This window comes from Methylobacterium sp. WCS2018Hpa-22 (assembly GCF_031843785.1).
Lineage (GTDB): Bacteria > Pseudomonadota > Alphaproteobacteria > Rhizobiales > Beijerinckiaceae > Methylobacterium.
Window position 1 is genome coordinate 227,548 of sequence record NZ_JAVTJA010000001.1, and the last position, 57,671, is coordinate 285,218.

The 57,671-nt window shown below is 65.9% G+C and carries 48 protein-coding genes and 1 tRNA gene (2 of these 49 only partly in view); 19 read left to right on the top strand and 30 right to left on the bottom strand.

The features are described from left to right. On the top strand, nt 1-706 hold the 3' portion of the coding sequence (locus RQI43_RS01025) for a tartrate dehydrogenase (protein ID WP_311273930.1). It extends 368 nt beyond the left edge of the window; the window shows 706 of its 1,074 coding nt (coding positions 369-1,074); its start codon lies off the left edge, out of view; its stop codon occupies nt 704-706. Nucleotides 707-1,185: 479 nt separating this feature from the next. Here RQI43_RS01025 and RQI43_RS01030 read toward each other — a convergent pair. The 13 genes from RQI43_RS01030 to xseA all read right to left on the bottom strand — a co-directional run bounded on the left by RQI43_RS01030 (nt 1,186) and on the right by xseA (nt 14,992). Further along, a tRNA-Met gene (locus RQI43_RS01030) sits at nt 1,186-1,262 on the bottom strand. Between the two features lie 116 nt (nt 1,263-1,378). Then, a complete protein-coding gene (gene trpB / locus RQI43_RS01035; protein ID WP_056433223.1) occupies nt 1,379-2,620 on the bottom strand; it encodes a tryptophan synthase subunit beta in 1,242 nt (413 codons plus the stop codon). A 136-nt stretch (nt 2,621-2,756) separates the two neighbouring features. Next, nucleotides 2,757-3,401: a phosphoribosylanthranilate isomerase gene (locus RQI43_RS01040; RefSeq protein WP_056433227.1), complete on the bottom strand. Its 645-nt coding sequence runs from the start codon at nt 3,399-3,401 to the stop codon at nt 2,757-2,759. A 15-nt stretch (nt 3,402-3,416) separates the two neighbouring features. Next, entirely contained in the window at nt 3,417-3,788 is a 372-nt protein-coding gene (locus RQI43_RS01045; RefSeq protein WP_311273931.1) for a lipopolysaccharide assembly protein LapA domain-containing protein, read from the bottom strand. Nucleotides 3,789-3,827: 39 nt separating this feature from the next. Beyond that, the gene (locus tag RQI43_RS01050; RefSeq protein ID WP_056433233.1) at nt 3,828-4,148 is read right to left on the bottom strand and encodes an integration host factor subunit beta; all 321 of its coding nucleotides are present in this window, start codon (nt 4,146-4,148) and stop codon (nt 3,828-3,830) included. Nucleotides 4,149-4,226: 78 nt separating this feature from the next. Then, entirely contained in the window at nt 4,227-5,207 is a 981-nt protein-coding gene (gene sppA, locus RQI43_RS01055) for a signal peptide peptidase SppA (protein ID WP_056433234.1), read from the bottom strand. 434 nt (nt 5,208-5,641) lie between these two features. After that, complete coding sequence (gene mqo / locus RQI43_RS01060) at nt 5,642-7,372, bottom strand: malate dehydrogenase (quinone) (protein ID WP_311273932.1); 1,731 nt, start codon at nt 7,370-7,372, stop codon at nt 5,642-5,644. A gap of 696 nt (nt 7,373-8,068) precedes the next feature. Next, complete coding sequence (gene rpsA, locus RQI43_RS01065; protein WP_056433243.1) at nt 8,069-9,799, bottom strand: 30S ribosomal protein S1; 1,731 nt, start codon at nt 9,797-9,799, stop codon at nt 8,069-8,071. A gap of 283 nt (nt 9,800-10,082) precedes the next feature. Continuing rightward, nucleotides 10,083-10,535 (bottom strand): hypothetical protein, encoded by a 453-nt coding sequence (locus RQI43_RS01070; RefSeq protein ID WP_244477971.1) that lies wholly within the window; start codon nt 10,533-10,535, stop codon nt 10,083-10,085. Nucleotides 10,536-10,817: 282 nt separating this feature from the next. Then, nucleotides 10,818-11,528, bottom strand: a complete 711-nt coding sequence (locus RQI43_RS01075; protein ID WP_056433259.1) for a DUF1013 domain-containing protein — start codon at nt 11,526-11,528, stop codon at nt 10,818-10,820. Between the two features lie 269 nt (nt 11,529-11,797). Further along, nucleotides 11,798-12,742 (bottom strand): ribose-phosphate pyrophosphokinase, encoded by a 945-nt coding sequence (locus RQI43_RS01080; protein WP_019903469.1) that lies wholly within the window; start codon nt 12,740-12,742, stop codon nt 11,798-11,800. A gap of 125 nt (nt 12,743-12,867) precedes the next feature. Then, the gene (locus tag RQI43_RS01085; RefSeq protein WP_056433705.1) at nt 12,868-13,095 is read right to left on the bottom strand and encodes a DUF4170 domain-containing protein; all 228 of its coding nucleotides are present in this window, start codon (nt 13,093-13,095) and stop codon (nt 12,868-12,870) included. A gap of 271 nt (nt 13,096-13,366) precedes the next feature. Further along, nucleotides 13,367-14,992, bottom strand: coding sequence for an exodeoxyribonuclease VII large subunit (gene xseA, locus RQI43_RS01090; protein ID WP_311273933.1), 1,626 nt, complete (start codon nt 14,990-14,992; stop codon nt 13,367-13,369). Nucleotides 14,993-15,569: 577 nt separating this feature from the next. Here xseA and purD point away from each other — a divergent pair. Both purD and RQI43_RS01100 read left to right on the top strand, forming a co-directional pair. Then, the gene (gene purD / locus RQI43_RS01095; RefSeq protein ID WP_311273934.1) at nt 15,570-16,853 is read left to right on the top strand and encodes a phosphoribosylamine--glycine ligase; all 1,284 of its coding nucleotides are present in this window, start codon (nt 15,570-15,572) and stop codon (nt 16,851-16,853) included. An 84-nt stretch (nt 16,854-16,937) separates the two neighbouring features. After that, the gene (locus RQI43_RS01100; RefSeq protein ID WP_200919216.1) at nt 16,938-17,108 is read left to right on the top strand and encodes a hypothetical protein; all 171 of its coding nucleotides are present in this window, start codon (nt 16,938-16,940) and stop codon (nt 17,106-17,108) included. 9 nt (nt 17,109-17,117) lie between these two features. Here RQI43_RS01100 and RQI43_RS01105 read toward each other — a convergent pair whose 3' ends face one another. Then, nucleotides 17,118-18,128, bottom strand: coding sequence for a glucokinase (locus RQI43_RS01105; protein WP_311273935.1), 1,011 nt, complete (start codon nt 18,126-18,128; stop codon nt 17,118-17,120). A gap of 127 nt (nt 18,129-18,255) precedes the next feature. Continuing rightward, nucleotides 18,256-19,008 (bottom strand): trehalose-phosphatase, encoded by a 753-nt coding sequence (gene otsB, locus RQI43_RS01110; protein ID WP_405030530.1) that lies wholly within the window; start codon nt 19,006-19,008, stop codon nt 18,256-18,258. 235 nt (nt 19,009-19,243) lie between these two features. On the opposite strand from otsB, the gene RQI43_RS01115 reads away from it, so the two are divergent. The 3 genes from RQI43_RS01115 (at nt 19,244) to RQI43_RS01125 (ending at nt 21,871) form a co-directional block, all read left to right on the top strand. Further along, a complete protein-coding gene (locus tag RQI43_RS01115) occupies nt 19,244-19,738 on the top strand; it encodes a DUF427 domain-containing protein (protein WP_311273937.1) in 495 nt (164 codons plus the stop codon). Nucleotides 19,739-19,921: 183 nt separating this feature from the next. After that, entirely contained in the window at nt 19,922-21,163 is a 1,242-nt protein-coding gene (locus tag RQI43_RS01120; protein WP_311273938.1) for a serine hydrolase domain-containing protein, read from the top strand. Nucleotides 21,164-21,271: 108 nt separating this feature from the next. Then, the gene (locus tag RQI43_RS01125) at nt 21,272-21,871 is read left to right on the top strand and encodes a helix-turn-helix domain-containing protein (protein WP_246689368.1); all 600 of its coding nucleotides are present in this window, start codon (nt 21,272-21,274) and stop codon (nt 21,869-21,871) included. Between the two features lie 445 nt (nt 21,872-22,316). Here the strand turns inward: RQI43_RS01125 and RQI43_RS01130 are convergent, their stop codons facing one another. From RQI43_RS01130 to RQI43_RS01165, 8 genes are all read right to left on the bottom strand, one after another. Further along, nucleotides 22,317-24,386, bottom strand: a complete 2,070-nt coding sequence (locus RQI43_RS01130) for a hypothetical protein (RefSeq protein WP_311273939.1) — start codon at nt 24,384-24,386, stop codon at nt 22,317-22,319. Nucleotides 24,387-24,590: 204 nt separating this feature from the next. Then, nucleotides 24,591-24,875, bottom strand: coding sequence for a hypothetical protein (locus RQI43_RS01135; protein WP_311273940.1), 285 nt, complete (start codon nt 24,873-24,875; stop codon nt 24,591-24,593). Between the two features lie 216 nt (nt 24,876-25,091). Next, nucleotides 25,092-25,730, bottom strand: coding sequence for a DUF2147 domain-containing protein (locus tag RQI43_RS01140; RefSeq protein ID WP_056433281.1), 639 nt, complete (start codon nt 25,728-25,730; stop codon nt 25,092-25,094). Nucleotides 25,731-26,091: 361 nt separating this feature from the next. After that, nucleotides 26,092-26,301 carry a hypothetical protein gene (locus tag RQI43_RS01145; protein WP_056433285.1) on the bottom strand — a complete coding sequence of 70 codons (210 nt, stop codon included), beginning with the start codon at nt 26,299-26,301 and terminating at the stop codon, nt 26,092-26,094. A gap of 373 nt (nt 26,302-26,674) precedes the next feature. Then, nucleotides 26,675-26,995, bottom strand: coding sequence for a hypothetical protein (locus RQI43_RS01150; RefSeq protein ID WP_043764525.1), 321 nt, complete (start codon nt 26,993-26,995; stop codon nt 26,675-26,677). 24 nt (nt 26,996-27,019) lie between these two features. Then, nucleotides 27,020-29,473 carry a DNA topoisomerase (ATP-hydrolyzing) subunit B gene (gene gyrB / locus RQI43_RS01155; protein ID WP_056433715.1) on the bottom strand — a complete coding sequence of 818 codons (2,454 nt, stop codon included), beginning with the start codon at nt 29,471-29,473 and terminating at the stop codon, nt 27,020-27,022. Nucleotides 29,474-29,711: 238 nt separating this feature from the next. Continuing rightward, complete coding sequence (locus RQI43_RS01160) at nt 29,712-29,981, bottom strand: hypothetical protein (protein ID WP_311273941.1); 270 nt, start codon at nt 29,979-29,981, stop codon at nt 29,712-29,714. Between the two features lie 163 nt (nt 29,982-30,144). Then, nucleotides 30,145-30,789, bottom strand: a complete 645-nt coding sequence (locus tag RQI43_RS01165) for an MBL fold metallo-hydrolase (RefSeq protein ID WP_207411461.1) — start codon at nt 30,787-30,789, stop codon at nt 30,145-30,147. Between the two features lie 395 nt (nt 30,790-31,184). Here RQI43_RS01165 and RQI43_RS01170 point away from each other — a divergent pair, with 395 nt between their 5' ends. Next, on the top strand, nt 31,185-32,819 hold the full coding sequence (locus RQI43_RS01170; RefSeq protein ID WP_311273942.1) for an AarF/UbiB family protein: 1,635 nt from the start codon (nt 31,185-31,187) through the stop codon (nt 32,817-32,819). Between the two features lie 104 nt (nt 32,820-32,923). Beyond that, the gene (locus RQI43_RS01175) at nt 32,924-33,184 is read left to right on the top strand and encodes a DUF3892 domain-containing protein (protein WP_311273943.1); all 261 of its coding nucleotides are present in this window, start codon (nt 32,924-32,926) and stop codon (nt 33,182-33,184) included. An 89-nt stretch (nt 33,185-33,273) separates the two neighbouring features. Here RQI43_RS01175 and RQI43_RS01180 read toward each other — a convergent pair whose 3' ends face one another. Then, nucleotides 33,274-34,941: an alpha-amylase family protein gene (locus RQI43_RS01180; protein ID WP_311273944.1), complete on the bottom strand. Its 1,668-nt coding sequence runs from the start codon at nt 34,939-34,941 to the stop codon at nt 33,274-33,276. 206 nt (nt 34,942-35,147) lie between these two features. Here RQI43_RS01180 and RQI43_RS01185 point away from each other — a divergent pair, with 206 nt between their 5' ends. Continuing rightward, nucleotides 35,148-38,186, top strand: coding sequence for a transglycosylase domain-containing protein (locus tag RQI43_RS01185; protein ID WP_311273945.1), 3,039 nt, complete (start codon nt 35,148-35,150; stop codon nt 38,184-38,186). A gap of 39 nt (nt 38,187-38,225) precedes the next feature. Further along, nucleotides 38,226-39,293 (top strand): hypothetical protein, encoded by a 1,068-nt coding sequence (locus tag RQI43_RS01190; protein ID WP_405030531.1) that lies wholly within the window; start codon nt 38,226-38,228, stop codon nt 39,291-39,293. A gap of 215 nt (nt 39,294-39,508) precedes the next feature. Here the strand turns inward: RQI43_RS01190 and RQI43_RS01195 are convergent, their stop codons facing one another. Next, complete coding sequence (locus tag RQI43_RS01195) at nt 39,509-39,715, bottom strand: hypothetical protein (RefSeq protein ID WP_056433311.1); 207 nt, start codon at nt 39,713-39,715, stop codon at nt 39,509-39,511. Between the two features lie 202 nt (nt 39,716-39,917). Between RQI43_RS01195 and RQI43_RS01200 the strand changes: the two genes are divergently transcribed. The 4 genes from RQI43_RS01200 to uvrA all read left to right on the top strand — a co-directional run bounded on the left by RQI43_RS01200 (nt 39,918) and on the right by uvrA (nt 46,845). Next, nucleotides 39,918-40,199: a hypothetical protein gene (locus RQI43_RS01200; RefSeq protein ID WP_311274099.1), complete on the top strand. Its 282-nt coding sequence runs from the start codon at nt 39,918-39,920 to the stop codon at nt 40,197-40,199. A 279-nt stretch (nt 40,200-40,478) separates the two neighbouring features. Beyond that, on the top strand, nt 40,479-41,279 hold the full coding sequence (locus RQI43_RS01205; protein WP_056433314.1) for a Crp/Fnr family transcriptional regulator: 801 nt from the start codon (nt 40,479-40,481) through the stop codon (nt 41,277-41,279). A gap of 277 nt (nt 41,280-41,556) precedes the next feature. Then, nucleotides 41,557-43,440, top strand: coding sequence for a PAS domain S-box protein (locus tag RQI43_RS01210; protein WP_311273946.1), 1,884 nt, complete (start codon nt 41,557-41,559; stop codon nt 43,438-43,440). Nucleotides 43,441-43,842: 402 nt separating this feature from the next. Then, nucleotides 43,843-46,845: an excinuclease ABC subunit UvrA gene (gene uvrA, locus RQI43_RS01215; RefSeq protein WP_311273947.1), complete on the top strand. Its 3,003-nt coding sequence runs from the start codon at nt 43,843-43,845 to the stop codon at nt 46,843-46,845. A gap of 7 nt (nt 46,846-46,852) precedes the next feature. On the opposite strand, the gene RQI43_RS01220 is transcribed toward uvrA, so the two are convergent. Next, the gene (locus RQI43_RS01220; protein ID WP_311273948.1) at nt 46,853-47,155 is read right to left on the bottom strand and encodes a hypothetical protein; all 303 of its coding nucleotides are present in this window, start codon (nt 47,153-47,155) and stop codon (nt 46,853-46,855) included. A gap of 175 nt (nt 47,156-47,330) precedes the next feature. Here RQI43_RS01220 and RQI43_RS01225 point away from each other — a divergent pair, with 175 nt between their 5' ends. Beyond that, nucleotides 47,331-48,302 (top strand): transporter, encoded by a 972-nt coding sequence (locus tag RQI43_RS01225; protein ID WP_311273949.1) that lies wholly within the window; start codon nt 47,331-47,333, stop codon nt 48,300-48,302. Nucleotides 48,303-48,520: 218 nt separating this feature from the next. Next, nucleotides 48,521-49,093, top strand: coding sequence for a fasciclin domain-containing protein (locus RQI43_RS01230; RefSeq protein ID WP_207411453.1), 573 nt, complete (start codon nt 48,521-48,523; stop codon nt 49,091-49,093). Nucleotides 49,094-49,212: 119 nt separating this feature from the next. On the opposite strand, the gene hflX is transcribed toward RQI43_RS01230, so the two are convergent. Then, the gene (gene hflX, locus RQI43_RS01235) at nt 49,213-50,622 is read right to left on the bottom strand and encodes a GTPase HflX (RefSeq protein WP_311273950.1); all 1,410 of its coding nucleotides are present in this window, start codon (nt 50,620-50,622) and stop codon (nt 49,213-49,215) included. A gap of 399 nt (nt 50,623-51,021) precedes the next feature. On the opposite strand from hflX, the gene RQI43_RS01240 reads away from it, so the two are divergent. Continuing rightward, nucleotides 51,022-51,579 (top strand): hypothetical protein, encoded by a 558-nt coding sequence (locus RQI43_RS01240; RefSeq protein ID WP_311273951.1) that lies wholly within the window; start codon nt 51,022-51,024, stop codon nt 51,577-51,579. A gap of 88 nt (nt 51,580-51,667) precedes the next feature. Here RQI43_RS01240 and hfq read toward each other — a convergent pair whose 3' ends face one another. The 3 genes from hfq to RQI43_RS01255 all read right to left on the bottom strand — a co-directional run bounded on the left by hfq (nt 51,668) and on the right by RQI43_RS01255 (nt 55,777). Next, nucleotides 51,668-51,922, bottom strand: coding sequence for an RNA chaperone Hfq (hfq, locus tag RQI43_RS01245; protein ID WP_003600267.1), 255 nt, complete (start codon nt 51,920-51,922; stop codon nt 51,668-51,670). Nucleotides 51,923-52,088: 166 nt separating this feature from the next. Next, nucleotides 52,089-53,459 carry a sigma-54 dependent transcriptional regulator gene (locus tag RQI43_RS01250; RefSeq protein WP_056433342.1) on the bottom strand — a complete coding sequence of 457 codons (1,371 nt, stop codon included), beginning with the start codon at nt 53,457-53,459 and terminating at the stop codon, nt 52,089-52,091. Then, nucleotides 53,456-55,777, bottom strand: coding sequence for a PAS domain-containing sensor histidine kinase (locus RQI43_RS01255; protein WP_056433347.1), 2,322 nt, complete (start codon nt 55,775-55,777; stop codon nt 53,456-53,458). Before RQI43_RS01255 ends, RQI43_RS01250 begins: the two co-directional genes overlap by 4 nt. Before the next feature lie 216 nt (nt 55,778-55,993). Here RQI43_RS01255 and RQI43_RS01260 point away from each other — a divergent pair, with 216 nt between their 5' ends. Both RQI43_RS01260 and RQI43_RS01265 read left to right on the top strand, forming a co-directional pair. Then, nucleotides 55,994-57,592 (top strand): gamma-glutamyltransferase family protein, encoded by a 1,599-nt coding sequence (locus RQI43_RS01260; RefSeq protein ID WP_311273952.1) that lies wholly within the window; start codon nt 55,994-55,996, stop codon nt 57,590-57,592. A 52-nt stretch (nt 57,593-57,644) separates the two neighbouring features. Beyond that, nucleotides 57,645-57,671, top strand: the 5' end (the start) of a protein-coding gene (locus RQI43_RS01265) for a class I SAM-dependent methyltransferase (protein ID WP_311273953.1). 849 nt of this gene lie beyond the right edge of the window; 27 of the gene's 876 nt are visible here — the first part of the coding sequence; its start codon is at nt 57,645-57,647; its stop codon lies off the right edge, out of view.

Below are 57,671 nucleotides of genomic sequence, written 5' to 3' on the forward strand. Positions count from 1 at the left end.
CAAGCCCGGCGACATCGATTTCTGGGTGGTCCGCGAGAACACGGAAGGCGAATACTCGAATGCGGGCGGGCGCATGTTCGCCGGTACCGAGCGCGAATTCGCCCTGCAGGAGACGATCATGACGCGCCACGGCGTCGACCGTATCCTGAAATTCGCCTTCGAGTTGGCCCAGAGCCGCCCGAAGAAGCACCTGACCTCGGCCACCAAGTCCAACGGCATCTCGATCACGATGCCCTATTGGGACGAGCGGGTGAAGGAGATGGCCAAGGCCTACCCGGACGTGGCCTGGGACCAGTACCATATCGACATTCTGACGGCCCATTTCGTGCTGAACCCCGACAGGTTCGACGTGGTCGTCGCCTCGAACCTGTTCGGCGACATTCTCTCCGACCTCGGACCCGCCTGCACCGGCACGATCGGCATCGCGCCCTCCGGCAATATCAACCCGGAGCGGCTCTTCCCCTCGGTGTTCGAACCGGTTCACGGGTCGGCCCCCGACATCGCCGGCCAGGGCATCGCCAACCCCATCGGCCAGATCTGGTCCGGCTCGATGATGCTGGAACATCTCGGCGAGCCCGAAGCCGCCCGGGAGATCGTCACCGGTATCGAGCGCGTCCTCTCCGAGCGCACCCTGCGCACCCGCGATCTCGGCGGCAACGCCGATACCGAAGCCTGCGGCAGGGCGGTGGAAGACGCCCTCGGATAAGGGCATCCGGCTGGAACGCCAGGACGCGGCCACCGACGCCGAAGGCCGCATACTCGATGAGACCGGCGTCGGACCTTCCGGCGCCGGTGCATTCGTCGTCCGTTCCCGGCAAACAGCCGGTTGAAGTCCACCTGTGACTTCCATTCGGGGCGACGACCGAGCGTCCGGTTCCCGCGATCAAGATCAATCTACACTAAGGTCGACCTAGCCCTCCGTACCGAACGAGGTCGTGGCCTCCCGATTGCGCCGATGAGTGGCGAGTGGGGACGAAGCGCCATGGGATCATTGCTGAGGAGCATCGCGAGCGAGACTGAGGATACCAGGCAGGGGCCACGCAAAAACCGCCCATCGATGCCGTCAGGTGGGCACCACGTCCCGATTGTTCGCGCTGTCCGGCAGATCCCTCTCAGAGAACCAAAAAGCCCCGGACCAGGGGTCCAGGGCTCAAAGGCTAGGTCGATCTAACGACTAGGAATGATTGGTAGCGAGGGAGAGATTTGAACTCCCGACACAAGGATTATGATTCCTCTGCTCTAACCAACTGAGCTACCCCGCCACAACAAAGGAACCCGCGCGGTGCAGGCGCCCCTGAAGAGATCGGCGGTATAAAGAAATCCGCCTTCGGGTGTCAACGGGGAGTTTGCCACTTGCGAGCTCCCCGTTGCGGTTTTCTCAGAGGCGGGTTCCCAGGATTTCGGCCACCTGCGGGATGTCCTTGTCGCCACGGCCCGAGAGATTGAGCACCATCAGGTGTTCGGCCGGCTTCGTCGGCGCGATCTCGAACACCTTGGCGAGGGCGTGAGCCGGCTCCAGGGCCGGGATGATACCCTCCAGCATCGAGCACAGCTTGAACGCTTCCAGCGTCTCGGAATCCGTCGCCGAGAGGTAGGTGACGCGCTTGGCCTCGTGCAGCCAAGCGTGTTCGGGGCCGATGCCGGGATAATCGAGGCCGGCGGAGATCGAGTGGGCGTCGGCGATCTGGCCGTCCTCGTTCTGAAGAAGGTAGGTTCGGTTGCCATGGAGCACTCCCGGCTTCCCGCCGGAGAGGGAGGCGGCGTGCAGGCCCGAGGAGATGCCGTGGCCGGCGGCCTCGACGCCGTAGATCTCCACCTCGCGGTCGTCGAGGAACGGGTGGAACAACCCCATGGCGTTGGAGCCGCCGCCGATACAGGCGATGAGCGAGTCGGGCAGTCGCCCTTCCATCTCCAGCATCTGCTCCTTCGTCTCCCGGCCAATGATCGACTGGAAGTCGCGCACCATCGCCGGATAGGGGTGCGGGCCGGCCACCGTGCCGATGCAGTAGAATGTATCTGCGACGTTGGTGACCCAGTCGCGCAACGCCTCGTTCATGGCGTCCTTGAGGGTCTTGGTGCCGGATTCTACCGGGATCACCTCGGCGCCGAGCATCTTCATGCGGAAGACGTTGGGCGCTTGGCGCGCTACGTCGACGGCGCCCATGTAGACGACGCATTTCAAGCCGAACCGGGCGCAGAGGGTGGCGGTGGCGACCCCGTGCTGCCCGGCGCCCGTCTCGGCGATGATCCGGGGCTTGCCCATGCGGCGGGCCAGCATGATCTGACCGAGCACGTTGTTCACCTTGTGCGAACCGGTATGGTTCAACTCCTCGCGCTTGAAGAAGACCTTGGCTCCGTGACCCGGGGCCGATGCCGCGCGCAGGTGCTCGGTCAGGCGCTCGGCATAGTAGAGCGGGCTCGGACGGCCGACATAATGGGTCAGATGGCCGTTCATCTCCTGCTGGAAGGACGGATCTGCCTTCGCTTCCGTATAGGCCTTCTCGAGATCGAGGATGAGCGGCATCAGCGTCTCGGCGACGAAGCGTCCGCCAAAGATGCCGAAGCGGCCGCGCTCGTCCGGTCCGTTGCGGAACGAGTTCGGAGAGGGGGCGATGGTCAAGGTCAGTCGTCCTTCACGTCGTCGGCTGGCGGATCGCCGCCGGGCCTGTGCGTTCGGTATGGGGTTGCGCCAATGCCTAGACCCGTGCGGGGGGCGGCTACAATGCGGCGAACGCGTCGATTTGTGAAATCGGACGCTATTCGCCAGTCCGAACCGCCGCAATGAAGGCTCCGATGCGCTCGGAACTCTTTTCTCCCGGCCGGGTCTCGACCCCCGAAGAGACGTCGACAGCGCGAAGGCCCGTCCGACGGAGGGCCTCGGCAACATTGCCGGGAGCGAGGCCGCCGGACAGCATCGTCCCCGCCGGCAGGTCCAGCCCCGCGAGGATGTCCCAATCAAAGGCAATGCCGTTGCCGCCCGGCAGGGCCGCGTCGGGCGGAGGCTTCGCGTCGAGGAGAATGCGGTCGGCCGCTTCATAGGCGGAGAGAACGTCGAGATCCGAACGCGTCGAGACGCCGAGCGCCTTCATCACGGGGCGATTGCTGTGGGCACGGATGGCCGCGACCCGCTCCGGGGTCTCATGGCCGTGGAGTTGGATCCAATCCGGATCGACGGCCCTCAGGGCCGCATCGATCAGAGCATCGTCGGGATCGACGAGAAGGATGACCCGCTCCGCCCTGCCCTTCGCCTGTTCCGACAGCCGACCCGCCGTCTCGAAGTCGACATGACGCGGGCTCTTCGCGAAATGCACGAGGCCGACAAGGTCAGCCCCCGCCAAGAGCGCTGCGTCGAGGGCCGCGGGGGTACTGAGCCCGCAGATCTTGACGCGGATCGACGACATGGCTGCGCTTGGCCTCTAGCGCGGGGCGGGGAGCGCGACGTGGCCGTCCTGGCCGGGATAACGCTCGGCCGGCGTGGGCTCGCTGGCCGCGACGCGGGATTTCAGACGCTCGGTCTCGCCCTCCAGGCGACGGATCTCGCGGCGGCGGGCGGCGCTCGTGCGCCGGGTGCCGGACTGGCCGAGCCAGGTGCCGATACCGCCGCAGAGGATGCCAATGGCAACGGAGGCGAAGATCAGGACGTACAGCGGCAATGGCAGGCTGAAGGCCGGCGTGTCCGCCGTGAACGGATCGAAGGACAGGCGGACGACCTCCCGGTTCGCCACGGCCAGGGCCACGACCATGATCGCGACGGGAAGCAGCACCAAACCCTTGAAGAAGCGGATCATCGAGACACTCCGGTCGGTAGGACGAGGCTTTGCATAAGCTCAGGATTCCTCATTCTCGGAGGGCTCCTCTGCGCCGATGCCGGCCTCGTTAAGTCGCTGGCGCATCTCCTTGCCCGTCTTGAACACGGGGATGGCCTTCTCGGAGACGGCAACGGGCTCACCGGTGCGCGGGTTGCGCCCGCGGCGCGCATCACGACGCTTGACCGAGAAAGCACCGAAGCCGCGCAACTCGACCCGGTCGCCGCGCGACAAGGCTTCCGCGATCGTGTCGAGGATCGCCTTCACGAGGGTTTCCACGTCACGCTGGTAGAGATGCGGGTTCTGCTCTGCGATCCTGAGCACGAGCTCCGACTTGATCATGCGGCGGTCTTCCCTGACTTCATGCGGTTCCGGCACCCCTGCGGACGTGATCCAGGCAGGGGTGATTCGGCGTCGCCCTCAAGGCGCATCGGTTGAGGCCGGACGCCAGAGAGCCAGCATTCCCCCTTGCGCGATGCTCGCCGTCTCGTCGCCGACCTGACGCAGGCGCGTCGCGAGACCGCCCATGCCAAGGAGATCGGCGCCCGTGCCGAGAGCCGACCAGAGTTTGAAGTCGCTCTCGGATTTGGGCTTCCAATCACGGATGGGCAGGCCCTTGGCGACGTTGCGCTCCGCCTCGAGCCAAGTCACCGCCTGACGTTCGCCGCCGACGCTATCCACCAGCTTCAACGGAACGCTCTGGCGGCCGCTGAAGACCCGCCCGTCGGAAACGGTCGCCAATTCCTTCTCGGAGAGTTTGCGCCGCTCGGAGACGAGGCCTTTGAACCAGGCGTAGGTGTCGCCCACAACGGAGGCCAGGGCGGCCCGTGCCTCGGGCGAGGTCGGGGTGAAGCCGGATGGCTCGGCCTTCAGGGGCGACGACTTCACCGACTCGACCTTGACGCCGACCTTGTCGAGCAGCCCGGACAGATCGGGATATTGGAACAGCACGCCGATGGAGCCGACCAGGGCGGTTTCCCGAGCGACGATATGATCGGCCGCGATGGCGGCGATATAGGCGCCGGAGGCCGCCGTGCCATCGACGAAGGCCACCATCGGCTTCTTCTCGGACAGCGAGCGTAGGTTGCGGTAGAGTTCCTCAGAGCCGGTGGTTGTGCCGCCCGGCGAGGAGATCGAGACGATGACGCCCTGCACGGCGCTGGCATCGCGGACGCGCTCGATCAGCTTCGTCGTCGATTCGCTGCCGGCGATGAAGCCACCGATGGAAATTCGCGCGATCTGTGGTTTCACGGCTGGGAAACCGAACCCGTCATTGCCCCGGACACGGTAGCCCACCGCACCGACGGCGACGATCAACCCGCCGATTCCCACGACGCGCCAGAGGGAGAGCTTGCGGCGCAGGCGCCGACGATCGATCAGAAGTTCGGCGTCTGCAGCCATGCGATCGTCCCGTTCCCTTAACGTTTCCGCCCGTTTCGGCCGGTTCTTTGCTCATGGGCAAGGAGGCGTGCAGCCATAGTGCACCCCTCCGCCCGTCAAGACTTGTTTCACACCCGCCGGTGGTTTGCACCAAACCTTTGGGAGCTCACACGTCCTTCCGCCGGAAGGTCGCCGAAGCCCGGGGGGACGCGAAAGCAGGGCCGTGTTCTAGCGCTCCCTTCTGCGGACCGGCAAGAGCACTCGTTGGCTGGACGCGCGGCGTCAGGACACTGCCTCAAGGGATACGGGGCCCGATGGGTGGTATTAGGATCGGTCGAAGCCGAGGCGTCGTGCCGGCGCGGCGACGGGTTTTCGCTTCGATCGTTCAACCCAAGCAAAATCCTCCGATGGCGAACGGGCGACATCGGAGGATTTCAGCGTCTGGCTTCGCTCGTTCAGGGAGCGAGGTCGTGGACCGGCTTCGTCGTGGTGGTACGGTTGCTGTTGAGGACGGTGTTGCTGACCGGCGTCTGCTTCAGTGCCTCGACGTCGATCTGCGGAGGAGACGGCAGCTGCAACTGCTCGCTCGTATAGGCCCAGGCCTGCGCGACCCGTTCCGGATCGTCGTTCAGCTTCAATCCGTAGCTCGGGACGATCTGCCGAAGCTTCGACTGCCATTCAGGGGACGAAACCTTCGAGGCGAACACCTTCTCCAGCATCTTCAGCATGATCGGAGCGGCCGTGGACGCGCCCGGGGAGGCGCCAAGCAGCGCCGCGATGCTGCCGTCCTTCGCGCTGACGATCTCCGTGCCGAGTTTCAGAACGCCACCCTTGTCCTTGTCGCGCTTGATGATCTGCACGCGCTGGCCCGCCTGCCATAGGCGCCATTCTTCCTTCTTGGCCTTGGGGAAATACTCACGCAGGGCGGCGATGCGGTCATCGTCCGAGAGCATCAGCTGACCGGCCAGATACTCCACCAACGGATATTCATCCACGCCCACGCGAACCATCGGCCAGACGTTGCTGGTGGTCGTCGAGGACAGGAGGTCGAAATAGGAGCCCTCCTTCAGGAACTTGGTGGAGAATGTCGCAAAGGGACCGAATAGCAGGACGCGCTTGCCGTCGAGGACGCGCGTGTCCAGATGCGGAACTGACATCGGCGGCGAGCCGACCGAGGCCTTGCCGTAGGCCTTCGCCAGATGCTGCGTCGTCACATCCGGATTCTCATTGACGAGGAACGAGCCGCCGACGGGGAAGCCCGCGTAATCCTCGCCTTCCGGAATGCCGGATTTCTGCAGGAGATGCAGGGATCCGCCGCCAGCGCCGATGAAGACGAACTTGGCGTCGATACTCTGCTCGGACCCGTCCTTGAGGTTCCGAGAGACCACGCGCCAGGAGCCGTCGGGGTTCTTGTCGATGGTCCGGACCTCGGACGAGGCCTGCAGGTCGAAATTCGGCTGGCTCTGCAGATGCGCGACGAACTGGCGGGTGATCTCGCCGAACTCCACGTCGGTGCCCAAAGAGGTCCAGGTGGCTGCGATCTTCTGCTTGGGATCGCGGCCCTCCATCATCAGGGGAACCCATTTCCGGATCTGCTCGGGATCGGTCGAATAATCCATGCCGGCGAAGAGGGGGCTCGCCTTGAGCGCGGCATGACGCTTCTCGAGAAAGGCGATGTTCTCGTCGCCCCACACGAAGCTCATATGCGGGGTGTAGTTGATGAAGGAGCGCGGGTTCTTCAGGACGCCGTTGCGAACCTGCCACGCCAGGAACTGGCGGGTGACCTGGAAGGCCTCGTTGATCTCGACGGCCTTGGCGATCTCGATCTGCCCATCTTTCTTCTCGGGTGTGTAGTTGAGCTCCGCGAGGGCGGAATGACCCGTGCCGGCGTTGTTCCAGCCGTTGGAGCTCTCCTTCGCCACGCCATCGAGACGCTCGATCATCTGGATCGACCAGTTGGGTTCGAGTTCGCGCAGCCAGACGCCGAGGGTGGCGCTCATGATGCCGCCGCCGATCAGAAGGACATCAACCTTCTTTGCCGGAGGGGCAGCGAGGACCAGGGAGCCGGGCATTGCCACAGCCGCCATTCCGGTCAGGGCCGTGCCAAGAATCTGCCTGCGGTTCAGGGCAGGCGTGGTGGAGGAAGCGCCGTTGGACGGGCTCGTATCGTTATTATCGGCGCTCATCGCCATACCTCGTTCTGCAGAACACGTCCGGAGGACCCTCATCGGACGTCTGTCCGTTCAGGGCATCGGATCGAGAGGATCGGAGGAGCGCTTCTTCCCACGGGCATTCTTGCCCAGTGTGCTGGCTTGACCAGTCTGCCGGATCGATGCCTCGCTGACCCTGGTCGGTAAAGGGATCTGCGATAGTCTTCCAGCTATTATTTATCAGTCTCGTTGAGCGTTTCGGTGTTCCGATTTTCTCTCTGGAACACTTATAGAACAGGCCTCAATGCGACGTCTTGAGGTGGGGCTATGTGTCCAAGGCCCGAAGAGGTCCGCATCATGGCGAGCCGGCACGAGCTTATGGCCGACCACCGCCGATGAAACGTGAGTGCTGTTTTCAGCTGATTAAAGTGCGACCCGAATGTCATACGTGGCTGCCACTGCAGACGAGTGTCTGGCACCGGCTATGTCTCGAAAAGTGGCGTGTGCAGTTCGAGCCGTTTCTTCGGTCGCCGGGTTCCTAGCCGATGGGCCGGCGGTCAACAATCTGCCGGATGCCGCAATCCGTTCAAACGTCGCGTTTTGAAACCGTCCTGTCATGAGGTCTCGTACCAAGACACGAAAACGCCCGCGCGAGAGACGATCCCGCGCGGGCGTTTCGAGATATGGCGTCCAGCTCGAACGAGCTGGACGCCATTCGTATCTGCGCGGGGCCTAGTCCTGCGCGTCGTCCTTGTCGTCGCTGGTGCGGGCCTTCTTGAAGGCAGCACCGAGGATCTCGCCGAGGGAGGCGCCGGAATCGGCGGAGCCGAACTGGGCCATCGCCTCCTTCTCCTCGGCCATTTCCAGGGCCTTGATCGAGAGCTGAACCCGACGGGCCTTGCGATCGAACTGGATCACGCGGGCATCGAACTTCTCGCCGGCGGCGAAACGCTCGGGACGCTGATCACCACGATCGCGGGCGAGTTCGGCCCGGCGGATGAAGGTGGAGAGATCGGTGTCGACGATCTTAACTTCGACCCCCGAATCCTTCACTTCCACCACTTCGCAGGTCACGATCTGACCCTTCTTGAGTTCGCCGGCTTCCGTGAAGGGGTCGCCGCCGAGCTGCTTCACGCCGAGCGAGATGCGCTCCTTCTCGACATCGACGTCCAGAACCTGGGCGCGCAGCATATCGCCCTTCTTGAACTCTTCGATGACCTGCTCGCCGGGGCGGTTCCAGTCGAGATCCGACAGGTGAACCATGCCGTCGACGTCGCCGTCGAGACCAATGAACAGACCGAACTCGGTCTTGTTCTTGACCTCGCCTTCGACCTCGGAGCCGACCGGATGCTGCTCGGCGAAGGCCTCCCAGGGGTTCTGGAGGGTCTGCTTGAGGCCGAGCGAGATGCGGCGCTTGACCGGATCGACTTCGAGGATCTGCACTTCCACTTCCTGCGAGGTGGAGACGATCTTGCCCGGATGGACGTTCTTCTTCGTCCAGGACATCTCGGAAACGTGGATCAGGCCTTCGATGCCCGGCTCCAGCTCCACGAAGGCACCGTAATCGGTGATGTTGGTGACACGGCCCTTGAGCTTGGCGTCGACCGGGTAGCGCTGGGCGATACCCTCCCACGGATCCGCGAGCAGCTGCTTGATGCCGAGCGAGATGCGGTGGGTCTCGTGGTTGATCTTGATGATCTTGACCTTGACCGTCTGGCCGATGGTCACGACCTCGGACGGGTGGTTCACACGACGCCATGCCATGTCGGTGACGTGGAGCAGGCCGTCGATGCCGCCGAGGTCGACGAACGCGCCGTACTCGGTGATGTTCTTGACGACGCCGTCGATGACCTGGCCTTCTTCAAGGTTGGCCACGAGCTCGGAGCGCTGCTCGGCGCGGCTCTCTTCGAGGACGGTGCGGCGCGACACGACGATGTTGCCGCGGCGACGATCCATCTTGAGGATCTGGAACGGCTGCGGGGTGCCAAGGAGGGGCGTGACGTCGCGCACGGGACGGATATCGACCTGCGAGCGCGGCAGGAAGGCCACGGCGCCATCGAGATCGACGGTGTAGCCGCCCTTGACCTGATTGAAGATCGCGCCCGTGACGCGCTCATTGGCCTCGAAGGCCTTCTCGAGCTTGACCCAGCTCTCCTCGCGGCGTGCCTTATCGCGCGAGATGACGGCCTCGCCGAGGGCGTTCTCGATGCGGTCGACATAGACCTCGACCTCGTCGCCGACGGCAAGTTCGCCTTCGCGGCCGGGGCCGTTGAATTCCTTGAGGGCGACACGGCCTTCCGTCTTGGCGCCGATGTCGATGACGGCCACGTCCTTTTCGATCGCGACGACGCGACCCTTGACGACGGACCCTTCGGTGATCTCGTGCTCGAGGAAGCTCTCCTCGAGGAGAGCCGCGAAGTCGTCGCGGCTCGGGCTACGCTGCAGGGCGTTACCAGCGGTCATTCTGTCTCCTGACAGGCCTCTCGTGCGAGGCCGGCGTCGGCGGTTCGTGTGACGGGGCACCCTCGGCGATCACCGCCCGCGGCCCCTGATGGGATCCGACAGGCTCACCCCCCGTAGGAGGGCCAACGCAATATGAAGCGATGGTCGAGGGCCATTCTCCAACGGGCCGGTGACGGGACGAGACGCCCGCGCGCAGTCGAATCCGATTGGAGGACGGCGCTCCCATACCTGATCTCGTGCGTTTCGGCAACATAACGCTTCGGATCGTTGGTGGGTGGGGCGATCAGGTGAGCATCCAGCGAGGCGTCTCGGCGTGGCGCAGCCAGATCGCGGAGGCGATCGAGAGTGCCTCGAGTGGAAGAACTACATCGCCCCGGCCCTTATCCCAGAGTTCGATGCCGGAAAATCCAACCTTGCGGATCGTAAGCCAAGCGCCGAACGGGAATGTCGCGTCGGTCCCCTCGCCAGGGCCGAAACATTCCTCGAAGGCGAGCGGATCAATCATCATCTGATCGTATTTCCGCAAATGCTCGGCCATCGAAACCTTGGATCGGAACAGGATGCGATCCCGGCTATACGACGAAAAACACGGCTCATATTCCGTCAGCGTCATCGAGAGCTTGCCGCCGATGCGTAAGTAGGGCGGGTTTGGGCCAGTCTCGTCGAAATTCAGCGGGCTCCAGCCCTCCTCGCTCATCAACGACTCCGCCAGGGTCACAGGCTCCGACGCTGCCATGCGCGGGACAACATCCCCGGTCGCCGCGTCAGGGAGTGATCCTGTCACCAGGATGTCCGGTCCGAATCCGTGGCTGCCCGGCTGGTGCTCCGCCACATCGTGTCCTGTCTCGCGAGAGGCCATTATCCGCCCCGAAAAAGTGTCCCCGTGGATCGAGGAGGATCAATATTACGCATTTTCTTATGGTTGGCGATCATGCGGTGCACCAACACGAAGAAGGGCGCTGCAACAGCAGCGCCCTCGGGAAGATTCGATTGGGTTGTGGTGTCGTCGAGGTGACGATTATTCCTCGTCGTCATCCTCAGTGTTGCGCATGCCCTTGAGTTTGGCGAAGACCGAATCCGCGTTGAGCTTCTCGTCGCGTTCGTTGCGATGATGCTCGTCCGCCTCTTCGTAGCTGCCTGCGGTGGACACCTCTGTGGGCAACAGGGTTGCGCCGGCATCGGTCGGCAGAACGGCCGGTCGGTCCTTGGCGGCGCGCTGAACCTCGAAGTCGAGATCAATCTGCGTGCAGAGACCAAGGGTCACCGGGTCCATCGGCTGCAGCGAGCTCGAATTCCAGTGGGTGCGCTCACGGATCTGCTGGATCGTCGATTTGGTGGTGCCGACGAGGCGGATGACCTGCGCATCCTTCAACTCCGGGTGGTTGCGGAGCAGCCAGAGGATGGCGTTCGGCCGGTCCTGGCGCCGTGACAGAGGGGTGTAGCGCGGACCCTTGGTGGTGCGCTTGACCTCCGGCAACTTCACCTTCGAGACGGCAACCTTCAGCTTGTAATTAGGAGATTTCTGCGCTTTCTCGATCTCGTCGCGGGTAAGCTGACCCGTGGTGATCGGGTCGAGGCCTTTGATCCCGGCAGCGACTTCGCCGTCGGCAATACCCTTCACTTCGAGCGGGTGAAGCTTACAGAAATCGGCGATCTGCTCGAAGGCGAGCGAGGTATTCTCGACCAGCCAGACGGCGGTCGCCTTCGGCATTAGCGGACCTTGGGACATGCTCTGTGGCTCCGACGTTAGCGGGGAACGGGCGGCGCCGGGCATCGGTCCGCAGGCTCCGGATGAATCGATCCGGAAGTCCCGTCTCACGCTCTCAAAAGGGGATCAGCGTATATAGGCGGCGGCAGAAGAGCGCGCAATTGCCTTCGCGTCCGGTCACCGCCGACGGAGGACCCGCGCGACGCGAGGTCCCTGAGATTTTGGCGTCGAGCGCCGTAACTTGGCCAGCGGACGATGACCGCTGCCGTATCGGTCAGGCATCGGGCCAATCAGACGAACAAGCTCGACACACTCGATTCTGTCGCGGTCCGACCGATGGCCTCGCCGAGCAGCGGCGCGATGGTGGCCACGCGAATATTGCGGGCGAGCTTGACCGCCTGTGTCGGCTGGATCGAATCGGTAATCACCAGCTCTTTCATCCGCGAAGCCGCGATGCGGGAGACGGCGCCGCCCGAGAGCACCCCGTGGGTGATGTAGGCTGACACATCCTTGGCGCCGGCGTTCAGCAGGGCTTCTGCGGCGTTCACGAGCGTACCGCCGGAATCGACGATGTCGTCGACGAGGATGCACGAACGGCCCTCGACCTCGCCGATGATGTTCATCACTTCCGATTCACCGGGGCGCTCGCGGCGTTTGTCGACAATGGCCAGTGTCGCGTCGATGCGCTTGGCGATGGCGCGGGCGCGGACCACACCACCGACATCGGGCGAGACCACCATCCATTCCTTCGGGTCGAGACGCTCCTTGATGTCGCGCACGATCACCGGCGCGGCGAAGAGGTTGTCGGTTGGGATGTCGAAGAAGCCTTGGATCTGGCCTGCATGGAGGTCCAGTGTCATCACGCGGTCGGCGCCGGCTTCGGTGATGAGGTTGGCGACAAGCTTAGCCGAAATCGGCGTGCGGCCGGAGGTGCGACGGTCCTGTCGGGCATAGCCGAAATAGGGGATCACCGCCGTGATGCGCCGCGCCGAGGAGCGCCGCGCCGCATCGATCATGATGAGCAGCTCCATCAAGTGGTCATTGGCGGGGAACGAGGTCGATTGAACGATGAAGACGTCCTCGCCGCGGACATTCTCCTGAAGCTCGACGAAGATTTCCATGTCCGCAAAGCGACGGACCATGCATTTGGCCAGGGGAAGCTCGAGATAGGCGGAGATCGCCTCCGCAAGCGGACGGCTGGCATTTCCAGCGATGATCTTGATCGAGGACTTCATGCCGCCGTCTTCATCTCACATTTTCCAGCCGCGCCAGATACCGGCCCATCGGCGCGGCACCCATTACAACCCCCGCCCCGGCGTCACAATGCCTTCACTTATGATTGGGGGATGCCCTGCACAGATCATGGCTCCAGCAGGCGATGGAGATGGACGATGAAATAGCGCGTCTGAGCGCTGTCGACGGTGGCCTGTGCCTTCGATTTCCAGGCGCTCTGCGCGGAGGCATAGTCCGGAAAGATTCCGACGATGTCGAGCCCCTTCACGTCACGGAAGTTGACTCCGTCGAGGTTCTCGAGCTCGCCGCCGAAGACGAGGTGTAGCTTCTGTCCGCTGTCGATCGTGGTGGTCATCGTCTCTCCTTGGCAAGCCTGCGCAGGGCCGATACCGGCGGTGTTGAGGTCGTGTTTCGACGCGCCGCCATGCATTTCAACCGTTTCTCAGGAAAATCCCTCCGTTGGCGGCTTTGCTCCCCAGCGGCGAGACTTCAGCGGATGCCTTTAGCGGTGTTCTCGACGGCTTGCGAGCCACGGCGGGCCAAGACGCATCGCTCGCGCCAAGGTTCACGGCCATGCCATGCGTCTGCGGCGGGACTTGCTCGACAGGACCCACGGCGTGATCGGGTCATAGCTCGAACAGGGATTGCTGCGGTGGTGTTTCCACCGTTTTCCGCGACTGTCGCTTGCGCTTCGGAGGCTCTGCTCCTCCCGGCGTCGGAGCATCCGAAGCCTCCGTCCGGGCGAGAAGCGTGCCGTCGGCGAATTCGAGGCTCAGGCGCTGCCCCTGCATCACCGATGCGGCGGCGCGGATCGGCGCTCCCTCCTCGTCGCGCACGAGGGCAAAACCTCGCGCAAGAACCGCGCGATAGCTCAACGACCCGAGGAGCGATGCGAAACTTGCGAGCCGGTCGGCTCGCCGCTCGAGCAGGCGACGGGCTGCCTGTCCCAGGCGAGCGTCGAGTGCGCCGAGCCGCTCCTGTCGGCGAACCGCCTCCGACCGAGCACGCACGAGGGTTTGCTCACGGGCGACCACGAGGCGGCGGCCGAGATAGGCTAGGGCCTCTCCTTTGCGCGCCGCGTAGTTCCGCAGGACTGAATGGGGACGATCGGCCACCAGGGCGAGCCGAACACGCGCCTGGGTCAGGCGCAATTCCGGCGGATGACGCCCGAGCCTGTCGAGCAGGCGGCCGAAACGAACCCGGTAATCGCGCGCATTGCCAGCGAGCGCCGGCATGAGCCGGGCCTCGGCAAGGTCGAGGCGTTGGCGTTTTGCCGACAGGAACGCATCCGCGCCCGGCATGGCGCGGAGAAGCGCGCGCAGGTCTGAACCCTCACGGTCGAGCCTGCGCTGGACGGCTTCGCGTTGACGATGACCAAGGTCGCGGATCTCGGCGACGAGATCAGCGCGCACGGGAACGGCCATCTCGGCGGCTCCGGTGGGAGTCGGTGCACGTCGGTCCGAGACGAAATCGATGAGGGTGGTGTCGGTCTCGTGGCCTACCGCCGAGATCAGGGGAATGGCGCTTTCCGCGGCGGCACGGACCACGATTTCCTCATTGAACGCCCAGAGATCTTCGATCGAGCCGCCACCTCTGGCGACGATGAGCACGTCCGGCCGTGGGATGGCGCCGTTCGGGAGAAGCGCATTGAAGCCGCGGATGGCGGTCGCGATTTCCTCAGCCGCGCCCTCCCCCTGGACGCGTACGGGCCAGACGAGGACCGGCCTCCGAAAGCGGTCTTCCAGCCGGTGAAGGATGTCCCGAATGACGGCACCGGTGGGAGAGGTCACGACACCGACGACCCGGGGTAGGTAGGGAATCGTGCGCTTGCGCTCGGCCGCGAACAGCCCCTCCGCCGAGAGGACACGCTTGCGCTCCTCCAGCAAGGCCATCCAGGCGCCGATCCCCGCCGGCTCGAGGGTCTCGACGACGATCTGGTAGGAGGACTTGCCGGCGAAGGTGGTGATGCGGCCGGTGGCGACCACCTCCAAGCCTTCCTGCGGCCGTTGGCGCAGGCGGTTGAAAGTCCCCTTCCACACCACCGCGTCGATCCTGGCGGTCCCGTCCTTCAGCGAGAAATAGGCGTGGCCCGAGCCATGCTGGCCGCGATAGCCGGAAATCTCGCCGCGCAGCCGGACATGACCGAACGCGTCCTCGAGCGTTCGCTTCAGGGCCGAGGCGAGATCCCCCACCGACCATTCGGGAGCATTGGAGATCGGCGGAGACGTTGATGGAGGAGGAACGAGGGCCATGTCGCCGCGGACGCTAGGCTCGGTACGGACGCGGGTAAACCCCGGAGCGAGCAGGCAGCGTCAGAAGATCAGGGCCAGGAGTAGGATGCCCGACAGGACCGGTGCGACACCAATAGCCACGGCCCAAGGCCAAAACGCCGGAATATGGGATGGGCGATTGTCATTGGCGGCCTTAACGGTGACGCGACCGCTTTGAAGAAACTGCGACAAACGCACTCCCGACCCCGGCGTCGGGGCCATTGGCGGGGAAGCGGAGTGGCGACATCCTGGCATGACGATATTCAACTCGGGGACAGCCGGCATCGTTCCTCCGATTATCATCGATCATATGCGGTTGGGGAATGAATTTCGTGCGTGCCAAGCATCCTCGAAATCACGGGAATCCGCGACCGGGACCGTGGCCGGGACTTTCCATCCCCTGCTTTTCGGGGGAAACGCCATGCCGGGATGCTTAGGGGGCGGCGCTGCGAGGCCGGGACAATGCTATGGTGGAGAGCCATTCGGCGCATTGTGCAGGCTCTTGTCCATACCGGTTCGGCATCTCGCCATGCCTTCCGTGTCCTTCGAAGCGTGACTTATGAACATCCTCCTCATCGGCTCCGGCGGACGCGAACATGCGCTGGCTTATGCGATCGCCAAAAGTCCGCTTTGCACCCGCCTGTTCACGGCTCCGGGCAATCCGGGGACGGCGGAATATGGCGAGAACCGTCCCGATCTCGCTGTCGCCGATCATGAGGCGGTGAAGAAGTTCTGCGAGACCGCCGGGATCGGCCTCGTGGTGGTCGGGCCGGAAGCGCCGCTGGTTGCGGGCTTAGTCGACGATCTCCAGGCGGCCGGTATCCGTGCCTTCGGACCCACCAAGGCCGCGGCGCAGCTCGAAGGCTCGAAGGGATTCACCAAGGATCTGTGCACGGAACGCGGCATCCCCACCGCCGCCTTCGCCCGGTTCACCGATCAAGATGCCGCCCTCGCCTATCTGGCGCAATCCGGTGCGCCCATCGTTGTGAAGGCCGATGGGCTCGCCGCCGGCAAGGGCGTCGTGGTGGCGGAGACCTTGGATCAGGCGGAGAACGCTGTCCGCTCCATGCTCGGAGAGCCGGGCGCTGAGATCGTCATCGAGGAATGTCTGTTCGGTGAGGAGGCGAGCTTCTTTGCCCTCTGCGACGGGACGAACGCCGTGCCGATCGGAACGGCGCAGGACCATAAGCGCGTCTTCGACGGGGATCGCGGCCCGAATACCGGCGGCATGGGCGCCTATTCCCCGGCCACCATCCTGACGCCCGCCCTCGAACGGGAGGTGATGGAGACGATCATCGCCCCGACCCTGGCGGGAATGCGCGAGCGCGGGACGCCCTTCACCGGCATCCTCTATGCCGGCCTGATGCTGACGGCCGATGGCCCGAAGCTCATCGAGTACAACACCCGGTTCGGCGATCCCGAGGCGCAGGTGCTGATGCCCCGTCTCGCTTCCGATCTGGTGCCGGCCCTGCTCGCCGCCTGCGAGGGCGACGTCACTGGCATCACCCTGCAGTTCGACGCTCATCGCGCCGCACTGACCGTCGTGATGGCGGCAGCCGGCTACCCCGGCGCGGTGATGCGCGGTTCGACGATCCGGGGGATCGCCGAAGCCGGCGCCAACAACGCGGTCATCGTCTTCCAGGCCGGCACGCGGGCGGAGAATGGCCGTATCGTCGCCGATGGCGGCCGGGTGCTGGCGGTGACAGCCACCGGCGACAGCATGATGGAGGCTCAGGCTCGCGCCTATGCGGCGGTGTCGCGGATCGACTGGCCCGAGGGCTTCTGCCGCCGGGACATCGGCCGGCGGGCCGTGGCCCGCGAAGTGGCGGGGGACGGCATCTGACGAAGCCGCGCCCTTGAAATTCCGGGCGCTCGCTCATCTTGCACGGTGACGGCCGGTATCGCGCCGGCGCGGAGGAATCGATCGATGGGCTACGTCTCGAAGACCGTGATGGAAGAGGGCAAGGCCGCCAAGATTGCCGGCCAGACGGATGCGTCAAACCCCTACCCCGCCGGATCGCAGAACAGCGCCGACTGGCTCGAAGGGTACACCTACGACGAGGCGGAGCAGAACGTCGACAACGAGTCGGACGAGTAGCCGCCCGGATCAGTCCTCGGTCCAGACCTGCCCGTGATACACGAACACCTCGGGCCGGTTGGCCAGGGCGGCGAGACCGGAAAAGGCTGGATCTTGGACGGAAATCACGCTGGTGGGGATCGCCTCCATCTGCGTGACGAAGGGCGGCTTATGCTCAAAGGACCGCCGGAAATCGCCCTTTTTCAGGATGGGCAGGATTCGCGGGGCGATGCCGCCGCCGACATAGACGCCGCCCGTGGCGAGGAAGGTCAGGGCGAGGTCGCCGCAGACTCGGCCGAGCAGCTTGGCGAACAGTGTGACGGCCTCGGCCGCAACCGGGTCGCTGCCGTCGATACCCGTATCGGTCACTTTGGCGGGCTCGGCGTCCACCGCCTCTTGGCCGGTGCGGGCGAGATGGATGGCCTTGTAGAGCCGCGCGAGGCCGGGTCCCGAGAGCAGCGCCTCCACCGTCACCCTCCCCGCGATACGCTCCACATGCCGCCAGATCTCTTCCTCGGCCGCATCGGCGGGGCCGAAATCCACGTGGCCGGCCTCCGTGGAGACGATGGCGAGACGGTCCGCGTAGGGGATGACGGCCGCTGCCCCGAACCCGGTTCCGGGGCCGAGGACGAGCCTCGTCCCCTGGTCGCCCTTCAGACCGCCATCACGATAGGGGCCGATCGGCGTCAGGTCGGTGGGGGCGATATCCACGGCGCCGGCGGCGACGGGGACGTAATCGTTGACGACCACCGCGCGCGAGAGGCCGAAATCCCGGCCGATCCGCGCGCCTTCGATGACCCAGTTCGCATTGGTGAGATGGACGGCGGGGCCATCGATCCGGGCGGCGACCGCCAGGATCGTCGAGCGCGGCGCCGGTCCGTCATACTTTTCGAGAACGGACCGGATCGCGGCGCTCGGGTCGGGGAAGGCGTTGGTCGGGACATGGCCGACGATCTCCGCCCCGGCGCCCGCCTCCGGCACGAGTGCGAAGCGGGCATTGGTGCCGCCGATATCGCCGACGAGGACCGGGAACTCGAACATGCGTGCGGTTGTCCTTCGCGCTGGAATCCGGGGTTTCACATCTCGCCCCCCCCTCGATGCGGGTGAGGGGCGTCACGGTCTGGTCTGCGGCACCGGCCCCGATGCGGGATCGCGGCCGGTCGCGCCCTCAGGCGGGCGGCAGGGCATCGGGGTCGATCGGCGCGCCGTCGGCCCAGGCATAGATCAGCGCGCGCACCGCATCGGGATCGGTGAGGCGCCGCGTGGCGATGGTGTCGCTGCCGCCGATGCGGACGCTGATTCCGCCCTCCTCGTTGACCACGGCGAAGGCCTTCTCGTCGGTGAGGTCGTCGCCCAGAAACATCGCGCGGCGGCCGGCATAGGGCGGCGCCTCGGACAGGGCGCGGATGGCATGGCCCTTGGTCGCGGAGGCCGGGACGATCTCACCGACCGCCTTGCCCAGCTGCAGCCGATAGGCGTCACCGAGATCGGCCGCGGCCGCCTTCACGGCCTCCTCCGCCTGCGCGGCGTCGGTGGGCGTGGCGAGGCGCCAATGCACCGCGACGGAGGCGCCCTTGTCCTCGATCAGCACGGATTCGAGGCCGCGCACGGCGTCCTTGAGCCCCGTGATGCGGGCGCGCAGGGCAGGATGATCCTCGGCACTGCCTCCCGACACCACCCCGTCGACCCGCCGCTCGACCCCGTGAAGGCCCGCGACATCGAACTTGGCGGGCGAGAGAAAGTCGTCGATCACCGCGATGGGGCGGCCGGTGACGATGGCGAGCGCCCCGCCGAGCCGGTCCCGCAAGCGCAGGAGCGCTGGCGCGAGCTCCGGGGGCACCACCACCTGGTCGGGTCGGGGAGCGATCTCCACGAGGGTGCCGTCGAAATCGAGAAAGAGGGCGAAATCCGTCACAGGCATTGTCCCAGGGTGTCTGGCTCGGGATGGCCGGCTCACCGAGACGGCCGATCCATCGGAGCGGCCGAATTTCTATCATCCGCGTCGCGAGCCGGGCTAGCATGGCCCGCGCCACGCGCAAACGCCGCGTCTCGAATATCGCCTGCGTGCCGGCCCCCATCGCGAAAACGGTCTCCCGTTTCCGGAAGGGTGTTCTCCCGGTAACCCATTGATACACCTTCGAAGTTGGATGATTCCGATGCACCCCACCCCCCTGCCCTTCGGCCCCGGCCAGGAAAGCGTGTGGAATTATCCGCGCCCGCCGCGGCTGGAGCGCGTGGCCCGGCGCCTGCGCGTGGTGTTCGCCGGTGCGACCGTCGCCGACACGGTGGCCGGGTACCGCGTGCTGGAGACCAGCCATCCGCCGACCTATTACCTGCCCCCCGGCGATGTGGCCGATGGCGTGCTCGGGCCGCCCACCATGGCGGGGATCTGCGAATGGAAGGGCCGCGCCGTCCTCCACGATGTCCTGGCCGGCGGCCATCGGGCGCCGGGCGCGGCCTGGGCCTACCCGGAACCCACACCGGATTTCACGGCCATTGCCGGCTTCGTCGCCTTTTATGCCGGGGCGATGGAGGCCTGTTTCGTCGGCGACGTGAAGGCCGAGCCGCAGCCCGGCGGCTTCTATGGCGGCTGGATCACGCCGGAGGTCGTCGGCCCGTTCAAGGGCGGACCGGGCAGCATGGGCTGGTGAGTGCCACGTCTCGCGCTTTCGATGCGTCATGCGACGGCCCTTCGATGCGCCATGCGACGGCTCTTCGGCGTTTGACCGACAGCCGGCAAATACCGGTACCCATGGCGCCGAACGATGCTTTAAACGCCGGACCCAGGTTCGACGAGACGGCCGCCCGAGGGCGGTGAAGACGGAGAGGCGCGCATGCAGGACACCCCGGTTCAGGACTTGCCCGTCACCGACCCAAAAACCCTCGGCCTCTGCCCCGAGCGGCTCGAGCGGGTCGATGGCTGGATGCGCAGGCTTGTGGCCGAGGGCAAGCTCGCCGGCCTCTCGGTGATGCTGTCGCGGCGCGGGGAGACCGCCTTCTTCCGCGCCCATGGTATGGCCGATATCGCGCGGGCGACGCCGTTTGCCGCCGATACGATCACCCGCATCTACTCGATGACGAAGCCGCTGACCTCGGTGGCGGTGATGATGCTCTACGAGGAAGGGCGCTTCCAGCTCGACGACCCGATCACCCGCTTCCTGCCCGAATTTACCGACATGCGGGTTTTCACCGGAGGCAACCGGGTGAAGGCCGAGACCGTGCCGGCCCAGCGCCCGATCACCATTCGCGACCTCCTCACCCATACGGCGGGCTTCACCTACGGCTTCATGGAGGCGACCCTCGTCGACGCGCTCTACCGGCAGAACGGCGTCGATTTCGGCGAGAACCAGGATGCGAGCCTCGCCGAGGTGGTCGCCCGGCTGGCGCGTCAGCCCCTCCTCGCCCAGCCCGGCGCGGAATGGAACTACAGCGTCGCCACCGACCTCCTCGGCCACCTCGTCGCGGTGGTCTCGGGACAGGATTTCGGCGATTTCCTGAAGACGAGGGTCATCGACCCGCTCGGCATGGTCGACACGGATTTCTTCGTGCCCGCCGACAAGGTCTCCCGGCTGGCGGCCAATTACAGCCTGTTCCGCGACCGCAGCCTCAAGCTCTACGACGATGCGGTGGGAAGCCGCTTTTCCGCCAAGCCCGCGATCGCCTCCGGCGGGGGCGGCCTCGTCTCGACGGCGTCGGATTACATGCGCTTCTGCCGCTTCATCCTCGGGCGCGGCACCCTCGACGGGGTGCGGCTCCTGGGCCGCAAGACGGTGGAGCTGATGCTGATGAACCATCTGGGCGGCGACCTCGCCTCGATGGGCCAGCCGCGCTTCTCGGAATCGTCCTATACGGGAATCGGCTTCGGGCTCGGCTTCTCGGTCATGCTCGACCCGGCGCGGGCGCAGATCGTCGGCACCCCCGGCGAGGTCGCCTGGGGCGGCTTGGCCAGCACCTCGTTCTGGATCGACCCGGCCGAAGACCTCGCCGTGGTGATGCTGGCCCAGCTCATCCCGTCCTCGGCCCTGCCGATCAGACGGGAATTGCGGGTGCTGACCTACGCCGCGCTGGTGGAGTGACGGGGGCGTCAAGCTATGTGTCGACTTGGTAGTGAGGCTGTTTGAAATTAATGACACACTGGCTGGCGGTTACTAAACGGGCAACGTCAGAACGCCGAAAGCATTAAAATGACCGCATCGTGGGACGACATGTCTTCTAAGGAAATGCCTCAGGATGACGTGATTTATGAAGAAGAATCAACTTTTAGCGATTGGCTAAAAGGTAATATGCACAAACAAAAGGTGTCGATACCCGAGTTGGCGGCTCGGACCGGCATATCATACGCGGGCATATGGAACATCGTAAATGGTAAAACCCAGTCTCCTCGGCCTGAGACAAGAGCTAAGCTCGCACAGGCTCTAAACGAGGTTATTCCTGCTGAAGTAGAAATACAAATCGAGAAGGAGGCTGCAGCAGTACCCGGGTTATCATGGTCGGATTTTACGCCCAGTGATCTTCAGACCATCCCCCAAGCTGGCGGCGTATACGTTTTTTACGACACTACAGATCGTCCGGTCTATGTCGGAATGTCGAAAGCCAACGTTCGTGCTCGCGTAAAAGATCACCAGACGCGTTTCTGGTTCAAAGAACCGCTCGTTGTGAGAGGCGCGTTTTTGGAAATACCCGATCCGGAACTGTGCTTAAAAATTGAAACGATATTGATTAAATTTCTTGGAAAGCACGCCCTTCTTAATGTAAAAGGCGCTATTAGGGATTTAGAAGACTAGACAGCTGCCTTTTTTATAAGGCCCTCGTTTGGCGGGCTTGTTGTCAGCCGCCTCGACCAGTGCCACAATATCGCTTATTTCCCAAAGGCGATCTGATACCCGAGTGGTCATGGCGGGGCTCATCTGGCGCTTCGCCAGAGTTCGGACGCGTACTTATCTGCGTCCCACTTCAAAGTGTTATTCTTGCGAGGCGCGAGGCCGTTGCGTTCCGCCTGTGCATAGGCATTGACGCAAGCGTCATTGTCGCTGCTGTTGGCCTTGTAGATGACGCGCATTACTTCGCGTCAAGTCGGTGTCGGTTCATCGCTCATAGGGCTATCATGCCTTGGTCGCTCGACTGCTCCAAGGTCGAGTAAACCCCGCCAAATTTCGGACTAACCGACTACCGGCCTAACACCCGTCACGGCCTCGGGCCGTCCGCGATCCGCGGACGGCCGTCTCGATGTCAGCGGCAGAGGCTTTGCCGCGCGAGGCAGGGCAGCAGGCTGTCTTCGGGGAAAGGCAGCGCCACCTCCCCTGTCTTGGATTCGAGCCTGGAGATCGCCCATTCACCCTTCGCATCGGCGACCGGCTCGATGAGCCAGCGGAGGGCGCGGACCTGGTCGCGGCCTCTCTCGGCCGGAAGCCGCGCCTCGACATATTGCTTGGACCACCACAACATGCCGGAGGTGGGGAAGGTGACCGTGACCTTCTGCCTGGCCGCCTCGCAGACGAGCTGACGGACCCGGAAGCTGTTGCCCGGTGTGGCCTTCGGCCTGATCGCGGCTTCCAGCAGGCCGGAGCCGCCACCTGATGCCTTGAGGGCTTCCTGGCACCGGAGTTCGTCGCGCCGGGCGGCCAAGGCACGGCTTCCCTCCTGGCAGGCCTGGACGAGGGGCCTGAGACTTTCGTGCGACGGAATCGTGCCGCGCCCGCATTGCAGGATGGGCGAGGCCGTGACGTCCGAGACAGGATCGGCGGCGGCGAAGGCCTTATCGACTTCGCCCGTCGCAATGCGGACGGCCTCGGCCCGAACCTCGGCGACCTTGCCATTGAACTCCGTCACGAGGGCCGCCGGCGGATAGATCCCGCGCACATCGCCCGTGCCCATCAGGAACCAGTTGTTGGCCTCCAGCCCTCCGAACGTCTTCGGTGCGGCCTCGATCCGCCCGGCCTGCTCCTGGAAGACTTGCCGGACGCTTCTCGCGACGTAATCTTCCGCCATTCCGGCGCAGATCTTGTGGAGGCGCGACAGGGCCTCGTTGCTCCATTGCGTGCCGACGAGCCGGTCACATTGCGAGCGAGCCTCGTTGAGGGGGAGGCTCTCGAGGCTGTCGCCGCCGAACGCCTCCTGAAGCTCCCGCGCGGCGGCCTGCTCCATCTCGGTGCGACGGGTTTCGAGCGGGGCTCCGAGGAAGCGGTCATGGGCCATTCGCGACACGTCGTTTCGGCGGAGTTCGTCCCTGCTGAGCTGCAACCCGTTCGTGTCACGGAACGACGTCAGGGTCAGGGGAAGGGCGAGGAGGCGCTCCTGCTCCTCGCGCAGCCAGAGGGCGGCCTTCCGGCGCTTCTCGATGTCGGGATAGGATTGAGACAGCAACCGCCCGATGGTCCTGCCGTCCTTGCAGGACTGGGCTTTCTGGAGAAGGTCCTCCGTGAAGGCACGGTCCCAGTATTCGACCGGTAGACCGACCGCCAATTCGAGCCGCTCGACGTCGATAGAGCCGAACGTCGCCATTCGCTCGCACAAGGTATCCCCGGGCAGGGCCTCGAGCGGTCGCCCGCTCGCCGCGAGGCGGTCGGCGACGATGCGCAGGAAGTCCAGGGCTGCCTGGCGGGCTGCCCCGTTTCGGTCGAGCGACCCTTCGGGCGCCAGCGTGAGGCTCGTCACCGCACGCATTTCCCCGACGGCCCGATCACGGGCGTCCGACGGTTCGACGGGAAGTTCCGCGAGCCGCTTGCGCTCGGCGTCGTAAAAGCGCCTCCAGAAGCTCGGCGCCGCCTCGGCATAGCGCTGGCGATAGGCTTGCTGGTCCAGATCCGGCAGCAGGTCGATCGGCGGGAGTTTCTGCTGTTCCTCGGCGACGGTTCGCACCGTTTCGACGGAGGGACTGGTCTCGCCCAGCAGACCGAAGAGGCGATCCATGCGAGCCTTCGCGCTCTCGCTCCGGGAGAGCGTGAAGGGCTCGCAATCGGATTGCGGCTTGCCCTGGCCGGTGAGCCACCGCCCCTGGAGGCTGTCGCCGTTCTGCCCGAATCGCACCGCGATCCAAGGGCGACCGCGCCGATCGACGAGGAGAAGACCACCATCCGTATCCTGAGCGACCAACTCCAGCTTTTGGAAGGAAGACGCCGTCGTCTTGCGAAAGAAGACGTCGAATGACGATCCTTCCTGTCGGAATTCCCAGTCGTCCAGCGTCAACGCGCCGTTGCAAACATGGCTGCCATTGTAGAAGCCGGAATCGATTGCCTTGGCCTCCCCGGATAGTGCTCCGGAAATCGCAAGGATGACAAGGGATTTCAAGCTGAAATTCATGGATTGACTTGGATCTCCGCAATGCCGATCCATCGATCGACCCCTCTACAAAGATCGACCGATGTCTTGGACAAGCAAAGTCTATGTCGAGCCTGCGGCGCACTCAACGTTTGGCCGAATGGGGCCCCGACCGATGGCAACAGACCGGCTCTGGGCGATCGTTCCCGACCGGACGTGGCGCAGACGCGCAGCGTCCGGTGTCCCTCACACGATGAAGCCGGCCACGCGCACCGTCGGGCGCTCGTGGGTGGCTTCGTTGTCGAGGGTCTTGGGGATCGGTCGAGGGTCTTGGGGATCGAACGTCGGAGGTGCGGCTCCGGTGTAACTGCAGCCGGTCGGTCCTGCCGGAACCGCTACGTCGAGCGCCGAGTGATCCCGGTCGCCTCCTTCGCCGTGCGCCTGGTTCGGGGGGACGTCCCCGGACGGCTCGAAGACGGTCAGGGGTGGCAGCTTCGCGATGATGCCGGTGGGCAGCGGCTCCCCGGCCAAGCGAGGGGCTTGATCCCAGGACGGGTCTTGATCCGAGGATAGGTCTTGTCGTGCAACCGGACTCCCGACGCCCGCTTACCGTGCGAAATCCCTGATCGTCAGGAGTTCGCACGGTAGCGGCACGATCCGGCCGCGCAGGACGTCATCGAGCGGATACGAGCGGCCGTCGATCATTCCAACGACCCTCGGCCGGATCGAACGGTTCCGGCCGTCGTCTTACTCGGCCGGCTTGGCTGCCGGCTTCGGTGCCGTGGCGGCCGGTTTGGCGGAGGATGCGGCAGGCGTGCCGGCTCCCCCGGCCGGCGCGGCCTTCGGCGCCCATTCCGGATCGGAGCGGGGGCCGCCCGGGCCGTTGGTCGGGCCGGTGATCTGGCCCGGTGCCGTGTCCGTCACCTTGGTCCAGGCCTGCGACATGCACATGAAGCGCAGCATGCAGCCGCGCACGGTGAGCTCGCCGGGCTTCTCGCTCCAGATCGTCACATCGTAGAACGACCCGTCCTCGGCGTTGTAGATCTTGCCCTCGTAATGGTTCTCGGCGTTCGGCTTGATGCCCATGATGAGCTGGTGGCCGAGGGAGGGGCGGGCCTGCTTCTTCGGATCGGGATTCTTGAAATCGACCCGGGGCTGGCCCTTGTCGTTCAGCGGCACTTTCAGCCAGACGACGTAGCCGCAGACGTGATCGTTCTTGGCGCCGCATTTCTCGATGCGGACACGGGCTCGCCCGTCCTCGGTGAGCCAGGTTCCGCTCGGATCGTTGGGAGCGGCCACGGCGAAGCCCGATATCGCGCTGAGCGCGAGGCCGGCCATCGGGGCCAAGAGGCGCCCGGCCATTGCCGAAATGGGTCGATACGTCATCCAGAAAAAATCCTTAACCCGCCCCGGAACGCAACCGCCCGTCCCTGTGCCGCCCATCCATACGGAGGCGTGACACAGGACGCGATGGCAGGAGCCGCCCATCGTCTGAAGGTCCCCGCTTCGGACGCGAAGGTGACCGGATCATGACCGGCTCGCGGCGTCCTAACGGAATTCGGGACGCGTGCGAGAGAATTCTTCGTGAGGTTCGGGAAGAGACGCCACCGTATTCGACACATGAGAAAGGGCCGGTGCTTCCGCACCGGCCCCGATCTCGCCCTTCGTGATGGAACCGACCTTGTGCCGAGCCTCTCTAAGCTTGACCCATCGGTCTCCCCTGACGGGTCCGGCGGCCGGCTGGAGCTTACTCGGCGGCGGTCATGCCGGAGGTGAAGTGACCGCACCAATCCTTCGAGGCCACCACCGGCCACAGGCCGGGCGACTTCGGCTCGGGCTGGCTCACCGGCGGGTTGTAGCGGCAGAGGCCCTGATCGGCGGCAGCCTGGCCGCCATTGATCTTGTGGTCGTCGAAGAAGCGGCAGGCCTCGCAAGCTGCGCTGGTGATCTGTGCCATCGGTCTCTCCAATATGTCCGGGCCGGCTCGGGACGCCCCCGATGCGCCTGCTCCTCAGTTACTAATTAGAATAAGTCCAATCTGGCGTCAATGGTTCCTCGGACTACGGAAGGTCCGTTGCCGAGCACTGCGCCGGTGGAGGCGCCTGTGCCGGCGGACGTGATTCAGCGGCCGCGCGGCGGCGCCGAGGCTCGGTAAGTGGAGCCGGTGCAGACGCTTACGCTATCGGCTGATCGGAAAGACGGGTCCTGCCAGCCGGCATCGCGCCCGGAGCGCGGGCTTCTTCGGCGGCGGTCGCTCGGAAGAGATGGGACATCCTGTCGCCTGCCTCGCGCCGGCGATGGAGAACTCGGCCGGGCTGGAGGACTGGCCCTCAAGCGATGCCCGGAGTGTCGTCGTCTTCGTCGATCAGGCTCAGCGTGCGGAGGATCGCGAGGGCGACCATCTCGGCATCCACTTCGCCCTCGGCCGTGGCCGGCAGGATCGCCACGGTGCTGACTTCCTGTCCGGAGAGACGCCCGACGACGACCTTGTAGACCTCCCCGCCGGGTGCGTCGTCGTCGCGGACGAGGCAGACGCGGTGATCGCCGGCCTCCCCGTAGACGCGCTGCGTCGTCACCTCGACCCGGTCGTCGTCACTGACGGGCTCGGGCCGACGCGGCTGACCGAAGGTCGGACGGATGATGTTGCTCATATCGACCCTCCCGGTCGCACTGGCTCAGACGTCGAGATTGGCGACGCTGAGGGCGTTCTCCTGGATGAACTCCCGGCGCGGCTCCACCACGTCACCCATCAGCTTCACGAACAGGTCGTCGGCATCCTGGGTGTCCTTGATCCGAACCTGGAGCAGCGAGCGCACCTCGCTGTCGAGGGTGGTCTCCCAGAGTTGCTGCGGGTTCATCTCGCCGAGCCCCTTGTAGCGCTGGAGCTGCAGGCCCTTGCGCCCGAAGGCCATCACCGCTTCGAACAGACCCACGGGGCCGTGCAGGACGGTCTCCTCGCCCTTGCGGGCATAGGTCACCGGCTCGCCGTAGATCTCGCGCAGGGCCTCGGCCCGGTCGGACAGGCGGCGGGCCTCCTGCGAGGCGATGAGCGAGGCATCCAAGGTCACGACCTGGCGCACCCCGCGCAGGGTCCGGCTGAGGATGTAGCCGCCTTCGCTGACGGAGCCTTCCCAGCCCTGCTCGATATCGTCGGCGATGACGTCCATGCGCCGGGCGATCTCGGTGGCGCGCTTCGTCGCCTCGTCGGGGTTCTCGTCCACGTTGGTGCGGAAGGCCCCGGCGATCATGGCCTGTTCCACCGTGGCGCGGTCGTAGCGCGTGTGCAGCGCCTGCATCAGGCCGCGGAACTGGCGCGCCTCCTCCACCAGGGCCTTCAATTGCGGCCCTCCGAACTCGGCGCCGGAGGCGAGCCGGAGCACCGCCCCGTCGACGCCGGCATCGATGAGGTAATCCTCCAGCGCCCGCTCGTCCTTGAGGTAGATCGCGGTCTTGCCCTTGGCGGCCTTATAGAGCGGCGGCTGGGCGATGTAGACGTAGCCGCGCTCGATCAGCTCCGGCATCTGCCGGAAGAAGAAGGTCAGCAGCAGGGTGCGGATGTGCGAGCCGTCCACGTCCGCATCGGTCATGATGATGATGCGGTGATAGCGCAGCTTGTCGGGGTTGAAGCCCTCGCGGTCGGTGGAGGAGCGGCCGATGCCGGCGCCGAGCGCCGTGATCAGCGTGCCGATCTCGGCCGAGGACAGCATCCGGTCCGCCCGCACGCGCTCGACGTTCAGGATCTTGCCGCGCAGGGGGAGCACGGCCTGGAAGTGGCGGTCGCGGCCCTGCTTGGCCGAGCCGCCGGCGGAATCGCCCTCCACCAGGAGGATCTCGCATTTCGACGGGTCGCGCTCCTGGCAATCGGCGAGCTTGCCGGGCAGGGACGCAATGTCGAGCACGCCCTTGCGGGTCACGGTCTCGCGGGCCTTGCGCGCCGCCTCGCGGGCGGAGGCCGCGAGGATGACCTTGCCCATCACGGATTTCGCCTGGGCCGGGTTCTCCTCGAGCCAGTTGGAGAGGCCCTCGTTGAGGACGTTCTCCACGGCCGGGCGGACTTCCGACGAGACCAGCTTGTCCTTGGTCTGGGACGAGAATTTCGGGTCGGGCACCTGCACCGAGATGACCGCCGTCAGGCCCTCGCGGCAATCCTCGCCGGTGAGGGTGATTTTCTCGCGCTTGGTGATGCCGGTGGATTCGGCATAGCCGGTGATCTGCCGGGTCATGGCGGCGCGGAAGCCCGCCATATGGGTGCCGCCGTCACGCTGCGGGATGTTGTTGGTGAAGGGCAGCACGGTCTCGTTGAACGAGTCGTTCCACCACAACGCCACCTCGACGCGGATGTTGTCGCGCTCGGCCCGCACGAAGACCGGCTTCGTCATGCCCTCGATCGGTTTGCGCGAGCGGTCGAGATAGCGCACGAAGGCCTCGATCCCGCCCTCGTAGAACAGCTCCTCGCGCTTGTGCTCGGCATGGCGCGCGTCGGTGAGGACGATGCGCACGCCGGAATTGAGGAAGGCGAGTTCGCGCAGGCGCTTTTCCAGCGTCGCGTAGTCGAACTCGATCATCGTGAACGTGTCGGTGGAGGGCAGGAACGACACTTCCGTGCCGCGGCGTCCGTTGCCGTCACCCACGACCACCAGCGGCGACACCGCGTCGCCGTGGCGGAACTCCATCGCGTGCTCCTTGCCGTTGCGCCAGATGCGCAGGCGGAGCCATTGCGAGAGGGCGTTGACGACGGAGACACCGACGCCGTGCAGGCCGCCGGAGACCTTGTAGGAATTCTGGTCGAACTTACCGCCCGCATGAAGCTGGGTCATGATGACCTCGGCGGCCGAGACCCCCTCCTCCTTGTGGATGTCGGTGGGGATGCCGCGGCCGTTATCGGACACCGTCACCGAGCCGTCGGCGTTGAGGGTACAGGTGACGACGTCGGCATGGCCCGCCAGCGCCTCGTCGATGGCGTTGTCCACCACCTCGTAGACCATGTGATGCAGACCCGACCCGTCATCGGTGTCGCCGATATACATGCCGGGCCGCTTGCGCACGGCATCCAGCCCCTTGAGCACGCGGATGGATTCCGCCCCATAGGCCGTAGCCGCCAGGTTGCGGGAGGTGTCGTCGTCGGTCATGTCGGACATCAAGTTCCCCAGGCAGGCGGGTCTTTGCTTGATTTTCGTGCCCCGGCTCGGTCCCCGGGTACGCCTGCGATTCGTTCAGTGGGCTATATATAAGCGGTGCGTCTTGAAAATGCACCGCTCCAGCCCAGTTGTGGCGAACCGAGCCGATAGGGCGGCGGAAGATGTCCGAGCGTCGGGCAGGAGGCGAGAAAGGCAGGCCGTTTCGGAGCCCGAACGAGCCGAACTCACCTCACGGCCCGAGCACCTTTATGAAAGCCGCACCCGCGCCGAAGAACGCAGCGCCGGCAGCCATACCCGACAAAGCGATCTGCCACGGGGCGAGCATCCGATCTCTCGCCAGCTTCGATGCTTCAGCGGCAAGTTTGCTCTGCTCGGCAGCGAATTTGCTCTGCTCCGCGATCAGTTTGTGCTGCTCGGCGACAAACTTGCGGGTCTCTTCCTGAGCTCGCTCGATTCGGGCGCGCTGCTCCTCGAGATCAAACGGCACTGTGTCCGACATCGATCCTGGTCCTCGAACGTGCAGGCGATCCATGATCGTCCGCCGCTAGGATATGAGGTGGCGGCGCGGGGAGTGGCAAGAGACAAGAGCCGACAGTCTCTCGCCGCCCCACAGCGTAGTCACGACGGGGCCAGGCGATGACGCTCTCACCCATCTCCGAAGTTCACTCCTGCAGGAACGGATTGGTCATCCGCTCCTCGCCCAGCGTGCTCGTGGGGCCGTGGCCGGGAATGAAGGCGATGTCGTCGCCCAGCGGCAGGACCTTGTCCTTGATGGCGCGAATGAGCTGGTCGTGGTTGCCGCCTGGCAGGTCGGTGCGGCCGACCGAGCCCTTGAACACCACGTCGCCCACCAGGGCGAAGCGCGCGTCGCGGCTGACGAAGACCACGCTGCCGGGCGAGTGGCCGGGCGCGTGCACGATGTCGAAGCCGAGCTCGCCCACGCTCACCGCGTCGCCCTCGGCGAGCCAGCGGTCCGGAATCACGGCGCGCGCACCGTCGATCCCGTAATTGGCGCCGGTCTCGGGCAGGGAATCGAGCAGATAGCGGTCCGCCTCGTGCGGGCCCTCGATCGGGACGCCGAGCCGCTCCCGCAATTCGTCGGCGCCGCCGGCATGGTCGATATGGCCATGGGTGAGCAGGATCTTCTCGATGGTGATGCCCTGGTCGCGGATCGCGGCCTCGATCCGGTCGAGATCGCCACCGGGATCGACGACCGCGCCGATCTTGGTCTCGTCGGACCAGATCAGGGTGCAATTCTGCTGGAAGGGCGTCACCGGAATGATACCTGCGCGGGGCGTGCCTGCCATCGGGACCGTGTCTCCGTTTCCGTTGAACTGCGTGTCTGAGAAGGCGCCCGTCCCCGCCGCGCGTTCGTTCGCGATCGGTGGGACGCCCGTGTCCGGTCCGCGTGTTTAGCTCATTTTCACGCGGAGGGGATGCCTCGCGGCAGCGATGTGCGCTTCCAGGGTCGCATGGGCTGAAAAGGCGTCTGGCGCCGGGCGTGTGGCGGCGCTAATCCCGTCGGAGGCTGCCGTCCCGGTCGAGGCTGCCGTCCTGGCAAATGCGGCGGCGCTGCCAAATTTCGGCCTCGCCGTCACCCTAGACGGAGCCGCGCCGCAGATCGGCACGATCCGAACAGGCGGGCCGATCTGACTTTTCAACGCGGCCACCTTCACGCCAGACGGGGCAGTCCCTTGCGCACATGCTGAAAACCGCCTTCGTCGCCGCTCGCGACAGGCAGCGCCTGAGCGAGATCGCCGCTGTCCTGATCGGATTCGGTGTCACCAAGGTCGTGGAGCGCCTCGGCCTCGGCCATCTGGCGCGGTTCGCCAAGCGCCGCCGGCCCCACGTTGACGTGGCCCGCCTGTCCCAGCCGCAGCGCGTGCGCCGCGCGATCGAGGCCCTGGGGCCGACCTTCATCAAGCTCGGCCAGATCCTCGCCAGCCGGCCGGACCTGCTGACGCCGGAATGGACGGAGGAGCTGGAGAAGCTCCACAGCCAGGTCCGGCCGATCGCCTGGGACAAGATCCGGCCGCAGCTGGAGGCCGATCTCGGGGCGCCGCCCTCGGAGATCTTCGCCGAGTTCGACACGGTGCCGTTGGCCGCGGCCTCCATCGCCCAGGTCTACCGCGCCCGTCTGATGTCGGGCGAGGAGGTGGTGGTGAAGGTCCTTCGCCCCGGCCTGCGCAAGATCATCGAGGCGGATCTGCGCCTCCTCGCCCATGCCACCCGCATCGTGGTCGACGAGTGGCCGGAATTCGGGCGCTACCAGCCCCAGGAGCAGATGCGCCACCTCGCCGCCGGCCTCTACGGCGAGCTCGACCTCGTCAACGAGGCGCGCAACTGCGAGACCATCGCGGCGATCTTCGCCGACCGGGACGACATCGTCATCCCCAGGATCCACTGGGAGTTCACCTCCGAGCGCGTTCTCGTCCAGGAATTCATCCACGGCATCCCGCCCAACGACCATCCCCGCCTCGACGCGGCCGGGATCGACAAGGTCAAGGTCGCCCAGAAGGGCACCGACGCCTTCCTCAACATGGCGCTGATCGAGGGCGTGTTCCACGCCGATCCGCATCCCGGCAACATGCTGGTGATGCCGGGAAACCGCATCGGCTTCATCGATTTCGGCATCATCGGCCGCCTTTCCGAGCGGCGCCGCACCCAGCTCCTCATGCTCATCGGCGCCATGCTGAAGGAGGATTCCGATGGGCTGATGGCCGTCCTCCTCGACTGGACCGGATCGAGCAACCCCGACCTCACCAAGCTCGAGACCTCGTCCCAGGCCTTCATCAACCGCCATGCCGGCTCGGTGCTGAACTTCGGCGACCTCCTCACCGATTTCATGACCATGGCCCGCGAGAACGACCTCGCCATGCCCACCGACCTCGCCATCCTGTTCAAGGGATTGGTGACCGCCGATGGCGTGATGCGCCATCTCGACCCGAAATTCGACCTCTTCACCGCCGCCGGCCCGACGGTGAAGAGCAAGCTCGCGTCCCAGTTCTCGATCAAGGGCATCAGCCGCAAGGTCGAGGCGGTGGGAGCGGGCCTGTTCGGAGCGGCCTCCGAACTGCCCACCCTCATTCACCTCATGCTGGTGCGCCTGAAACAGGGCCGCGTCACCGTCGAGATCGAGCTGAAGGGCATCGAGAAGCTCACCCGCGGCATCGAGCGCGCCGCCGCCCGCATCGCCGTGGCGCTCATCGTCGCCGCCTTCGCGACGCAGCTCGCCCCCCGCTTCATGGATCTCGGCACGCCGGCCTTCATCACTGTGGGCGCGATGGTCTGCGTGATCGGAATCGGCTGGCTCGTGCTGCTAGGGCGGAACAAGTAGGCGGAGCCTCGGCGCAGATTTCCTTTAGGTTGAAAATTGGCGTGATGTGACTACCTCAAGTTTGCTGTCGGATATGTGCGGCAAACGGAAAGGATTCATGCATCATGGCTGATCGTGCAGTGAGAAAGACGGGAAAAAATTCTCAGGGAGATATCACCTCCCTTTGCAATGATGGCGATTTCTGGTCACCCCGTTCCAAGCTGGATGCCATCGACGACATCGAACGAGGGATTCATACCTATTACGTTCCTTGGACGAGCGGGCGGACCGAGATACGGGTCGTACAGGGATCGAACGGGAAATACCTCCGCACGGATCGCGATCAGACCACCCGAAACAACCTGGACGATCTTCCGGATTGTTGATCCGAGTTCAGGCTTCGATAGGGCATTCTCGCCGAGCGCGGCAGGCAGGATCGATAGTGTCCGCCGCGCTCTCGGCCTGAGACAGGCCTTCACCCAACCCGTCGCTTCAGCGGCGCGTCGAGGCCGCCGAGCCGGAACCAGTGGTAGCCGTAGCGCTCCATCATCAGGCAGTGCCGGCCATCGTCACCCGCCTCGCTGCGACGGCCAGTGAGGAGATCGACCAGGACACGGCCCTCCGGTCCCTCTACCTCCGGTGAGAGGGAGATTTCCATCGGCGTTCCGCTGAGGTTGTGGACACAGAGCACCGAGTTGCCCTCCCAGTCGTAACGGATCGCCAGGATCGCGGGTGAGGCCGTCTCGATCACTGCGAAATCGCCCCAGCCGATCTCCGGCACCTCCTTGCGGGTGCGGATGACGCTCTCCATCCAGTTGAGCAGCGAGCCGCGGTCATGGCGCTGGCTCGCCACGTTCACGTGGTCGAAGCCGTAGGCGCCGCTCCCGATCACCGGCAGGGTCGGGGTTTCGCTCTTGGTGAAGCCTCCTTGCGCCTCGGCATTCCACTGCATCGGGGTGCGGGCGCAGTCGCGTTCCTTGAGCGAGAGGTCGTCGCCCATGCCGATCTCGTCGCCGTAGCGCAGCACCGGCGTGCCCGGCAGGGTGAACATCAGGGAATAGGCGAGCTCGATGCGCTGCTGGTCGCCGCCCAGCATCGGGGCGAGACGGCGCCGAATTCCGCGGTCGTAGAGTTGCATCCCCTTCTCCGGCCCGAACGCGGCAAAGACCGCCTGCCGTTGGGTCTCGGTGAGGCGTCCGAGATCGAGTTCGTCGTGATTGCGCAGGAACACCGCCCATTGCGCCGAATCCGGTCGGTTCCAGGTCTTGCGCATGGCTTTGGCGAGGGGACGGCCGTCGCCGGAAGCCAGCCCGTAGAAGAGAGCCTGGTTGACCTGGAAGTTGAACAGCATGTGGAGCCGGTCGGCATCGTCGCCGAAATAGTCGAGGTCCTTCTTCGGCAGGATGTTGGCCTCGCCGAGAATGATGGCGTCGCCCTGCCGCCATTGCAGGAACTCGCGAAAATCCCGCAGCATGTCGAATTGCTCTTCGGGCTCACCCGTGACCTCGGGTCCCTTATTGGCAATGACGAAGGGCACCGCATCCATGCGGAAGCCCGAGACGCCGAGCTGGATCCAGAACCCCATGATCTTCTGGATTTCGGCCCGCACCGCCGGATGGGCGGTGTTGAGATCGGGTTGGAACGGCATGAAACGGTGGAAGTAATAGGCTCCCGCCTTGGCGTCGCGAGTCCAGGTCGTGGTCTGGACGCCGGGGAACACCATGCCCTCGTCCGCATGCGGCGGCCTGGATTTCGACCAGACGTACCAGTCGCGGTGAGGGGAATCCGGGTCCGATCGTGCCGACTGGAACCAGGGATGCTGGTCCGACGTGTGGTTGACCACCAGATCGATGAGGACGCGCAGGCCCCTCTGCTTGGCCGCGTGGGCAAAAGCGACGAAGTCGCCGAGCGAGCCGTAATCCGGGTCGACGCCATAGTAATCGGTGATGTCGTAGCCGCCGTCGCGCTTCGGCGAAGGCTGGAACGGCATCAGCCAGATCGCCGTGATGCCCATGCCCTGCAGGTAATCGAGCCGGCGCTCCAGTCCGACGAAGTCGCCGATGCCGTCGCCGTTGCCGTCGAGGAAGGACCGGACGGACAGGCAGTAGACGACCGCGTTCTTGTACCAAAGGTCCTTGATCATGCGACGCAGGTCTCCGGAGGGCCGCGCCGGCGGGCGCATCCGCCTGCAACGTCGCCGGGGACGGAAGCGTTGCGGGAGGCCGGTCCGGTGCCGGTCTCCTTAAATCAGCCGCCTTGTGCATCCCATCTTGGGCCGTGTGCGTTGCGGCTGCCGATCCTGTCGTCCGTGCCCTGTGACGCGTCCTGGATTTCGGTGCCCGCTCCTCGATGAACATCATCCTGATCAAGCTGTTCGCGACGGCGCTGACGCTCAGTCAGGTGACGACGCGGCCGGATGCCGTGAAGACGCAGTTCGATCCGGTGGCCGACAAGGCGCAGGTGGTACAGATCCTGCGCGACGGCTGCGCCCATATGCGGAAAGCCTTCGACATCGAGGACATCAACCTCGACGAGCTGATCTCCACCGCGATGGAGGACCCCTCGGCCATCGCCGGTGCCTCCGCGCCGAAGCTCCTGCACGGGCTCGATATCGGCGAGCTCAACACGAGCTACCGGCAGTTCTGCAAGGGCGAGAACCCGGCGAATTCGCCCTTCGACGCGGGTGAAGTGATCGCCTTCTACAACAAGGCCGTGGCCGACCTGCCCTCGGCCCAGGACCTGAAGGACCGCAAGCTGCCCGGCGCGAGCCTGATCCTCGATGGGGCCGGCAAGCGCTACGCCGAGGCGTTCGAGGCCAATGGACGCCGTCTCAGCGTGCCGATCTCCGACGTGCCGGTGCTGGTGCAAAAGGCGTTCGTGGCCGCCGAGGACAAGCGCTTCGAGACCCACAAGGGCATCGACGAGCGCGGCGTCATCCGGGCCTTCATCGGCAACCTCGCCTCGCCGGGGCGGCCGGCCGGCGGCTCCACCATCACTCAGCAGGTGGTCAAGAACCTGTCGGTGGGCGACGACGTCACCTACGAGCGCAAGATCCGCGAGATGATCGTGGCCTCGCGCCTGGAGCGGATCCTCGGCAAACCGCAGATCCTCGAACTCTACCTCAACGGGATCTATCTCGGCCGCGGCTCCTACGGGATCGAGATGGCCGCGCGGAGCTATTTCGGGAAATCGGTGGGGCAGCTCACCGTGCCGGAGGCGGCGCTGCTGGGCGGCATGCCGAAGGGGCCGAACTTCTACAATCCGGACAAGTATCCCGACCGCGCCAAGGAGCGCCGCGCCTATGTGCTGGCGCGGATGAAGGACGAGGGCGTCATCACCGAGGCGCAGCTGACCGAGGCGGCCAACGCGCCCCTCGGGTTGAAGCCGATCGAGACCACGCGGCGGGATTCGGGGTTCTACTTCGTCGATCACCTCACCCGCGAGGCGCGCACCTTCGCGGGCATCGACTCGCTCACCTCCGCCTCCCACGTGGTCCGCTCGACCATCAATGCCGGCCTCCAGACCGCCGTGGAATCCGCCCTGCAGGACGGGCTCGCCACTTACGAGCGCGCCACCGGGCGCCAGCGCTACGAGGGGCCGGAATTCAACCTCGCCGACAGCATCGCCAAGCTCGGCGGGGCGACGCCCGCCGTGGAGGGATCGGTCCAGTCGGTGCCGCTCGTCGTCGGCGGCGAGGCGAAGCCCAGATCGGCCACGGACAAGTCTGCTGCCGCGAAGTCCGCGCCGGCGGCCGCCGGGCCGAAGCCGCTGGCGCAGAAACCCGTCTGGCAGCGAGCCCTGGAGAGCGCGCGGCCCGTGCTCTACGACGTGCATTGGCCGCTCGCCGTAGTGCTCGAATCCGGGCGCGGACCGGTGAAGGCGGGGCTCGCCGACGGGCGCATCGTCAGCCTCGATCCCGGCATCGCCAAGGGCCGACTGCAGACCTACGACGTGGTGCGGGTGAAGCTGCGCGACCCGAAGGCCAAGGCTCTCCGCGCGGAGCTGCGCGTGCGCCCCTCCGTCCAGGGCGCGGCCCTGGTGCTGGAGAACCGCACCGGGCGTATCCTCGCCATGGACGGGGGCTTCTCCTACCCGCTGAGCCAGCTCAACCGGGTAACGCAGACCGTGCGCCAGCCCGGCTCGACCCTGAAGCCGCTGACCTATCTCGCCGCGCTGAACGCCGGCCTGCAGCCCAACACCCTGGTGATGGATGCCAGCGTGACCCTGCCGCCCATCGGCGGTGTCGGCCAGTCCTGGAGCCCGAAGAACTACGATGGCGGCGGGTCGGGCGCGACGACCCTTCGGCGCGGGCTCGAATTCTCGAAGAACCTCGTCACCGCGCGCCTGCTCCAGGGCGGCATCGCCGATACGCCGCCGGCGAGCCTCACCCGCGTCTGCGACCTCGCGCTCGAAGCGCAGCTCTATGCCGAATGCGAGCGCTACTATCCCTTCGTCCTCGGCTCGCAGCCGGTCCGCATGGTCGATCTCGCCGCCTTCTACGCGGCGGTGGCAAACGAGGGCGCGCGGCCGGCGCCCTACGCCTTGGAGGCGGTGGAGCGCGACGGCACGGTTTTGTACAAGCGCGAGCCGAAGGACCCGGTGCGGATCGGCTCGGCCGACAGGGTGGCCTTCTATCAGCTGAAGACCATGCTGCAGGGTGTCACCAACCATGGCACCGCGGCGGCCCTCGCCCGCTTCTCCGGCTCGATCGCCGGCAAGACCGGCACGTCCGAGAACGAGAACGACGCCTGGTTCGCCGGTTTCACCAACGAGATCACCATCGTGGTCTGGGTCGGCTACGACAATGCCGATGGTACCCGCCGGACCCTGGGACGCGGCCAGACCGGCGGGCATCTCGCGGTGCCGATCGCCGGCACCATTCTGCAGGCTGCCTGGGCCAACGGCGTGGCGCGCACTCCCCTCGCCCCGCCCTCCCCGGAGGCGAAACGTGACCTCGCCGACCTGCCCATCGACGCCCGCAGCGGTGAGCGTGTCGCGGGTGGCGGCTTCCTCGAGCATTTCCGGCTGAGCAACGGTCGCGTGGCCGACACGCAGTACCAGTTGCTGCCGCGCGAGGTGCAGACCGCCATGCGGCCGGATTCCGAGGACGGCGACACTGGCGGCCTCGACGACGGCGCCGACGTGGTGGGCGACCTGTACGGCAACCTCACCACCCGGCGCGGGGCCGAGCCGGACCCCCTCGACCCCTTCGGCGAGAGGCCGGCGCAGCCGCGCGGCCGTCGGGCGCAGGGGGATGGCTACGGCTACGAGGGGTCGCGGAGCCCGGCATGGCCCGGCACCCAGCGCTCGCCCTTCGGTGAGGACGAGCCTCCCCGCGCTCGCCGCCGCGATCCCGACTACCTGTTCGGCGACGACCTGCGCTACTGAAGGCGCGGATCCCCCTTCATCAGCAATCGAGGCCCCGACGTGAAGACGCAGCTTCCGGCGACACGTGTCCTTGTCCAGATTCTCAGCTTCCTGCCCGTCCTGGCACTCGGCCTCCCCGCCTCCGCGCAGGAAGGGATGAAGGCCCAGGTCCCCGCCGACCGGATCAAGGAGGTTCCCGCCATCGAGCCGTCGGGCCTCGCCGCCCTCAAGCCCGGCACGATCCTGTTCACCGACCACCGGGACAATCCGGCGAACCCCGAGAGCGGCCTCACGCCCTATCTCGAATGGCGAAAGCTGCGCCCGGCCGAGCAGGCGGCCCTGGCGCCCTACCCCGCCTATGCCGAGCCCGACTACACCGTGACGCTCAACGGCGTCTCGAAGCAGCGGCACGAGACCCTGAAGGTCTATGTGGCGCAGGGGCGGTTCGTGGTGGCCAAGCCCGCGGAGTCCATCGACCTGTCGGCCTTCGCCAATCTCGGCTTCGTGTCCAAGATGGACCCCGTCATCAAGCACAAGACCCTGAGCCCCGCCGAGGTGACGCCGACCAAGGACCCGGCCGCCGCCTTCGCCCGCCGCCCGGACCGGGCCTGGTGCGAGGGCGCCGCCGCCTGCATCGAATCCCGCTACGACCTCGAGGGCAAGCTGCCGCTGGGCGTGAAGCTCGCCAACAAGCTGGAGGACGGCGCCTCGAAGAAGGTGGCCGAGTTCGTCTCGTTCCAGAGCGAGCTGCGGACCCTACCGGCGGCCGAAGCGGCCTCGCTCGCGGCGCTCACGCGGGTCGACACGCCGGTGGCCGGCGGCCTCGAACAGACGATCTTCTGGGTCAACCAGATCCTGCGCTTCGGCAAGTTCCTCGCCGTGTTCCAGCCGATGCCGAACGACCCCGGCAAGACGGTGGTGACGACCTACATGGCGCTGGCGATCAAGGCCGATGTCCTCGACCGCAAGCAGGAATATGCCCGCGTGCCGGTTCTGAAGAACCTGCTTCCGGCCCAGGTGCTGATGGGCAATTCGTCCTTCAACACCGGCACGTCGATCAGTGCCGGCCTGCCGACCTATGCCCGCAACCGCATGATCGCCTTCGCGGACGCCCTGGCCAAGAACTGAGGGGCGAGTGTCGGAGCCTGTTCGATTGGATTTTTCGACGAATTTCCATTCCAGGATCGATCATCCAATCAGACCTCCTCATCCTGAGGTGCCCGCATCAGCGGGCCTCGAAGGAGGCCTCCAGTGCTCGCGTAATCCCTGGAGGGCTCCTTCGAGGCCGCTTCGCGGCGCCTCAGGATCAGGTAAGGCCTTGGACGAGCAACGCGAGCAGGCTCTCAGTTGCCGCGGCTGACGATGGAGGGCATCGATGGGGCGGTGTAGGCGCGGTTCACGTCGCGGCGGGTCTGCGTGCCGTTGGTGTCGTTGGAGCGGCGGAAATTCTCGGTGCTGAAACTGTCCGAGAAGCCGCTGCGGTCGGCGCTGTTGCAGGCCCCGAGGGCACAGAGCAGGCCGACGGCGAAGAGGACGGGGATGGGACGCATCGGAAGTTCCTGGCAGTCTGGTCCGGTTGGACCGATCGGGTCTTTCGTGGTGCCGGGTTGGCCCTCGCGTCAAGCACAAGGATAACGAACCGTCTCAGCTTACGGGCAGAGTGATGTTCTCGCGCCACGAAAACGCTCACTACGCTTGACGGCTTTCGGGCATGGGGGCCGCAATCACGCGGATTTAGCCTCCTTGGATCTGGTGCTCGGGCCGGCCTTGGGCGACACCTTGTCCAACATGAGCAACGTGGTCCCCTTCTCCCGCCCCCCCGCCGCCGCACCACAGATCTCCAATGTGGTCGCCGTCGCCGACGATCTGTTCGCCGCCCTGGAGCTGCTTCAGGGCGTCGCCCACCGTGCCGCCGCCATGGGCCGTCCCCGCAGGGAGATGGAGCTCACCGTCCGCAACCTGCGCGAAGCGGTCAGCGCCGTGGAGCGGGCCCTCGACTGCATCGGCGAAGGCGACGAGGCCGGCCAGGGCTGAACCGACACCGCGCCCGAGCGTGATGCGCGCGGGCGCCTTCTTGCCTGCGGCTATGGCATTCTACATTTTTCCCGGGAAGCTCCGTCCCGCCCTCCTCCCCCTTGTGGGGAGGAGTTGGAGGTGGGGGTGGTTGGGCGACCCTGATGCTGCGGAGGCTGGCGGAGCCACACTCGAATCCGCCGCGACGACAAGATTTTTCGCTACCTTCGTCAACTAGTGGACAGACGCCTTGGCGGTGATAAGCTAAGCGCGAGACAGAAGGTGAACACAGCGCATCAGATGCTCCCGTCGACAGAGTCCTTCATCGAAGGCAATCTCCTGCTGAAGGCGCTGTCCCGGGAGGATCGCGGGCTTCTGATGCCGCATTTCGAGCCGACCGTCGTTCGGCGCGGGGAGGTTCTGTTCTCCGTCGGGTCCCGGGTCTCGTACATCTCCTTTCCCTGCGATCAGACGGTGATCAACCTGATCGTCTCCATGCGGGACGGCCGGAGCGCCGAGACGGCCACGATCGGCCGGGAGGGCGCCGTGGGCGGCGTCGTCAGTCACGGCAGCCTTCCGGCGTTCAGCACGGCCCTGGTGCAGATCGGCGGGCCGGTCCTCAGGCTCGATGCCGCGAAATTGCAGGACGCCAAGCTTCGCTCGACCACGCTGCGCAACCTCTTCACCCGTTACGCCGATTGCCTCCTCGGCCAGGTGCTGCAATCCGTGGCGTGCAACGCCCTCCACCCGATCGAGGAGCGATGCCTGCGCTGGCTGCTGACGCTGCAGGACAGGATCGGCACCGAAACGCTTCCCGTGACCCACGAACTCCTGGCCAACATGCTGGGCGTGCAGCGGACCTACCTGACCCGGATCCTGCGCACCCTGCAGGTGCAGGGGCTGATCGAGGTGGGGCGCGGCCGTATCACCATTCTCGACCGGGCCAAGATCCAGGAGGCGGCCTGCGAGTGCCATGGCGCCGTGGTGAGCCATTTCGAGACCGTGCTCGGGGCCGTCTACGATGCCGACGGGCGGATGCTCTTCGTCGATCCTCCGACGCAGCCGAGCCAGGACGATCCCGTCCCGGCAGCGGCTGTCTGAGGCGGCATCGCTCGATGTCCGCTCGGGGGAACGAGGCTTTCCGATCCCGGGCCCAGGTGCCGGGTCAAGTCTCCGATCCGAGTTCGATACGCTGTGGGTGGGGAGGATCTCGCGAAATCTCGTGGCGAGACTTGTTCGTTGCGAGGTCCGACTGCATTTCATGTGATGGCGATCGACGGAATCAGACCCGCATCCGATGACCACTGCGAATGTACCTCCACCCCTCCGAGGGAGTCGTCGCGATCTTCCTTCGCCGGTAAGGACGGCGGCCGGTGGTATGACCGACGGTGCCGTTGGCATCGGCGATGGCGCCGCCTCCCTCGATCGGTGGTCGACCGACGAGCGCTATCGCCTCGTGGCCAGGGCGACCAACGATGTCGTCTGGGATTGGGACCTGCTGCGCGACGCCATCCTGTGGAACGAGGCGCTCGAGACGTCCTATGGCTGGCGGCCTGCCCATATCGGTCCCGGCTCCGACTGGTGGCTCGGCAACATCCATCCCGATGACCGCGCCATCGTCTCCGCCGGGCTGAATGCCTTTCTCGACGGAGGCTCGGACAGGTGGAGCTGCCAGTACCGCTTCCTCAAGGGAGACGGGGCCTATGCCGATGTGCTGGACCGCGGATATCTCGTCCGCGATGCTTTGGGCGCGCCGGTGCGGATGGTCGGCGCGATGCTCGACGTCACCGTCAGAAGCCAGTTGGAGGCTCAGTTCCGCGCGGTCTTCGAGGGCGCCAATATCGGGATCGTCCAGTTCGATCCCCGCAGCGTCCTGGCGCTCAGGGTCAACGCCAAGCTCTGCGAGATCTGGGGTGCGCCGGAATCCGAGATCGTCGGTCGCTCCCTCGCCCAATGGACCCCCGCCGAGGATGCGGATGCGCGCGACGACCTGCATCGCCGCCTCGCCACCGGCGAGACCCTGCAGGACCGGTTCGAGAAACGCTACCGGAGACGCGACGGCCGGATCATCTGGGCGAGGGTGAACCTCGTCTCCCAGACCCTGGGTGACGCCGTTCACGCCATGGCGATGATCGAGGACATCACCGAGGAGAAACGCGCGGATGCCCGTCGCGAGGCGCTGATCAGCCTGGGCGACCGCCTGCGTGAATTGCGCTCGAACGCCGATGTCGTGGCCATGACGGCGGAGATCCTGGGCCGCGCCCTCGGGGCGACGCGGGCCGGCTACGGCATGGTCGACCTTCCGGCGGGGCTGGTGACGGTGGCGCATTCCTGGTCCTCCGACGGACAGACTTTTCCGAGCCGGACCCTGCGGCTCGACGAGTTTCCCGCGAGCATCGCCGGCTTGCGGCGCGGCGAGATCCTCGCGGTGGACGATCTCGCGACCTCCCCCGACCTCGAAAGCGATGCGGAACTCTACATCGCGGAGGGTGTGCAGGCGGTGATCTCCGTCCCCCTGCTCCAGCGTGGTCGCCTCGTCGGCGTGCTCTATGCGACGGAGGCCTCGCCACGCTCTTGGACGCCGCACGAGATCGCCTTCGTCCGCGAGGTGGCGGAACGGGCCTGGAGCAGCCTGATCCGGATCGAGGCGGACGAGCAGCAGCGGATCCTCAACCGCGAACTCAGCCACCGCATGAAGAACACCCTTGCGATGGTTCAGGCGATCGCCTCGCAGAGTCTGCGCAACGTCACCGATGTGGAAGCGGCCAAGCATGCCTTGGCCGCGCGCCTGATCGCCCTCGGGAATGCCCACGACATCCTGCTGACCGGAGAGCGCGAGAGCGCGGCCATCTCGGCCGTCCTGCAGAGCGCCCTGTCCCTTCATGACGACCAGCAGCCGGGGCGGTTCGATCTGTCGGGGCCCGAGATCGTCATCGGCTCCAAGGCGGCCCTGTCGCTCGCCCTGATGATGCACGAACTCGCCACCAATGCCGCCAAATACGGCGCCCTTTCCAGGCCGGACGGCCGCGTCGTCGTGGAATGGCGGGTGGTCGCGGTGGGAGACGACGACACGATCCACCTCGTCTGGTCCGAGCATGGCGGGCCACCCGTGAGCCCCCCGACACGGAAGGGCTTCGGCTCACGGCTCATCGAACGCGGGCTCGCCGGCGCCGTCGGCGGCGAGGTCTCCCTCGCCTACGAGCCGGATGGGCTGATCTGCCGGGTCGTCGCGCCCCTCGGCGGGTTTCAGACGAGCTTCTAGGGCGTTCTGCGCCGAAGTGGTTGCCGGTGCGGCGAGCAGGAGCGCGACAAACGAAGGCCTGGAAATGCGTGCCGACCCACCGCGGTCGGGTGCCGCCCCAGCAGAGGAGCGTGTCCCACTTCCATGGTGCGTTCGGTCGCGAGAGCTTGGCGAGCGTCCGCCCGAGCGCGGAATTCAGCGCCGATATTGTAGCTGTACGCTTTTTGTTCTAGCTGGGTGGCGGATATGCGTGGCGTGCGTCTTGCCCGCCCGGCCCGTGCGCCCGACATGGCGACCGGTGGCGGGACCGTTGTCTTCGACCTCGCCGCATGACGTCCCGGAGACGATCCCCGCGCGTCGTCGCCGATCTTCCTTTCCGCCAAGTCCTGCCTTTCCGCCAAGTCCTGCCGCCGAAGAGACCCAATGGCCAAAGCAAAAGCCGCCGCCAAGACACCACGGGGCCTGAAGAGCCAAGCGGCGCAGGCACAGGAAGAGAGCGTCGAGGCGCGGATCGAGAAGCTGTTCGAGGGTAGCCCCGACCGTCGCGTCATCGCCGTCCGGGGCGCGCGCGAGCACAACCTCAAGAACATCGATCTCACGATCCCACGCGACAAGCTCGTGGTCTTCACCGGGCTCTCGGGGTCGGGCAAGTCGTCACTCGCCTTCGACACGATCTACGCGGAAGGCCAGCGCCGCTACGTCGAGTCGCTCTCGGCCTATGCCCGCCAGTTCCTCGAGATGATGTCGAAACCCGACGTCGATCAGATCGACGGGCTCTCGCCGGCCATCTCCATCGAGCAGAAGACGACGTCGAAGAACCCGCGCTCCACTGTGGGGACCGTCACCGAGATCTACGATTACATGCGCCTGCTCTGGGCGCGGGTCGGCATACCCTACTCGCCCGCTACCGGCCTGCCGATCGAGAGCCAGACCGTGAGCCAGATGGTCGACCGGGTGCTGGCCCTGCCGGAGAAGAGCCGGCTCTATCTCCTTGCCCCCGTCGTCCGGGGTCGGAAGGGCGAGTACCGCAAGGAGATCGCCGAGTTCCAGAAGAAGGGCTTCCAGCGTCTTCGCATCGACGGCGAATACTACCCGATCGACGATGCGCCGAAGCTCGACAAGAAGCTCAAGCACGATATCGACGTGGTGGTGGACCGGCTCGTGGTCCGGGCCGACATCGCCGCGCGCCTGGCCGATTCGTTCGAGACCGCCCTGGAACTGGCCGACGGCATCGCGCTGATCGAATTCGCCGACCCGGCCGAGGGCGAGACCATCACCTTCTCGTCACGCTTCGCCTGCCCGGTCTCCGGGTTCACGATCGCCGAGATCGAGCCGCGCCTGTTCTCGTTCAACAACCCATTCGGCGCCTGCCCGACCTGCGGCGGCATCGGCCACGAGATGCGGATCGACCCTGAACTCGTCATCTCCGACGTCAAGCTCAGCCTCAAGCGCGGTGCCGTCGGCCCCTGGGCGAAATCGACCTCGCCCTATTACGGCCAGACCCTGGACGCCCTGGCGGGGCATTACGGTTTCAAGACCACGTCGCCCTGGTCGGATCTGCCGGAGACGGCGCACAAGGTCATCCTCTACGGCTCCGGCCGCGAGTCGATCCGCTTTGCCTATAACGACGGCATGCGCGCCTACGAGGTGAACAAGCCGTTCGAGGGCGTCATCCCGAACCTGGAGCGGCGCTACAAGGAGACCGAGAGCGACGCCTCGCGCGAGGACATCGCCCGGTTCATGAGCGAGACCCCTTGCGCCTCCTGCGGCGGCAAGCGACTCAAGATCGAGGCTTTGGCGGTGAAGGTCGCCATGCAGGATATCGGCGACGTCACCGCGCTCTCCGTGCGCGAGGCGCATCGCTGGTTCTCCGAACTGTCGGAGAAGCTGACGCCGAAGCAGAACGAAATCGCCTTCCGCATCCTGAAGGAGATCCGCGACCGGCTGACCTTCCTGGTCGATGTCGGCCTCGACTACCTCACCCTCGCGCGCGGCTCGGGCTCGCTCTCGGGTGGCGAGAGCCAGCGCATCCGCCTCGCCTCGCAGATCGGCTCCGGGCTGACGGGGGTGCTCTACGTCCTCGACGAGCCCTCCATCGGCCTGCACCAGCGCGATAACGAGCGCTTGCTCGGCACGCTGAAGCGCCTGCGCGACCTCGGCAATTCGGTGATCGTGGTCGAGCACGACGAGGACGCGATCCTCCAGGCCGATTACGTGGTCGATGTCGGCCCCGGTGCCGGCATCCATGGCGGCCGGATCATCGCCCAGGGCACCCCCGAGGAGGTGCTGAAGAACCCCGACTCCCTCACGGCCAAGTACCTGACGGGCGAGATGAGCGTGCGGGTGCCCGCCGCCCGGCGCAAGACGAAGAAGGGCAAGCTCACCCTCGTCGGCGCGCGGGGCAACAACCTGAAGGACGTGAGCGTCGAGATTCCGCTCGGAACCTTCACTTGCGTCTCGGGCGTCTCGGGCGGCGGCAAGTCCACCCTCATCATCGACACGCTTTACAAGGCGGTCGCCAAATCCCTCAACGGCGCGATGGAGCACCCGGCCCCGTTCGAGCGTCTCGACGGGCTGGAGAATCTCGACAAGGTCATCGACATCGATCAGTCGCCCATCGGGCGCACGCCGCGCTCCAATCCGGCGACCTATACCGGCGCCTTCACGCCGATCCGCGACTGGTTCGCGGGATTGCCGGAGGCGAAGGCGCGCGGCTACCAGGCCGGCCGCTTCTCCTTCAACGTCAAGGGCGGGCGCTGCGAGGCCTGCTCGGGCGACGGCGTCATCAAGATCGAGATGCATTTCCTGCCGGACGTCTATGTCACCTGCGACGTGTGCAAGGGCCGCCGCTACGACCGCGAGACCCTGGAGGTGAAGTACCGCAACCATTCCATCGCGGACGTGCTCGACATGACCGTCGAGGAGGCGGCCGACCTGTTCAAGGCCGTACCGACGATCCGCGAGAAGATGGAGACCCTGGCGCGGGTCGGCCTCGGCTACGTCAAGGTCGGCCAGCAGGCGACAACCCTGTCGGGCGGCGAGGCGCAGCGGGTGAAGCTATCGAAGGAACTCTCCAAGCGTGCCACCGGCCGCACCCTCTACATCCTCGACGAGCCGACCACGGGCCTTCACTTCCACGACGTCGCCAAGCTCATGGAGGTGCTCCACGAACTCGTGGACCAGGGCAACACCGTCGTGGTGATCGAGCACAACCTCGAAGTCATCAAGACCGCCGATTGGGTCATCGACATGGGTCCCGAGGGTGGCGATGGCGGCGGCATCGTCGTGGCCGAAGGGACGCCGGAGCAGATCGCCAAATCGAAGGCGAGCCATACCGGTCGGTTCCTGCGCGACGTGCTGGCCCGCCGGCCGCTCGCCGAGGCGACCGCCAGCGTGGTCGCGAAGGGCCGTAGCGCGGCGGAATAGGCAGGCTTCACGCGCCGGCCGAGCGTGATTCGTCCGGCGCGGGGAACCGGGGCTCTGTTGCGGCGCACAGGCTGCCTGCGATCGGGAATTGCGATGCGCAAACCGCCTCCCGCGTTTGCGCAATCGTCCCGTTGATACGGTCGCTCGCAACAGCTTGATGGCCCAGCGTTATTTTGCCGATGCGTTGCTCAATGCGACGCCATGCCCAAGGCAATTCTGCCGAGAAAGTTAACAAAACCTTGCGCTGCAGCGCGCCCAAATTGCGGCTTTTCCGCAACGGTGGATTTGGAACTGCCTCGATCCGAAGCATTGGACTGTCATTCCGATCCGACCTGTAGAATAGTTCTCAGCGTTGAGACACGAATTCGGGCCGCAAGGGGGGCCCTACGCACAAAAAGCCAGGAAGCCGCAAGAATGCGGCGCTCGGCAAGATGGTGCGTAGGTCTGCGCGGCGAGTGCCTGAAATCCTTGGGAAGGACTAGAAAATGACGAAGAACTGGCTCGCCACCGGCGCACTCGCGCTGACCATGGGCATGACCGCCTCGGCTTCCTACGCACAGACCACGACGATCCCCGGCGAGCAGGTCGGCCTCGCCACCGGCGCGCCGCTTCCCGAGGGCATCTACGCCCTGAACACCTTCGTCTACCAGTCGCGTGACAACTCGGCTCTGGACGTCGGGATCAACATCCCCGTGCTGGTCTGGTCGACCCCGCTGGTTCCGCTCGGCGGCCGCATCGAGCTCCTCGTCGCTCCCCCGACCGTGTTCGCCTTCGGCAACCGTGGCGGCTCGACCGGCCTGCGTGATCTCTCGATCAACGTCGGCACCTTCGTCGGCGGCATCTGGGCCTTCGATCTCGGCAACAACTTCGGCGTCAGCTTGCTCGGCGGTGTCTACCTGAACGAGCTCAACGGCGACCGCGGCGTTCTCGTCCAGAACAATGGTGTCGTTGCCTCCACGGCAGTGCTGCCCCAGCTCTCGTCGAACACCTACCGCTTCGGTGTCGCCGGCAGCTACACCGGCGATGGCTACAACCTGACCGCCAACCTGACCGCCAACATCTACGACTCGCCGTCCTCCTTCGGCGGTGGCCGTGACCCCAACCGGGCTGGCTTTTCTCAGGTTTACTCCCTCTCCGACTCCCTCAACCTCGACCTGACCGCGACCAAGAAGTTCGGCAAGTTCGAGATCGGCGCCATCGCCTACGGCACCGTCAACTTCGACACCGGCGCCAAGGCTGGCGGCATCATCAACGCCGCCCTCAACGATCGTGGCCGGTTCCTGATGGGTGGCCTCGTCGGCTACGACTTCGGCTTCGCCACCGCGCAGGTCTACGTCGCCCGCACCGTCGCGACCACCAGCTTCGACAGCACCGAGATCTCGGGCCGCCTGATCGTGCCGCTGTACTCGCCGACCCCGGTCGCCGCTGCTCCGGCCCCGATCATCCGCAAGTACTGATCTTACTCAGTGGCGAGGGTTGTCCTCGCCGCTGCTCGGATCACGAAAGCCCGTCCGACCTCCTGGTCGGGCGGGCTTTTGCTTGGGAGCAGGTGCTCGCTTCCCGCCGTATCTAATACGACCACGACTTTCTGCAGCTTTCCCGAAACTTTCCTCTTCCGGGCTCCGTAACGAGCGATGACCCCCTCCGAAGGGGCATGACTCAAGAGGAACGCTCCATGACCAACGCCCGTCGCCCCGTGGCCTCCACCTTCGCCGCCGTCGCCCTCGCCTTCACCATGGGTGCCGCGTTCCCGGTGGCCGCGCTCGCCAAGAACCCGATGGTCGGCGGCGCTCCGATGTATGCGTCGAAGACCATCGTCGAGAACGCGGTCAATTCGAAGGACCACACGACTCTCGTCGCCGCCGTGAAGGCCGCCGGCCTCGTCGAGACCCTCTCGGGTCCTGGCCCCTTCACCGTCTTCGCGCCCACCGATGCCGCCTTCGCCAAGCTGCCGGCCGGCACCGTCGAGACCCTGGTGAAGCCCGAGAACAAAGCGACGCTGACCGCGATCCTGACCTACCACGTCGTGCCCGGCACCCTGACCGCCAAGGACCTCATGAAGATCGCCAAGGATGGCGGCGGCGAGGGCCAGATCAAGACCGTACAGGGCGCGCCGCTCGTGGTTCAGACCAAGGGCAAGGCTGTGTTTCTCACGGATGCGAAGGGCAACACCGCCAAGGTGACCATCGCCAACGTGATGCAGTCGAACGGCGTGATCCACGTCATCAACAGCGTGCTGCAGCCGTAAGACGTTTCTCCAGACCCGAAACTGACTCCCTCCCCCGGCTCGACGAGAGCCGGGGTTTTTTATCGAGTCCGCTCGCGCTGAAGCGTCCCGATCGGGACGCGAGTACTGAATGTGACCGGCTACTCTGCCCGGCTCAGCTTGCGTGCACTGGCGAAGCGGTTGAGGAAGCGCGGCTCTTTCTCGGGTGCCACGCGGATGGCGAGGTGGATCGTACCCGCCTCCTCGGCGCGCCGGTCCAGGACCTCGGCATTCTCGTACAGCCAATTGAGCGCTGCCCCATCCTCCGGCGCCAGGGTCACGGCGAAGGTGGAACGACGCTTGGCGATCCGCGCCTCGATCCGGCCGGACAGGGCCGCCAGACCCTCGCCGTTGAGGGCGGAGACCAGGATCGGCACGTCGCTGTCCCGGTCGTTGCGCCCCTGGGCGCTGAGGTTGAGGAGGCGTGTCCGCTCCGAATCGTCGAGCAGGTCGGCCTTGTTCCAGACCTCGATGATTCGCTCGGCCGTCGTCTCGATCCCGAGTTCCCGCAGGACCTCGCCGACATCCTCCGCCTGCGCTTCCGAATCGACGTGGCTGACATCGCGGACATGGAGCAGGATATCGGCTTCGATCACGTCCTCCAGCGTGGCGCGGAAGGCGGCGATGAGGGCGGTGGGCAGTTCCGAGATGAAGCCTACCGTGTCCGAGAGGATCACCGTCTCGCCATGCGGCAGCTTCGTCGCGCGCGCTGTCGGGTCGAGGGTGGCGAACAGCATGTCCTTGGCCATCACTTCGGCCTTGGTCAGCGCATTGAACAGGGTCGATTTGCCGGCATTGGTGTAGCCGACGAGGGCGACGATCGGGTACGGCACCCGCGCGCGGCTCTCCCGGTGCAGGCCACGCGTGCGCGTGACGCTGTCGAGCTCGCGCTCGATCTTCGTCATCCGCTCCTGGATCATCCGGCGATCGGCCTCGATCTGCGTCTCGCCGGGGCCGCCGAGGAAGCCGAAGCCGCCGCGCTGCCGTTCCAAGTGGGTCCAGGACCGTACGAGCCGGCTCCGCTGATAGGCCAGGTGGGCATGCTCGACCTGTAGCGTGCCCTCGCGGGTCGAGGCACGACGGCCGAAGATTTCGAGGATCAGGCCGGTGCGGTCGATGACCTTGCAGCCGAACGCCTTTTCCAGGTTGCGCTGCTGCACCGGCGAGAGTGCGCAATCCATCACGACGAGCCCGATCTCCTCGGCCTTGATCCGCCCGGCCAGTTCCTCGACGCGGCCCTTGCCGAGATAGGTCGAGGGGCGGATGCGGGAGACGGGCGCGATGATCGCTTCGGTGACGTCCAGCTCGATGGCCACGGCGAGACCCGCCGCCTCGTCGATCCGCGCCTCGCTGGAACGCATCGGCTCCTGCGTCTGGCTGCCGTTCCTCGAGAGAGAAGTACGGGTGAGATACGGCCCCACGACGAGCGTATGGGTGGCTGCCGCGATGTCTCCCTCGGGGGCGGCCATCGCCTGCAGCCGTGCCTCTCCGGGAAGCATAGGTTCGCTCATGAAGTTCCCTTGCCCATCGGGCTTAGAGCGCTCTCCGCCGACGGGGATGCCGGGTCGGCGAAAAAAGCGCGGATCTCGTGTCTCTCACAAAACTCCCGCTGCGCCATCCTGCTCGGAGGAGAAGCACTCACTCATCGCGAGTGTCATGAGATCTACTCATATGGGGGAGCCGAGGCTCCATTGACAGTGTCCGGGCGGGGCGCGGGAATGCCGGCTCGTCGCCCACGGAACCTCAAGGGCGGCGCCATCCGATCCGTGGGCAAATATCAATGTAGGGGCATGTATAAGGACCGCATTAATCGGATCGTAAGGGCCAACGCGGCTTATCGACCGGCCTGATGCAGGCCTGTCAATATTACCGAAGGTTAGCATATAAAAACTATTTCTCTTTTGGCGGCCGTGGCGTTGTCGATCCTCGGCACCGCAGCGCAGGCCCAGCCTGTTCCGGATGCGAAGTCCGATACCAAGATCGCCATGCCGGCCGCGAACTGGCTGTTCGTCCAGACCGCCGATTCCGTGACGTTCGAGGGCAACACCCTGACGCTCAAGGGTGTCGCGCCGCAGACCCTGATGTTCACCGACCGGCCCGAGCGCATGACCGGCGACGCGGCCACGGCGAAGTTCGTCGACTATTGGACCTCCGGAAAGAGCGACTTCCAGAAGGACCCGCCGAACGCGACGTTGTCGGTGGATGTCAACGGCGAGGCACAGCTCTCCGTCGTCGAACTCACCGATCCGAAGCTCAACGGCGACACCCTCACCTACACCGTCAAGGTTCTCGGCGATAAGCCGCCCGTTTCGGGCAAGAGCGCGAGCCTCTTCATCGACTGGTGGTACGGACCCGGCTGGGGCCCGCGTCATTTCTGGCATCCCGGCCCATGGGGCGCCTATGGGGGCGGCGCCTGCTGGCGCGGTCCGTACGGCGGCCTGCATTGTCGTCCGGCATGGGGCTGGTAAGCCCGTCCCGCGCCTGATCCCGTCGTGAGATGCGAGCCCGGTTCGACGAAGGTCGAGCCGGGCTTTTCCGCCCTACCGCACGGAAAGGTCAGGCTTTCTCGGGCGCCGTCTCGTCCGGCTCGAACAACTGAACCGGGTGGCCGGGCATGATCGTCGAGATCGCATGCTTGTAGACGAGCTGCGAATGACCGTCCCGGCGCAGGAGGACGCAGAAGTTGTCGAACCAGGTCACGACGCCCTGGAGCTTGACGCCGTTGACGAGGAAGATCGTGAGCGGGATCTTGTTCTTGCGGACATGATTGAGAAACGTGTCCTGCAGGTTCTGAGCGCGTTCGCCCGCCATTTTTTATTAATCCTTCTTATAAACCTGCCGCCCGCCGTGACTGGCGGGTTCTTGTTGGTTTGAATGCGTAGCAGACCGGTGAAAACAGACAACCTCGACTATTACACGTTCATTGTTACGCACATGCAAGGGGCACGTACATGTAAGGTGAAGGTCGCCCGGGCCCTCAGGGGCCGATGCCGAGCGACTTCAGCTTGCGGTGCAGGGCCGAGCGTTCCATCCCGATGAACTCGGCGGTCCGCGATATGTTTCCGGAGAATCGCGCGATCTGCGCGATCAGATATTCGCGCTCGAAGATCTCGCGCGCCTCGCGCAAGGCGAGGCTCATCAGCTTCTCGCCGCCCGCCCCGTTCGGCGTCGTCGGCACCAGGGCGCCGATCTCGGTGGGAAGCATCTCGGAGGTCACCTCCTGCTCCGGGTCGGTATGGGTGAGGATCATCAGCCGTTCGACGTTGTTGCGCAGCTGACGGATGTTGCCGGGCCAATCGTGCGATTGCAGCACCGCCATGGCGTCCTCGGCGATGCGCCGGCGGGCGAGCCCCGTGGCGGTCGAGATCTGCTCCATGAAGAAGTTGATGAGTTCCGGCACGTCCTCGCGCCGCTCGGACAGGGACGGCACCCGGATCGGCACCACGGAGAGGCGGTGGAACAGGTCTTCGCGGAAGCGGCCCGCGGCGATCTCCTCGGCGAGATCGCGCGAGGAGGAGGAGATGATGCGCACGTCCACATGGACGCGGGTGGTGCCGCCGACGCGCTGGAAGTTCTGGTCCACCAGAACTCGCAGGATGCGGTTCTGGGTCTCGCGCGGCATGTCGGCGATCTCGTCGATATAGAGGGAGCCGCCATGGGCCTCCTCCAGGGCGCCCACCCGGCGGGCGCGGCCCTCACCGGCCTCGACGCCGAACAGCTCGGCCTCCATGGTCTCGGGGGTGATCATCGCCGCGTTGATGACGACGAACGGACCGCTCGCGCGGGTCGACGAGGCGTGCAGCGTCCGCGCCGAGAGCTCCTTGCCCGAACCCGGCGCGCCCAGAATCATCACGCGTGCATTGGTGGGGGCCACCCGCTCCACGGTCTGGCGCAGCTGGTTCACCGCCACGGACCCGCCGACGAGACGGCTCGCCTGTCCTGAGCGCGCCTTGAGGTCACGCACCTCGCGCTTGAGCCGGGAGGCTTCGAGGGCACGCTCGGCGACCAGGACCAGACGGTCGGCCTTGAACGGCTTCTCGATGAAGTCGTAGGCGCCCGCCTTGATGGCGGCCACCGCCGTCTCGATGTTGCCGTGGCCCGAAATCATCACCACGGGCAGGTCGGGATGCCCGAGCTTGATCTGGTCGAGCACCTGCAGCCCGTCGAGGCGCGAACCCTGCAGCCAGATGTCGAGGAAGACGAGGTGAGGGCGACGCGACTCGATGGCGGCGAGCGCCTCGTCGGAGCCTCCGGCCGTGCGGGTCCGGTGGCCTTCGTCGTCGAGAATGCCGGCGACGAGGTCGCGGATGTCGGCCTCATCGTCGACGATCAGAATATCGGCGCTCATGACGTCATCTCCGCGATTGGGGGTGCCGTCTGTGCGGCAACCTTCTCAGCCTGCGCGGAAGGTGTCCCCTCCGGCTTCTTTTCCTGGGTATCGAGCGGCACGCGCATCCGCACGCGACCGCCCCTGCCCTCTGGATTGTCGTTCAGTTCGATGCCACCGCCATGCTCTTCGAGCACCTTGCTGACGATCGCGAGCCCGAGCCCGGTGCCGCCCTCGCGGGTGGTCATATAGGGCTCGAGCAGCCGCTGGCGCCCCTCGACGGGGAAGCCTTTGCCGTTGTCGGTGATCTCGATCACCGCGAACCCCTCCTCGACGAGGAGGCGCAGATCGACCCGGCCTTTGCCCAGTTCGGCCTCGGGAACGGCGGAGACGGCCTCCACCGCGTTCTTGAGAATGTTGGTGATCGCCTGCGACAGGAGCCTGATGTCGAAGGCGGCATGCAGGCGGTCCTGCCCGGCTTCGGTGAAGCCGAACTCCATGTCGGGATGCGCCACCCGCATCATGAACAGGTTCTGTTTGGCGATCTCGCTGAGGTCGTTCCGGGCGATGGCGGGTTTCGGCATCCGCGCGAAGGACGAGAACTCGTCCACCATGCGCTTGATCTCGTCCACTTGGCGGATGATCGTCGCCGTGCACTGGTCGAACACGTCTTTGTCCGCGACGATGACCTTGCCGTACTTGCGCCGGATACGCTCGGCCGAGAGCTGGATCGGCGTCAGCGGGTTCTTGATCTCGTGGGCGATGCGGCGGGCGACATCCGCCCAGGCGGAGGTGCGCTGGGCCGTGACGAGATCGGTGATGTCGTCCAGCGTCACCACGAAGCCGCGGGCGCCGCCCTGGGCCTGCTCGCTGGTGACGCGCACGGTGACCGTGCGCTCGCGCCCGTCGCGGGTCAGCTGGATCTGCTGCTGGAGGGCGCGCAGGCGGCCCTCCCCTCCCTCGGGAAGGATGGCCTGAAGCTCGGGCACGGCCTGAACCAGCGGCTTGCCGATGATCGCGTCCGCCTTGAGCCCCAATGTGCGCTCGATGGAGGGGTTGGCGATGGTGACGAGCCCCGCCGCGTCGACGCCGATGACGCCGGGCGAGACGCCGGCAAGCACCGCTTCGGTGAACCGGCGGCGCCGGTCGATGAGTTCGCTCGCGGCCGTCAGCCCATCGTGCTGGCGGCGCAACTCCTGGGTCATCTTGTTGAAGCTCTCGCCGAGATGGGCGAGGTCGCCGTCGCTCTTCCGGGCCGGGACCTGGGCGTAGAAATTGCCCGAAGCGACCTGGTCGGCCGCGTTGATCAGCCGGCGGATCGGCGCGACGAACCGGTTGGCGAAGTTGAGGCCGAACCAGACCGCCGACAGCAGGGCGATCAGCGCGATCAGCACGAAGATCGAGGCGAAGCTGATCTGGATCGAGCGCTTCAGGGAATCGTAGGTGAGGTACTCGGCGGCGGCCGCCCGCGAGACGCCGGGGAAGTCGACGGCGAGCTGGCTCACCTCGCGCTGCACCAGCAGCACGGCCCCGTCATAGGCGGGCATCTGCAGCAGGGCGGCGAAGATCCGACCCTCGCTCGGCCGCAGGCAGATCGTCTCGTTCGACTTGGCCGCCTCCTCGAAGGCCGCGGCGGAGGGGAGCCGGCGTTCCTTCAGGATGTCGATCTTGGCCCGTGCGACGACCTCGTTCGGCCCCCGCATGATCTCGGCGACCGGCAGGCCGAGCGCCGTCGCCCGCGTAGTCAGGAAGTTCTCGAACCATTGCCGGTTCACGTCGAAATTCGGCCGCGCCCGGGTTAGGTCGTCGTTGAGGATGCGGATCTCGCGGGCGAGCGACTGGCACTGGTTCTCCTGGTAGGCGTCGGCCACCTCGACGGATTTCAGCACCACGTCGCGGACGCGGTCGGTGAAGCCCAGCGACAATCCGCGATCGATCGTCACCGCCGCCACGACGGCCAGGAGCACCGTGGGCAGGATCGCGATGAGGCTGAACAGCCCGACGATGCGGGTATGCAGGCGTGCCACGGCCGCATTGGCCCGGCGCGCATGCAGGAAGACCCGCGCCTCCCAGCCGATGACGACGAACAGGCTGAGGACGAGGAAGACGTTGATGCCCAGCAGCGTCAGGCCGATCGTCGGCGTCGGCGTCACCCGGATGACCCCGGCGAGGATCAGGAAGGTCGCGATGGCCGAGACCAGGGCGGTGCTGACGACGAGCGCGCCGACCCAGCCGGGCCCGCGCGGCGGCGCCCGTCTGTTATGCGGTTCGGGCTCGCCCTGCGGGGAGACGTCGTCTCCCGAGGCGGCCGATTGTCTGGAACGTCGAAGCCACGCCATGGCTGATGCGTCGCCACAACAGTGTGGCGAAATTAATACGAATCGGGCAGGCGTATCGGCGGATAACGTCGATGCAGCGCGGCCTCAAACGACGCTTCGAGCGGTGAAACCGATGCTGCCGCAGCAGGCTGCGTCCGGTTTTTGCCAGGGACAGGTCACTGTCGACCGAGCGTAAAAATACATTATCCTCACGCCTTTCCTCACACCGAGTTCGCGATGCCCGAGACGCCCGTCTATTCCTCCGCCGCCGTTGCCGCGCCTCACCACCTGGCCGCCACTGCCGGACAGACCGTTCTGGCGCAAGGCGGCAACGCCATCGAGGCGATGGCGGCCATGGCGGCGACCATCGCCGTGGTCTATCCGCATATGAACGGCATCGGCGGCGACGGGTTCTGGCTGGTTCGCGAACCGGGCGGCCGGGTGCGCGGCATCGAGGCCTGCGGTCCGGCCGGGTCTCTCGCCACGGTCGCTCGCTATCGCAGCCAGGGCCATGAGACGATCCCCTCGCGCGGGCCGGATGCGGCGCTCACCGTGGCCGGCGCCATCGGCGGCTGGCGTCTGGCTCTCGACCTCGCCAAGGCGCTGGGCGGCCGGCTTCCCCTCGAGACCTTGCTGTCGGATGCGATCCGACACGCGCGCCAGGGCTGCGCGGTGTCGCCCTCCGAGGCGCGCTACGTGCCGAAGGAGATCGACACGCTGCACGACCAGCCGGGTTTCGCGCAGACCTTCCTCGACGGGGGCAAGCCCTTCGCCGCTGGCGCCACGCGCCGCCTGCCGGCCCTCGCCGATACGCTCGAACAGCTGGCTCATGCCGGGCTCGACGATTTCTATCGCGGCGACCTCGGCCGCGAGATCGCCGCCGATCTCGACCGCCTCGGTTCGCCGGTGACGCGGGCCGATCTCGAAGCCTACGCGCCGCGAGAGCGGGCGGCCCTGTCGCTGCGCCGTCGCGACGCGACGCTTTACAACTTCCCGCCGCCCACCCAGGGCCTCGCCGCGCTCATCATCCTCGGCATCTTCGACCGGCTGAAGATTTCGCGGCCCGAGAGCACGGCGCAGTATCACGGGCTGATCGAGGCGACGAAGCGCGCCTTCGCCATCCGCGACCGCACGGTCACCGATTACGACCGGCTGAGCGTCGATCCGACGAGCTTCCTCACCCCGGAGCGCCTCGACCGCGAGGCGGCCCAGATCGATATGCGCCGCGCCGCCTCCGTGCCCCTCCGGGGACCGGGCGACGGCGACACCGTGTGGATGGGCGCCATCGACAAGGACGGTCTGGCCGTCTCCTACATCCAGTCGATCTACTGGGAATACGGTTCGGGGATCGTCCTGCCGAAGACCGGCATCCATTGGCAGAACCGCGGCACCTCGTTCTCCCTGGACAAGGGCGCGGTGAACCCGCTGGAGCCGGGGCGCCGGCCGTTCCACACCCTGATCCCCGGATTGGCCGCCTTCGACGACGGCCGCGTGATGTCCTACGGCAGCATGGGCGGCGACGGGCAACCGCAATTCCAGGCCCAGATTTTTTCGCGGTATGCCGATTACGGCATGAGCCCGGCCGAGGCCGTCGACGCGCCGCGCCTGCTCTACGGGCGCACATGGGGGGCCGAATCGTTGAGCGTGAAGGTGGAGGACCGGTTCGATCCGGCCTGCATCGCCGAGCTGCGCTCGATGGGCCATGAGATCGAGGAACTCGGTGGTGCCTACATCGATTCCCTGGGCCATGCCGGCATGCTGGTCCGCCATCCCGGCAACGGGCGGATCGAGGCGGTCCACGATCCGCGCTCGGATGGCGGATCGGCCGGCCTGTGAGACGGGTCCCCGCCGGGGATCGGACGATCGAGACCCAGAGACCGGACGGTTCATGATGGCGGATGGCGCGATCACCCAG

Coding starts and splice junctions, on each gene's coding strand:
- RQI43_RS01040 (WP_056433227.1), bottom strand. CDS start 3,401: ATGTCGTCGATCCGCGTCAAGATCTGCGGGCTCAGTACCCCCGCGGCC.
- RQI43_RS01045 (WP_311273931.1), bottom strand. CDS start 3,788: ATGATCCGCTTCTTCAAGGGTTTGGTGCTGCTTCCCGTCGCGATCATG.
- RQI43_RS01050 (WP_056433233.1), bottom strand. CDS start 4,148: ATGATCAAGTCGGAGCTCGTGCTCAGGATCGCAGAGCAGAACCCGCAT.
- sppA (WP_056433234.1), bottom strand. CDS start 5,207: ATGGCTGCAGACGCCGAACTTCTGATCGATCGTCGGCGCCTGCGCCGC.
- mqo (WP_311273932.1), bottom strand. CDS start 7,372: ATGAGCGCCGATAATAACGATACGAGCCCGTCCAACGGCGCTTCCTCC.
- rpsA (WP_056433243.1), bottom strand. CDS start 9,799: ATGACCGCTGGTAACGCCCTGCAGCGTAGCCCGAGCCGCGACGACTTC.
- RQI43_RS01070 (WP_244477971.1), bottom strand. CDS start 10,535: ATGGCAGCGTCGGAGCCTGTGACCCTGGCGGAGTCGTTGATGAGCGAG.
- RQI43_RS01075 (WP_056433259.1), bottom strand. CDS start 11,528: ATGTCCCAAGGTCCGCTAATGCCGAAGGCGACCGCCGTCTGGCTGGTC.
- RQI43_RS01080 (WP_019903469.1), bottom strand. CDS start 12,742: ATGAAGTCCTCGATCAAGATCATCGCTGGAAATGCCAGCCGTCCGCTT.
- RQI43_RS01085 (WP_056433705.1), bottom strand. CDS start 13,095: ATGACCACCACGATCGACAGCGGACAGAAGCTACACCTCGTCTTCGGC.
- xseA (WP_311273933.1), bottom strand. CDS start 14,992: ATGGCCCTCGTTCCTCCTCCATCAACGTCTCCGCCGATCTCCAATGCT.
- purD (WP_311273934.1), top strand. CDS start 15,570: ATGAACATCCTCCTCATCGGCTCCGGCGGACGCGAACATGCGCTGGCT.
- RQI43_RS01100 (WP_200919216.1), top strand. CDS start 16,938: ATGGGCTACGTCTCGAAGACCGTGATGGAAGAGGGCAAGGCCGCCAAG.
- RQI43_RS01105 (WP_311273935.1), bottom strand. CDS start 18,128: ATGTTCGAGTTCCCGGTCCTCGTCGGCGATATCGGCGGCACCAATGCC.
- otsB (WP_405030530.1), bottom strand. CDS start 19,008: ATGCCTGTGACGGATTTCGCCCTCTTTCTCGATTTCGACGGCACCCTC.
- RQI43_RS01115 (WP_311273937.1), top strand. CDS start 19,244: ATGCACCCCACCCCCCTGCCCTTCGGCCCCGGCCAGGAAAGCGTGTGG.
- RQI43_RS01120 (WP_311273938.1), top strand. CDS start 19,922: ATGCAGGACACCCCGGTTCAGGACTTGCCCGTCACCGACCCAAAAACC.
- RQI43_RS01125 (WP_246689368.1), top strand. CDS start 21,272: ATGACCGCATCGTGGGACGACATGTCTTCTAAGGAAATGCCTCAGGAT.
- RQI43_RS01130 (WP_311273939.1), bottom strand. CDS start 24,386: ATGAATTTCAGCTTGAAATCCCTTGTCATCCTTGCGATTTCCGGAGCA.
- RQI43_RS01140 (WP_056433281.1), bottom strand. CDS start 25,730: ATGACGTATCGACCCATTTCGGCAATGGCCGGGCGCCTCTTGGCCCCG.
- RQI43_RS01145 (WP_056433285.1), bottom strand. CDS start 26,301: ATGGCACAGATCACCAGCGCAGCTTGCGAGGCCTGCCGCTTCTTCGAC.
- RQI43_RS01150 (WP_043764525.1), bottom strand. CDS start 26,995: ATGAGCAACATCATCCGTCCGACCTTCGGTCAGCCGCGTCGGCCCGAG.
- gyrB (WP_056433715.1), bottom strand. CDS start 29,473: ATGACCGACGACGACACCTCCCGCAACCTGGCGGCTACGGCCTATGGG.
- RQI43_RS01160 (WP_311273941.1), bottom strand. CDS start 29,981: ATGTCGGACACAGTGCCGTTTGATCTCGAGGAGCAGCGCGCCCGAATC.
- RQI43_RS01165 (WP_207411461.1), bottom strand. CDS start 30,789: ATGGCAGGCACGCCCCGCGCAGGTATCATTCCGGTGACGCCCTTCCAG.
- RQI43_RS01170 (WP_311273942.1), top strand. CDS start 31,185: ATGCTGAAAACCGCCTTCGTCGCCGCTCGCGACAGGCAGCGCCTGAGC.
- RQI43_RS01175 (WP_311273943.1), top strand. CDS start 32,924: ATGGCTGATCGTGCAGTGAGAAAGACGGGAAAAAATTCTCAGGGAGAT.
- RQI43_RS01180 (WP_311273944.1), bottom strand. CDS start 34,941: ATGATCAAGGACCTTTGGTACAAGAACGCGGTCGTCTACTGCCTGTCC.
- RQI43_RS01185 (WP_311273945.1), top strand. CDS start 35,148: ATGAACATCATCCTGATCAAGCTGTTCGCGACGGCGCTGACGCTCAGT.
- RQI43_RS01195 (WP_056433311.1), bottom strand. CDS start 39,715: ATGCGTCCCATCCCCGTCCTCTTCGCCGTCGGCCTGCTCTGTGCCCTC.
- RQI43_RS01205 (WP_056433314.1), top strand. CDS start 40,479: ATGCTCCCGTCGACAGAGTCCTTCATCGAAGGCAATCTCCTGCTGAAG.
- RQI43_RS01210 (WP_311273946.1), top strand. CDS start 41,557: ATGACCGACGGTGCCGTTGGCATCGGCGATGGCGCCGCCTCCCTCGAT.
- uvrA (WP_311273947.1), top strand. CDS start 43,843: ATGGCCAAAGCAAAAGCCGCCGCCAAGACACCACGGGGCCTGAAGAGC.
- RQI43_RS01220 (WP_311273948.1), bottom strand. CDS start 47,155: ATGCTTCGGATCGAGGCAGTTCCAAATCCACCGTTGCGGAAAAGCCGC.
- RQI43_RS01225 (WP_311273949.1), top strand. CDS start 47,331: ATGACGAAGAACTGGCTCGCCACCGGCGCACTCGCGCTGACCATGGGC.
- RQI43_RS01230 (WP_207411453.1), top strand. CDS start 48,521: ATGACCAACGCCCGTCGCCCCGTGGCCTCCACCTTCGCCGCCGTCGCC.
- hflX (WP_311273950.1), bottom strand. CDS start 50,622: ATGAGCGAACCTATGCTTCCCGGAGAGGCACGGCTGCAGGCGATGGCC.
- hfq (WP_003600267.1), bottom strand. CDS start 51,922: ATGGCGGGCGAACGCGCTCAGAACCTGCAGGACACGTTTCTCAATCAT.
- RQI43_RS01250 (WP_056433342.1), bottom strand. CDS start 53,459: ATGAGCGCCGATATTCTGATCGTCGACGATGAGGCCGACATCCGCGAC.
- RQI43_RS01255 (WP_056433347.1), bottom strand. CDS start 55,777: ATGGCGTGGCTTCGACGTTCCAGACAATCGGCCGCCTCGGGAGACGAC.
- RQI43_RS01260 (WP_311273952.1), top strand. CDS start 55,994: ATGCCCGAGACGCCCGTCTATTCCTCCGCCGCCGTTGCCGCGCCTCAC.